Raw genomic sequence first — 54013 nt, 5'->3', positions numbered from 1 at the left:
AGCATCGGCCACGCCGGCAGGATCTGCGGGAGGAGGAGCGTCTCTTCGAGGAGAACGGGTCGATTTACGTCACCCGAACCCGCACGCTCCGTGAGGCAGGCAACAGGCTCGGCGGCCATATCGTCCTGTTCCCCATGGATCGCTCGGAGAGCGTGGACATCGACACGCCAGACGACATTCGCTTAGCTGAAAAATTGCTGCAGGACGTCATCGTACAGTGATTATTGATCGTAAATATCGAGAGCTCGTCATCAATGCGAGCGCGTCGATTATCGATGCGCTCGGCGCGATCACGAAAAATCGCCTGCAATTCGTCATATGCCTGACCGGGGACGGAAAGATCGACAGCGTTTTGACGGATGGCGACTTTCGGCGCTGGGTGGCCGATGGACACGGCATTGACCTGACACAATCCGTCGGAACGATCGCCAACAAGTCGTTCCTGACACGTCCGGTCGATACATCGCCCACAGTCTTGGCAGGCATGTTGAGCGAGCAGATCGCGTTCATTCCACTTGTCGATGATCAAGAGCGTTTGGTCGCGGTCGCCCGGCGCAGTCATCAAACCGGCTTCAGCATCGAAGACCGCCGCGTTGGCCCAGGCGAGCCGTGTTTCATCATTGCGGAGATCGGGATCAACCATAACGGCAACTTGGCTACGGCCAAGGACCTCATCGATGCGGCGGTCCGAGCGGGGGCGGATTGCGCCAAGTTCCAGATGCGGGACATGAGCTCGCTCTATCTGGACGGCGGTCAGGCGACGAACGTCAGTGCCGATCTGGGTGCCCAATATACGCTGGATATGCTGGCGCGCTCGCAACTCTCTCCGGCTGAAATGGAGGAGGCTTTCGACTATTGCCGGCAGCGCGGCATATTGCCGATGTGCACGCCCTGGGATTTGCCCAGCGCTGCCCGGCTCGTCGATTACGGCATCCCTGTACTCAAGATCGCCTCGGCCGATCTGACGAACCATGATCTCCTGCGCGCCGCAGCCCGGTCGGGCCGCCCAGTGATGCTATCGACCGGCATGTCGACGGAAGACGAGATCATCGAGAGTTGCGGCGTCCTGCGCGACGAGAGTGCAAACTTCGTCGTTCTGCACTGCAACTCGACCTATCCGGCACCGTTCAAGGACGTCAATCTGGCCTATCTGGAGCGCCTGCAGCGTGTCGCCGGGTGTCCGGTCGGATATTCCGGGCATGAGCGCGGTTTCGCGGTCGCGATCGCCGCGGTCGCACGGGGTGCGTCGGTCATCGAGAAGCACATCACCCTCGACCGTTCGATGCTCGGCAACGACCACAAGGTCAGCCTGGAGCCGGACGAATTCACCGCCATGGTGCAGGCGATCCGCGATGTCGAGGAGGCCCTGGGCCGCGCCGATGCCCGCCGGATCTCGCCGGGCGAGCGCATGAACCGGGAAACCCTCGCGAAGAGTCTTGTCGCTGCGAAGCTCATTCGGCCCGGCACGGTCATCAGCGAGAGCATGATCGCCGTGATGAGTCCGGGAACCGGATTGCAGCCGAACCGGCGCAAGGACCTCGTCGGCCAGACCGCGAAGCGGCTGTTCAAGCCCGGTGAGTGCTTCTTCCCGAGCGATCTTCAGACACCGCTGCCCGTGGCACGCGCGTTCAATTTTAGACGGCCCTGGGGCATCCCGGTGCGTTATCACGACTGGCGCGTCCTCCAGCGCGGCCTGCCGATCGATTTTCTCGAATTCCATTTCTCGTACAGGGACCTCGAGGTCGACATTCCGTCATTCCTCGATGCGCCGCTGCCCATGCGGCTCGTGACGCATAGCCCGGACCTGTTCCCGGACGATCACATCCTGAACCTCGCCTCCGACGACGCACGCCACCGCGAGGTTTCGATCCGCCATCTCCAACGGGTCATCGATGTGACTCGGCAGCTGGCTGTCTGGTTTCCGCAGACCGAGCGCGTTCCGATCATCGCCAGTCTGGGCGGCATGTCCCGGGACGCGGCTCTGCCCGTCGAGATGCGAGAGACCCTATACGATCGGGTCGCCGAGAGCCTGAAGCAACTCGACACGGCAGGCGTCGAGATCCTCCCACAGACGTTGCCGCCATTCCCGTGGTATCTGGGCGGCCAATTGCATTGCAACCTATTCGTCGACCCCGAGGACACGGTCGCATTCTGTCGCTCGACGGGGATGCGGCTGTGTTTCGACACGTCACACTCGAAGCTCGCCGCCAACACCCGGAAGCGCGACTTTCAACAGTTCGTCGACCTTCTGGCGCCGCTGGCCGGGCACCTGCACATCGTCGATGCCGCCGGCGTCGACGGCGAGGGTGTGCAGATCGATGAGGGCGAAATCGATTTCGCCACCCTGTGCCGCGATCTCGACCGCCTGTCTCCCGGGATTCCGTTCATCCCGGAGATTTGGCAGGGGCATAAAAATGGCGGCGAGGGCTTCTGGATCGCGCTGGATCGCTTGGAAGGCCGTCTCTAGTCGACGCCCGGCGCGGCACCGTTCTGCGACGCGTCGTCGATGGTCGGCGGGTCGCGAAAGATAGCCTCCGCGAGTTGGATCGACGTGGCGGGGCGGCGGGGATTCGTGCGCCTGAGGCAGTCATACGTTCGTCGCCTCCCACCGGCGCGCGATAACGGTTGAGTGCCGAACGCCATTATAATCTCTCCCTGTGGTCGACCTGTTTGAGAGGCAAACCCTGCGGGATCCGAGGGGATCTGCTTGGGGGAGCGTGCGACCGGGCTCGACGGATTCCTTGTGTGGCCGCCGGCCACAGCGTAGGCGGCGTGTCGCGTCCCGACGCTCGGGTCGGGCCGCGTGTTGGGTCTGGGGATGATAGACGATGCGAGACAGATCGTGACGCGGGAACAGGATGACCATCCGGTCGGCCCGTTGATCGATCCCGACGCCAGTCGTTTCATGGATGAACTCACCAGGGCCATCGCGGCCTGCACGGGCGACCGAACGCGCACGAACACCGCCGCCCTGACCTACCGCGGCATCGATCTCACGCCGCTCATCGAGCGCCACCTGTACTTCTCGACCGTCAACGACGAGGCGCTCTATCAAGCGTTCAAGACGGGCGAAACGAACGCCCAACTCCCCGCCACCTCGGAGGTGATCCGGCCCTATCTCCTCGACAAGCGAACGAGCGCGCCCCCGGGCCTGAGCGCGACGGTGCGCGGGATCGCGGCGCGGCTGCGAGACCGCTCGGAAGCCCCTCACAATGCCGCTGAGGTCACGTTCTGGAACGGGGCCGAGGGGCGCGATATCCTCTTCCACGTCGGGGCGGAAAAGTTTCTCCGCTACCTCAAGCCGGTGGCGGACCGCTTCGAGGGTCGCGCGGCCTTCCTGATCTACGACGCGCCGGCGCTGCTGCCGTTTCTCACGGCGGCCGGTGTGCCAGTGGTCAGCATCACACCCCTGCCCGGGCGGCGGCCGGCCGGACGGGTGACACCGGAACTCGACCCCTGGTCGGCCTATTGCTGCGATCATGACGCCCTGCGCGCCGGGCTGCGATCCGCGGGCTGCTCACGCGTGATCGTGGCCGAAGGAAATAGCCCGCCGAATGTTCTCATTGCCGGTGCGGCCCGGGCGCTCGGCATCCGCTCGGTCTGCATCCAGCAAGGTTGGTCGCCCTTCATTCACCCCGGTTTCTGCAACTTGCACTTCGACGTGATGTGCATGTGGGGTGGCCTGTTCGCCGACCTCTTGCAGCCGCACAACCCGAAGCAACGCTTCCGCATCACCGGGCATCATCTCCTGCAGATCGCGGACGATCCGTCTGTGATGGCACGCAGGGCCGTCGGTTTCTTCCTCCAGAAGAATTCGCGTCTCATCACGCCGGGAGGCTGGGCGGCCATGCTCGATCTCGTCGCCTGGACCGCCGACAGCTTCCCCGATCACGTCGTTCTCGTCCGGGAGCATCCGGGAGCCCCGTTGACGCCCGACGAGATTGCAATCTTCGCCGGTCGCCCGAACATCGAATTGGTCCCGGCGACGGTCGCGCCCCTTGCCGACGTGCTCGTCCGCTGCAAGGTCGCGGTATCGATTTTCTCGACGACGCTGATTGAGGCGGTTGGGGCGGGGGCCGTGCCGCTGATCATCAATCTGACCGGAAGTGCGCGCTTCTCCCCGGACCTGGACGCCGCCGGGGCCGGCATTGAGGTGAAGGACATGGCAGCGGCCAGGGCTGCCCTGTCCGACACCCTCCGCGGCGAGCCTCGCCAGATGAGGGCGGCCATGCGGGGTTTGCGCCGACGCCTCTTCGCAGCAACGGGCATCGAGGCCCTGCGTCGCATCGAGACCGCCATCGAGCCGCCAGGCGGCCTGCCCGGTATAGCCATGGCCGTGACGGATCGGTTAAGGAGCCTCGTCCGGGCCGCGCCGCTGCCGCGCGTCGGACGTCTGCCGCGCGCGAACGAGAGGGCTGAGGCTGAATGACCGGCGTGCATCTCAGCACCGGGTACCGCGAAAGCATCATCCCCGTCCCGGTGGCCTGGCTCGGGACATTGCGGCGTCGGTCGTGGCCAACCATCGCAGCGGACCCGGCGCCGCCCCCGGTCGCGCGCGCGAGCGACGCTCCGCGTCCCGCCGGCCGTCTTCGATCCGCGTTCGCCACGATCCGCGCCTGGTTGCGGCCCGGTAAAGGTTCGTGATGTCCGTCCTGAAGGCGAGTTGGTCGGCCTTCGATCGCGAGATCGCCGACATCTACCTCAACGGCTACGGGCATCCCTCGCTGCAAAGCAAGACGCTGATGCGGCAGCTTTTGGCGGAGATGTTCGGCGCGCGCCCGTTCGTTCTCTCCGATTTTGGCTGCGGCAACGGACATCTCGGCCCCTACTTCCGATCGGAAGGTCTCAACTGCCGGTATATCGGTTATGACTTCTCCACCGTCCTGCTGGAGGCGGGGCGCGCGCATGCCGGCACCGACGCCGCGATCAGCTTCGTCGAAGCCGACATCCAGGACCCCGGCCTGCAGGGAGAGGGTTGCGACGTCGTACTGTTCTCGCACGTCATCGAGATGCTTCAATCGCCTCAAAAGGCCCTGTTGGCGGCACGCAACCTCTCTGATCTGGTGATGATCCGGTTCTTCGAGCCGCCCTGGCATGCGCACGACATGACCGAGTTGAGAATGATGGATGTGGGGACAGGCTCCGCACCGGTTCCCTACCTCAGGCGCTCGATGTCTCGCCGGGCCTATGAGGGCCTTCTCGCCGAGGTCGGATGCCTGCGGCTCGACGTCCATCAGGTCGATGTCGACAAGGACGAAGTCCACCTCCTGCACTTTTCCTGAGCGGACTCGCTTCCGATGGCCTGCCTCCTCAAAGCGCCCCGCGGCTCGGCAAAGGGCTGCATCACGTTCACGACGCCCGAGCGGGACACCCTCATCTTCCAGGATGCCGGCCTGCGCGAACGCGTCGAGCAACTCAAGGCGCGTTATTTCGTCGGCCTGCATCACAATTGGCACGACGACAACTTCCACTATGATCCGCTGTTCGATTTCAGCATGGCCGGCGAGGATGACCTTCGCGAGCGCGATGGGGTGGCATTCTCGCGCGTCGGCATCGACGCCTGCAACTTCTCTCCCCCCGCATTCGACCGCGCCGCGCGCAAGCGTCCGTTCTGGGACGTGCTGAACATATGCCGTGCGGTCAACTTCAAGGGCATTCCGGACTTCTTCCGCGCCGTCCGCAACCTCTATGATCGCGGGATTGTCGTGCGTGTGCTGTTTCTCTGCGCCTTCGAGCCCCCGGGCGAGATGGAAGAGACCGGCAATCTACGACAATTCTTCGAGGGTATGTTCACACGGCCGGAGCGGCAGAACTTCACCTTCATGACGATGGACTGGGATTATCCCTTCCCGCTCGATCTGGAGACGCTGGCTCATTTCTACGCCTCGAGCAAAATCTTCGTACACGCGGCGCCGATCGAGCGACGCTGCCGAACAGCGGCCTATGCATGGGCATCCGGCATGCCGGTCGTCTGCCGCGAAAACGTTGCGAGCATCCTGCCCAAACATCTGCGCAGGCTGCCTTTCCAGGCATCGTTCGAGACAGCCGATGAGATGGCCAACGCGATGGTGACGGCGCTCGTTCGCAACGACCCGGACGCTGCGGACTGGCACCGCGTCTCGTCCGAGTTCAACGCCGCAGCCTCGGCATCCCGTCTGGATGATTTCATTCATCGACAGGCGGCCTCACGGGGCGCAGCGGCCTCCGACGCGGCGCTGAATCCGAGCGGCCTCGACATTCGCCTCGGCCGCCACCACAGGCTGGCGACGGGAGGCAACCGGATCGAGCAGGATTTGAACACCCTGTGCGCCTGGGCGATGTCGGCGTCCGATGACGCCATCGCCGATATCGCCGGGGCTGCGGATCCCGAGGTCGCCCTCGCTGAGATGTCGATTTGACCGACCCGGGCGCCGCGTCACCGCGGGTGGCGCTGGGTGCGGGCCGCCGGGCAGGGCCGTTTTCCGTCCCGATATGCCATGGTCGAGAGCATCGTCCCGACAGGCGGCCGCCGGCGTCCTGAAAAGACGCTGTGAGTCAAAAGATTGGTGTACCGTCCCGGTTCTGGTTTCCGGGACGGTGCGCTAGAGCGAGACGGCACAGTCTGTCGGACGTCTGGAGCGGCCTATCGACCTGATCGGGTGGCGGCCGGGTCCCGGCCCGGGCAGCAGCAGTAGGATACGGATCCAGGCCATGAATGTCGCTCATACCGCTGCGTTTCGGCAACTGGTCGCATCTCAGCCGCTCTGCTTCGTTGATGCCGGAGCGCGTGGAACGCTCGAAGGCCCCTGGGCCCACGTCCCGGCCGACCTCCTCATTGTCCTCGCCTTCGAGCCGGACGAGCAGGCAATCGTCGAGTGGGAAACGGCCAATCCGCATTGGTACTTGGAACGCTGTGCGCTGTGGTCCGAGACAGGGACCGTCCAGATTCATATCGGCGAGATCGAGAGTACATCGAGCACGTGGCCGCCGAATTTCGCCTACCTTGAGCGATTCTGCTCCAAACACGCGACACCCAGGCGCACGACTCGGACCGTCGAGGTCGCAGCGCGGACCTTGGATGCAGTCACGCGCAAGCGCGGGCTCAACCCCGACTTCGTGAAGATCGACACCCAGGGTGCCGAGTACGAGATCCTGAAAGGGAGCAGCCAGGTCCTGTCCGACAGCGCCTTCGCGGTTCTCATCGAGACCTGGACGCAGCAAATCCATGCCGGCCAAGGAACGACGGCCGAGGTGATGCTCCTCATGCAGGGCAAGGGCTTCTCCCTGTTTGATGTTCAGGTGGCGGCCGCCTGGCAGCGTCGAAATTTCGAGACCCAGCCACTGAATTCCAAGCCTCAAGTCGTCGGTCTCGATTTGCTATACTTCCGCGACCCCATCGAGATCGCCGACAGATTAGAAGATCCAGCCTATGCGGCCAAATGTGCGGCCATTGCCGAGATTTACGGGCATTTCAACCTGGCCCTGGAGATCTATGATCTCGCGCTCTCGCGGGCGAAACACGGCATCGAGCATCTCAGGGCGCTAAGAATTCGGACCTGTGAGACGTTCGAGGCGGGAAAGTCGATCGATTTCGAAACGGCGAAGTTGCATTACTAAAAGCTGTATCAGTTCGGCTCGCGGGGATGCTTGGGTGTCATCAGAATGCCCATTTTCAGAGCCAGTGGCGTGCGTGGAACGGGGATTGCTTATGCTCAACGTCAAAGGTGCACTTGAAACGCGGCGCCACTGGAAGGCAATCCAGTCGCAGCAGATCGGCAACGCGCAGGCGATGGATCGCGCCGCCCGGCTGGCCGAGATGACGCGTATCCGCTCCGATGCGGGCAAGCTGCTCGCGGCAATCGATCGAACCGGCTTCGCAGTGGTGCCGAACTACTGGAGCGCCGAGGAGTGCGCCCGGGGCCGCGCCGAACTCGACCGCCTGATTGCGGACCACCCGGAGGCGGTGCGCCGGTTCTCGGGGGACGCCGACAAGCGCATGTTCGGCGTCGAGGCCGTAAGCGAAGAACTCGCCCGCTTCCACGACGATCCGTTCCTGATCGGTATGGGCGAGGCGCATGGAGGCCTCGAACTCTATGCGTTCGCGACGCTCGGCGCTCGCATCGACGCCACGGATGCGAATAACGGCTCGGGCGATGGCTGGCACCGGGACGGCTTCGGCTTCCAGTTCAAGTCGATCCTTTATCTGTCCGACACGACAGAGGATAATGGGCCGTTCGAGTACCTGCCCGGTAGCCATTCCCGCTGGCGCGCCACGATGGACACGGCGCTCGGCGACCTGCCCGCCGCCCCGAACAGCCGGATGTCACCCGAGGAGGTCGAACGTCTGGTGCGGCGGACCTTCGCGGCGCGCCGGCGCTTCGTGGCGCCCCAGGGCACCCTCATCCTCGCCAACACAGCGGGTATTCATCGCGGCGCGCCGTTGCGGGCCGGCACCCGCTACGCACTGACCAACTACTTCTACCACCCCTATCAGGTCTGCGAGCCGATCTTGGAGAAATTCAGCCCGATGATGCCGGGGGCCCGGGCGCAGGTCGAGGCTTGGCTGGCCGAACGGAACATGCGTGCTGGCCACGCCTAGGGCATCAGCCCGAAAGGTGGCCGCCGGCTTTCGGCAACAAGACGATGCGGAACCGAGGACCTACGGCATCGCGCCGGGTCCGGTTTTCGGGACGATGCTGTCGAGCGCGCGTCGCCGGAGTGGATATCGGTTCGGCGTAAGAGCGCGTTGAATCCAGGTGGAGCACGGCGGCGTGGCTGTGATCGCCCTGGGCCTCTCTGGGCGCGGGCGCGAACGTGAAGCCGCCGCGCTCTGACTGATGGATGATGCATTGACGACCGTCGCCGACCTGGGCCGCCATCTGGCCGCCATCGAGGACTTCATTGGCGCGGAGGCCGCGCGTTCCGCGGCCAGCGTTGCGGGGCGGACATCCCAATTCTGGAGCGATCTCTTCCAGAGCCGACCGAACTTCCCCGACCTGTGCGCGTTCCTGGGCTTCCGCCGCGATGGTTTCGGCTACGGCATGGCGGACGAACGTCAGGGCAGCCTCGATCACGAGAGGCAGCATCACGCCCGGAACGCCGAGATTTTTCGCTGGTCGGTCGAGCCGGAGCAGATTGCCACCGTCGATGAGCCGGCGCTGGGCGCGCCTTACGTCTTTGAGGCACACAACGTGTGCCGCAGTGCCGCATTCTGGGTGAACGCCGCAACCGCCCAACGCGTCAGCCATTTCGTTGCGGCCCATGGGCCGCGGAAACGGCGTCTGCGGGTGCTGGAGATCGGCGCGGGCTGGGGTGCGGCAGCCTATCAGCTCCACCATCTCCTGCCGATCGAGAACTATACGATCGTCGACCTTCCTGAGAATCTTCTGCTGTCGATGACCTATCTCGGCGCCACCCTGGCACGGGAACCGTTCCTGATCGGATGCGAGGGGGGGCGCATCGACGACCTGCCCGGCCGGACGCTGGCGGGATTGCTGCCCGGGGCTCTACCGCGCCTTGGCATGCGCTACGACCTGATCCTGAACTCGTTCAGCCTGCAGGAGATGGATCGGGACACCGTCGAGGCGTACCTGTCCTGGATCGAGGAGGCACTGTCCGACGATGGGCTGTTCGTCTCATTCAACGCGCACGGGAAGGCGGGCATTCGCCGCCCGTCCGAATATCGATACGAGCGCTTCCATCTCCACCATCTCGGCATGTTCCGGCGCTTTCCGTCGGGCTTCGAGAACACGATCCCCTCAGAAGTCGTCGTCTCGCGGCGGCGCGGTCCCCCATGCGATGCACAGGCGATCGAGACTCTGTGCCTCCTCCATCAATTCGGGCTCGACCAAGATCTCACAGATTTCACACGGGCGACGGTCGATCAGACGCTGACCTCTGAACAGCGGGCGATCCTGGCGGCGCTGCACGGGTTCTTCTCACCCGATCCGGCGCTGCGGCAGGCAGCCCTCGACCAGCCATGCTTGGCCGCCGTGCCTGGCATCGCGGCCTATCTCGACGGTCAACATCGGATGGTCCAGGGTGATGCGGAGACGGCGCGGATGCGAACCGCTCAAAGTTTGGAGTTCGGGCTCGATGGTTTCGCCGCAATCCGCGCGGCGGTCACGCTGGCGGTCCTGTCCGGTCAGCGCCAAGTCGCGGGCCGCCCCGATCTCATCGATGCGATGGCCGCTTATCCGGATGTCGCGCGAATGCTCGATCTGGGCAGCCTTGATTCACTTGTCCGCCGCTTCCACACCATCATGACATTCTGAGGTCCCTGCTGACGGGTCAGAAAATCGGGAGACCGTCAAACACGAACCCGATGGAAAGTGCCCTGATCGCGAGCGGTTCGCCTAAGCGTGCGTGACCGAACCGTCTGCACCGGTTGCGTGTGATGAGGCTCACAGCCCGGGGGAGGAGGCCTCGTGGAAGCCGGCGCGCCGCTCGCAGCGGGCTGGCCTTATAGGCTGAGTCGGTCCGTATAGCTTGTCCGGACGATGTCGCGGCCGCCCCCGCCGACGGCTCCGTCAGGACGGGATGGCATCGAGGGCCGCCGCCATCATCACGCGGTCGTGCCGATTGGTCCCGGCCCCGGCGGTTCCTCGCAAACGGGTGGAGCGCGGCGCCGTGTCGGTGCTTCGCTCGTGACGTCTCACGCCGAACCGGCATCCCCCGCGTGGGGCGACGCGTCAGCGCGGGACGAAGATCCCCGGAATGATCCGCCCGGACTGGCCGAACAGCGCCTCCGCACGGGTGCAGCTGCCCGGTACGTCCCTCTGGTACGCGACGAGATAGCTCCGCGCCTGCAGCATCAGGGCACCGCGGTCGAGCTCAGCCGGATCGACACCCATCGCCCGGATCGCCCCCTTGAAGCGCTCGCCGTCCGTGCGAAGCGTGTCGCAGGAGACGTTCACGAAGCCGGCAAGACCCGCCAGCTTGGCCGCGCTCAGCGTCTGCGGCGGCAGCGCGGCCGGCTCCTCGGCCCGCAGGATCGATCCGGTCATGGACAGGGCGATGGTCACGACGACGAGACCGAGAGACCGCATCACGCTCTTCTCCATTCGAAACACCCCGCCCTCATCATTCGCACTGGTTTTCCGCGGGAGCACCACGCCGGGCCGAAGGGCGCCGGATCGCGCCCGGCGGCTACTCCTCGTCCGAAGACGCCGAGCTTGCAGCACGCCGCAGGTGCGGACCCTATTGCTCAAGGTCAATTCCCGGGTGTTCCCGATGGCGGACAAAGACCTCATCGCCTTGCCCATGCGGTTCGTAACATCGGTCTTGTCGGACATCGGGGCTCTCGGCCGGAGCGCGGCGCGATCGTCCATCTTCCGTCGGGCCGAAGCAGGACCCGATGACAGGACACACTAAGATCATAAGAAGACCGCAACGCGCATCATCGAACTCCCATTTCTGCAGGGGAAATACTTAGCCGGACGGTAGTTGTCCAGTCCGTATCGACTTGCGCCAAATGGAATGCTGGGTGTCAAACCGAGCACTGGGCGGCGATCGACGCGATCGCGGCCGAGATCGGGGGCTCGGGCGGGCCGCTCCGGAACGGGAGCCGGCAGCGCGAGGAAGGGACAGCGATCCGCGGGGCGATCCTTGACGCGCCGGGCGTGCGGCGCCAATCGGCCTGACAGTGCCCGGCCGCCGGCGAAGCCCGGCGCGGGACCGTCCCGATCCACGGACGGAGCATCGGAGAGCTTCCATGACCCCACCGCTGTACAATCCCGCCTGCGGAGGCCTTCCGGCGCAGACGAGCCTGATGACCGGGCGGGCGGTGTTCACGGAGGCCTACGCGGTGATCCCCAGGGGCGTGATGAGCGACATCGTCACGAGCTTCCTGCCCGGCTGGGAGGGAACCCGTGCCTGGATCCTGGCACGCCCCCTGTCGGGATTCTCCGAGACCTTCGCCCAGTACCTGATGGAGGTCGCCCCCGGCGGCGGCAGCGCGGCGCCCGAGCCCGACGGTCAAGCCGAGGGCGTGCTGTTCGTGGTCGCGGGCCATCCGAACCTGGAGCTCCACGGCCATGCCCACGCCCTGCGCCCCGGAAGCTTCGCCTACCTGCCGCCGGGCGCGCCCTGGCGCCTGCGCAACGGCGACGCCGAGCCGGCGCGGTTCCACTGGATCCGCAAGCGTTACGAGCCCGCGCCGGGCCTCGACGTGCCGGAGGCCTTCGTCACGCACGAGGCCGAGGTCGCGCCGGTCGGCATGGTCGGCACCGACGGTGCCTGGGCCACGACCCGCTTCGTCGCCCCCGACGATCTGCGCCACGACATGCACGTCACCATCGTCACCCTGCAGCCCGGCGGGACGATCCCGTTCGAGGAGACGCACGTGATGGAGCACGGCCTATTCGTGCTGGAAGGGAAGGCCGCCTACCGGCTCAACCGCGACTGGGTCGAGGTCGAGGCGGGCGACTTCATGTGGTTGCGCGCCTTCTGCCCACAGGCCTGCTACGCGGGCGGTCCGGGCCGGTTCCGCTACCTCCTGTACAAGGACGTCAACCGGCATCCGGCCCTCGCGCCGCGCGGGCTCGCCCGATGAGTGCGCCGGCGACGCCCCCCGCGGCCCGATCGGTCCTCGCCCGGCCTCTCACGGCGGAAGCCTTCGCGCCGTTCGGCACGGTGATCGACGGGGCGGGTGCCGCACCGCGCCCGATGAACGCCGGGCTGGCCCGCCGCTTCCACGATCTGGCGGAGGTCGAGGTGGTGGGCGAGGGGGCGCGCACGGTGATCGGCCTGGTGGAGGCGGAGCCCTACGCGCTGCCCCTGCGCCTGAGCCTAGTCGAGCGCCATCCGCTCGGCGCGCAGGCCTTTGTCCCGCTGAGCGCCGCGCCGTTCCTGGTCGTGGTCTGCCCGGACGAGGGCGGAAGACCCGGTCCGCCGCAGGCCTTCGTCACCACCCGGCCGCACCAGGGCATCTGCTACGCGCGGGGCACGTGGCACGGCGTGCTGACGCCGTTCGGGGCGCCGCAGGATTTCGTGGTCATCGACCGCGGCGGCCCGGGCGGAAACCTCGAAGAATACGTGTTCACAGACCCCTGGACGGTCCATCTCCGGGAGTAGGCTCCGGACGCGGGTGCCGGGCCCCGGGGAGACCCGGCTACAGATCGACGGTCTCGGGCTGCCGCTCGGTCAGGGTGAAGACGACTTCACCGGTCCGCTCGCAGGTTACGCTCACGGAGGTTACGCCGCTCAGTGCCTGCTGGTGCGGAAGCTGTGCTCTGGCGTGGGCGATGGCGGCCTCCAGATCGCAGGGCCAGAGCTTCGTCGCGCTGATCCGCTTTCCTTTTCGAAACGTGATCTTGTAGGCCATGACTCCCTCCATTTCGGGTCATGATACACCCGCCGCCGGGAGGGAGCCGTCCCCGTGGGGCATGCCAACGATGCGCGGCGAGCGGGGAGGGGGCCGGACGACGGCACTGCGCCGTTCCTCACCTGTGGGTGCGCGCCGGCAGCCGCCGGGTGTCCGGCCATCGAACCGTTTTCGTGTCGCGGACAGGATGCCCGCGACACGGTCGGGACGCCGCCGGCATCACCGCGTCGGCGCGGCGGCGGCTACGATCCGCGGAGCCGCCGGGGAGGCCGGGACGAGGCGCGGCGTCGTGGCGAGTTCGGATGCCGGACGCACGGTGGCGATGGCCCGGGCCTGCTCGCGGTAGAGCGGCGGCGTCAGGGTGACGGTGTCGTCCGCCAGCGCGGCACCGGTCATCGGGATGGCGGCGAGGGCGGCCAGAATGAAGGTACGAACAGTCATGATACGCGATCCTCTCGATGTCCGGGCTCGGGCCCGGCTTCGAGGAGATATCTACGTTGCAGAGCAACATGATCCAAACAGATTGGATCGATAGCCGATATTGATGACATCGCTTTTGGCTGCGGCCACGCCCTCGGCTTACCGGTCAGCGGCCGAGGTCCACCGGGATGCTGAGATGGGCCATTCCGGAACCACTTAGCAACCCGGCGGGCGGCGCTGTCAGCAGGCCGACGGCCTGAACGGCGCGGAGCGCCCGCCGATCGAGCGCCGGCGAGCCCGAGCTGCGCTCGATCTCGGCCTGCTGCACCGCACCATCTGCCGCGATCTCCATATGGACCACCACGGTGCCGGCCCTCCGGCCGGGACCCGTCCGGCGCTCGGCGCGGTCCGCGGCGTCGATCCGCGTGACCAGATCGGAGAGCCAACTGCGCGCCGCCGGCCCCGGCATCTCCCGGGCCTGGGCGGCCCAGGGCCCCAGGAGCAGGCCGAGAACCGTGATCCGGTGGACGAGCACTTGCAACGGCATGCGGGAACGGGGGCTGCGTGAGGGTCGAGGGATCCTACGCGCCCGGGACGACCCCTGCGACACCGAATGATCGCGCTCAGGACAGGATTGCGGGCATCCCGCCCGCGAGACCTGGCGGCGGCGGCATCCACGTGCCGATCCGGCACCGCAAGTCGGCGATGGCCGGAGGATGCCCGGGAGGATGGGAACCTGTGCGGCGATCGTACCGCCGTCGGACGCGTGCAGACGCATGACGGCCGATCACCGGCGGGGGACAGGACCGGCGGTTCGGCCATCAGCGCGCGATCCCGAACCCATGTCTGCAACATAGATCAGCCAAGACCGAGATCTTCGAATTGATCGATGACACCCTGGCTGATAGCCTCGACAAATCTGCGCGTCGGTCGGACGGTTTCGATACGCATGTTCGGATCGAAGATCTGTCCCACACCCCGGCGCATCTTCCGGCCAGGACGGAAGATCATCGCGGCGGCGGGCCGAGAAGCGCGACCGTGCCGCCCTGATCGCACGCTGAACCCGGGACCACGCGCATGTCACGATTGTCGGACCTCGAAGACGACCCGGCATTCCAGGAAGCCGTTCGCGCGGTGCGCGGCGCAGCCAGCACGTTGAGCGGGCGGGCCGTGACGGCGGACGAGGCGCGCTTCCTGGTCGGCATCGCGCTGACGACCTTCGCCCATGCCGGCGGCCTGAGCGAGCCGAGCCGCAGCCGGCTGGCCCGGTTCTCGGAGACGATCGGGCCGGATGCGGTGGTCGAGACGCTGACGAAACACTGAGGCCGGCGGCCGGCGCGCTCTGCGGCCCGAGGGCGATCACAGCAATCCGGTCCTCCGGGCGAGCATCACCCCGAGGGCGAGGCAGGCGGCCACACTGACGATCAGCATGGCGACGTTCGTCCAGAACCGGACCGGCCGGCTCGATCCGTCGATCCCGCTGGCGCGCAGACGCACCCAGGGCACGTAGAGGTAGAGCGCGATCAGCGTCAGGATCAGGAATGCCAAGGTCGGCAGCCGGCCGCTCACGAGGGCGGCGCCGGCCAGGAGGGCCCACCCGAGAACGAGGCTCACCATCGTGAACAGGGCTGTCGAATTCACGTCCGCACGGTCCCTTCAGCGGATGATCGCGGCGCGGTGCTGGGGCGCCGTCACGGACCCCGTCCATTGCCCCGCCCGAACACGGAATCGGCGCCGGGCCGGCGCGCGGGTCTCGTATTTCCTGTGGCCGCACAGGCACTTGGATGCAACGGTACGCGCTAGTGTGGGAGCGTTCGGCACGCGCGTCAACCCGGCGCGGCGGCCGATTCGGGCGCCGTTGCGGATCGCCGCAGCCCTCATCGCGACCGCCGATCCCGGGAGGCCCGGACATGCTGGGCGCGCGGTCGCGGCACGATATAACCGGGTCTTCGAGGCCGTTCCGAGCGCCGCGGCGCAGGCGTCGGGCGATCGGAACGCAGGACAGGGACAGTCGTGACACGGAGATCGCCGCACGCATCGCTCGTCGCAGCCGCAGTTGCAGCGCTGGTCCTGTCCACGGCGGGGCAGGCCGGCTGGCAGGGGCCGGAGGCGCAGGCCCTGTTCGTCAACGAGGCCAACCCGAGCGGGTACAACTACGCCCCGAGCGTCATCACCGAAGGCGGGACGACCGACATCTGGTGGTGCGGACAGGGCAAGACCGACGTCATCTTCCATCGCGCCTACAGCGCGCAGGCCGGGTTCTCCCCGGCGCAGGTCGTCTTTCAGCCCACGCCCGGGTCCTGGAACCGCCAGTATGTCTGCGATCCGAGCGTGATCAAGGGCACGTTCCGCAATCCCGTCGACGGGCGGTCCTACGCGTACGCCATGTACTACTCGGGATCGGACAATTTGCCGGGCCACAACAACCAGACGGGCCTGGCCTTCTCCAACGACAAGGTGACCTGGGTCGATTACCCCACGCCGGTCATCGCCCCGATCAACCCGGCGGTCGCGCAGGGGAATTACGGCACCGGGCAACCGGCCACGATCAACATCGACGGCCGCTCAAGCCTGTACGTGTTCACCACCGATCTGACCGGCCCGCAGGGGGTGCCGGGGTTCGGCGATCTCTACGTGCGCCATACGGCAGACGGGGTGCATTTCGACCCGCCGGTGCGGGTGCCCAACGGCACGACCGACGGCGCGACCATCAACCCGAATTCGGATTTCGCCTACGACCCGTCCTCGGGCGACGTCTACGTGATCACGGGCCTGCCGGGGCGCGACTGCCAGCGGGTCGCCTGCAAGGATCCGGCGCGCAACCCGGATCGCGAGACCTTCCAGATGGGTCTCTACAGGATGCCGATAAAAGCCCTGATGGGCGGCAGCCCGGCGAAATGGAGCCCGGTCGGCTACCTGAACGCGGATGTGACGGGCTTCTATCTCAATCACAGCCCGGGCTTCCAGCGCGACGCCTTCGGCAACATCGGCCCGTTCCTGCCGAACATCACCGTCTACTTCTCGGGGGGCGACCCCTATCCGGGCACCTGGCGGATCGCCGCGGCGACCGAGACCCGGGCCTCCGACCGTGCCCCCCTGAAGCGGGCGCTCGGACCGGGCGGCCACTGGGTCACGACGGGCTACATCGCTCCGGATTACCGGATCGAGCACGCGCTTGGTGCGCTGTTCCTCCTCCCGAGACCGGGCACCGCCATGCTGATGAGCTGCATGGCCGGCGCGGATCATTTCCTCAGTCGCGATGCGCGCTGCGAGGGCCGGACCCCGCTGGGACAGACCGGCTACCTCTACGACGCGCCTCGGCCGGGCAGCCATCCGATCTTCCGCTGCCTGGCCGGCGGCCGGGATCACTTCGTGTCGACCGACGCGCGGTGCGAGGGTCAGGCGACCGAGGGCCTGCTCGGCTACGCCCTCGACTGAGATCCGGGGACCGCATCCGGGCCTGGCGCGGCCTCGGTGCGGCGTTGCGCCCGGGAACACGGCGGGGCGCGTCGCCTTTCCTGATCCTGCGGTCGGCTGCGGCCGGACCCCCGTCCAGGAGACGCCTCGGATGCTGAATTTCTCGCGGGGCTCGGCGGCCCTCGTCGCGCTGCTCGTCGCTGGGCCGGCCTTCGCGCAGGGCAAGCCCCTCCCGCCTCCGGCAAACGACGCGATGCCGCCGGTGGAGCTGACCATCAGCATGAAGGACGGGAAGCCGGTCTGCGACCCGGCCGAACTGCAGCTGCCGGCGGATACGAACATCGCGCTTCACGTGGTGAGCAGTGCCGACGCGCCGGTGACGCTCACCGCGCCCGGTCAGTTCGAGAACGGCCTGGTCCTGCACGCGGACGGCGATCTGGTCCACGTGGCGAGCGAGAAGGGCTACACCGTCAAGCAGAACGGCCAAGGCACGCTGCGTCTGCGGACGATGAAGGCGGGTCAGGAAGAATATGCCTGCACCAGCACGCGGAATGCCGACGCCCCATTCAAGGGCAAACTGATCCTGATCCCGGCCGCCAATTGAGGACGGGCCCCGCTGGCGGACAGGGGCCGATGATCGATCTGGGAGCTTCGGTGCAGGCATGAGCGACGGCGCATCGGGGCAGACGCTCCAGGTCTTCTACGACGGCGATTGCCCGCTCTGCCGCGCAGAGATCGACCATTATCGCGGGTGCGCGGGCGCGGATGGGCTGGCCTTCGTCGATGTCGGCCGGACCGTGGCCGCGCCGACGCTCGGACCGGATCTCGATCGCGATACGGCCCTGCGGCGCTTCCACGTGCGCACCGCGGATGGGGGGCTGGTCTCCGGCGCGGAGGCGTTCGCCCGCCTCTGGACGACCCTGCCGGGCTGGCGCTGGCTCGGCCGGCTGCTCGACCGGCGCGTCTTCGGCCGCCGACCCGCGCTGATGATCGCCGAGATGGCCTACCGCCTCTTCCTGCCCCTGCGACCGCGCCTGGCGCGGCTGATCGGGCGGCGGTTCTGACGGGCGGCGGCGGGTGGCGCGCTGCGTCCATTATGTCGGCTTCCGCGACGACCGCTATTGGAACGCCTTCCGGATCTTCGGGGGACCGCGGGTCATCCATCGCCGGTGGGATTTCTACGCCACCCGCGACGTCGGCCCCGACGACATCGTGGTCTTCGCCGAGGGTGACGACACGCAGCCCATCGCCGCGCGAAACGCCACCGACCTCGACGAGCGCTGGCTCGTACGCGCCGTCCCGGGGACCGGAACCGAGACGCTGGGCTGAGCCCCCCTTCGGATCGTCCCCGCAAGGAGAGGCCGGGCCATCCCTTCGCACCGCGCTGCAGGGGCTGCACGGCGCAGCGGATTTCAGGCTCGGAGAGCGAAGACGCCTCGAAACCGGAGCCCGGTGCCGTGTCCCGTCGCGGCGGGCGCATCCCCGGCCGCGGAGCCGGTCCCGTCCCCGGCCGGGCGCCGCCACGGGGCTTGGCTGTTGACGACACGCGCATGCGGCTCGCCACGGTTCTGGTTTAGCTCTACAAGTCGTTTCAGTGGTTACGCCATTCGATCCTCTTTCGGGACGATTTAATGGCTTGTTAACCAGCGTTGGTGCTGTTTGGCTCGATCGAATGGAGCCTGTGCCGTGATCTCAACAAGTCTCCTCGTCGTGATCAGTGCCGCGCTGAGCGCAGCCGCAGCGGGCGCCGTCCGCGATCCGAACGCGCGCAGCCGATAACGCCCTCTGGTCGGCGGGTCCGTGATCCGTCGGCCACGCGCGGTCTCGCGTCTGTCGGGTCGGGGACGGTCCTCGAACGGACCCTTCGGCGTGACGGCCCGCGACCTCTGATCCGTCGACCGCCGCCGAGAACCCTTCGGTCCGCGGCCTCCGTCAAACAGGCGATGCGGTCCAGCGCCCGGCGGGGTAATTCGGCACTTCCCAAACCCCAATGGCGCACTCAAGCCCGTCCGGTCCGCCGGAACGGGCTTTTTTCATGCGGCGGCCCCGCAGGGAGCGGGGTCTTTGCAAGGTGCTCTGAACTGGCGCATCCTTGCGATCGCGGATGAAAACTATTCGCTTCGAAAGAACAAGACCACGATCGGGAGGACGCGCCGATGCTGTCGAGACGAGGCTTCGTGAATTGTGCGCTCTGCGCGGTGGCGACCGGCTTCGCGGCCGTCGCCGTCGAGTCGCAGGCACAGTCGGTGGGACAGACCTCCGGCGTCACGCGCAAGATCCTCAGCACCGAGGAGCTCCCGGACGGACGCTACGTCGTCGTCCAGGTCGCCGCCGAGATCGCGCCGGGGGCGACGGTCGCCCGCCACACGCATCCGGGCATCGAATCCTCGGTGATCCTGGAAGGGGAGGCGGAACTGCTCGTCGACGGCCAGCCGAACCGCACCTTGCGGGCCGGGGACAGCTTCCAGATCCCGGCCGTCGCCCCGCACAGCCTGCGCAACGGGTCGGGGGCCACACGGGTGGCTGGGACCTACACGGTGGAGAAGGGCAAGCCCCTCGCCTCGCCAGCCTGAGCCGTTTTGGCGGACGTCCCAAGCGGCTTCGCATCGACGCCCGAGCCCGGACGCGTTCCCCCGTGCAGCGAGTGACCGGGCCCGTTCAGTTGCCGGGGCCGAAGCTCGGCCTCTGCGGCGGGAGCGGGGGACGCGCGATGGGGGACCGAGGCGGGACCGGTCCGGGATCGCCCGTGGCCGGCCCCTCGGGTCCGGGCCTCGCGGCGGCGGACAGCGTCGGGGCCGGCGGCGGGGGCTTGCCGGAGACCTGCTGCGGGATTCCGGCGCCGCCGGGCGCGGGCAGCGTGCATTGCTCGCCGCAATTGCTGACCACCGCCGGGTAGGCCTTGCCGGCGATCGTCGCGGAGACGATGCAGCGTGCCGGATGGTAGACCAGCTCGTACTGGAACTTGCCGCCGTCGTCCGACTCGGTGCGGAACTGGCCATCCAGAACCACGGGCATGTGCGGCTGATCGGTGGTGCCGACCACGTAGAGCCGGCCCGTGGCGATCGCCGCGATCGTGATGTCGGAGGCCGCCCGCGCCGCTCCGCAGCTGAGCAGGGCCGCCGCACCTGCCGCGGCGGCGATCGAGATCAAATGAGCCAACCGGCCTCCCTCCTGACGGACGCGCTCAACCCGGAGGCGCCGCCGACATGCCGCCTGCGAATGGCGGACGGCGTCGATGCACCGGCCCGGACCGGCACCGGCGCGGGCCACGATGCCGCCTGCCTCGCCCACCGCAACGAAGAACCGGCCGGCTTTGCTCCATCGCGGCGCGACCGTTCCGGCCGGCGCATGGCGCTCCCACGTCGCAGGGGTCGGCCGTGACGGTGAGGCCGCCACGCAGGGAGCCCCACCGCGGCCGGGCGTGATCGTGGGCCGCCCCCCCTCCACGGATGGTCACGACCGCTTCAAGGCGCTCAGAGACCGTGTCAGATGCACGACGACATCGTCCCCCTTCGGCCCCGGAAGCGCCTCGGCCGATGGCGCCTCAGCAGCCTGCAAGCGCTGGGCGACCTCCATCACGACGTGCTCGACGGATGGTGGCCATGGCACCTCATTGTCCAGAAGCATGCGAGCCGCGCGGACGAGCATGCGGAACTGCTCGGGCGGGATCGACGTCCCGGCCGCGTGCTGGTCGAGGATGCGATCGGCGATCGCGGCCGCCAGCCCGGCGACTTCAGCCATCTTGTCTGGCTTATCGCCGGACTCTGTCATGCGCCTCAGCCCTTCGCCTTGGGTGCCCGGTGCGGATCGAGCCCCGCTCCGGAGCCGCCGATGCCTCGGCGCCATCCCGGACCGGTGCGCGCCGGGGGCGGCCGTCTCTGCCCGGTGGCCGATCGGACCCGAGCCTGTCCCAGGGCCATCCGTCCTGGCAAGTGACCACGCCGATTGGTTATTACGGGGCGAGCCCTCCGCATATTGTTCCGTTAGCAATAAGAACAGGCCGCGCGGAAGAGTTCAAGCGTCCGGCCGGCGCCCCGCCCGCTCCCCCCTCATCGCGGCTGGGGCGTGGCCGCGATGCCCGCCCGCCCCTCAGACAGAGGAGGGGGGAGATGCGTGCGGGGCGGGCGTGGCGTTCGGGATGGGTGCCCGACACCTGCCGGAAGCCGGGACGATGCACCTACCGCCGCCCAGCGGCCCGGGGATCGCATGCGCCGATGGTGTGAGACGCGGGCCTGCGCAAACAGGCGCTCGTGGCGGGGGCGGATGCGTCCGTATCCTGGCCATCCCACCCCATCCTCCGCCACCGGCCGGCGTCGCTCGGGGGCCGCAGGTTTTGCCGGCGCTGCCCTCCGGATCCCGAGGCGACCGCCGCCAGCCCCTGCTTACCGGGACGATCGGCCACCAGACGACGAAGCCGCGTGTTCCTGCGCGCCAGATCCGTCATCCTCCCGGCCTGATCGCCGCATTCCTCGGCGCCAGCGGTCGGAGCTGTGCTCGAAGACATCCGCCTCCGTGCAGGCGACGGCGATGCTCTTGCCATGCGCAGTCCGTATCTCGATCCGGTGCGGCATCCGCACAGCCCGCGTCGCGCTCGGGCTCCGTCAGCGCTGTATCCCAGCTTTTCCCGTCCAAGCCGATCTCGCAATCAGCCCGGCCCGAATCCAGCCGCTCAGATGGCAGACCTTTGTATACCCAATACATCGTCTTTATAATCATAGATTTTATAATCTTGCTTGATCAGCATATGTTTTGCCTCTGCGGCATCGTCCGTCGATAAATGTTTTTTCTCGTACAAAACACCTGTCGGTAAGAAGGTCGAAAAATCCATCGTTTTTAAGACAGCAAGATCGGCCCCTTCGGTGTCAACATGAAGGAAGTCAATTTTATCCACCTTATGCTCGACTAAAATTTCGTTCAACGTTGAACATCTCACCTGATCTTCGATGATATACGGCTCAAGCTTCCCATCCAGATGGTTAACGATATGATTCCTGTCGAAGGACCCCAGCTGGTTCCACCATTCAGGGAGATTGGGTATCTCTTTTTTGGCATCGCTGGAAACGTAATAAAATTTTCTACTCGGGCCATCCGAAACCGCTCTATTGCAAAATATGAATCTGCCCTCATTGCCGTAATTCGATTTTAATTGCTCGAAAGAATACTTGACTGGCTCAATGAATATACCCGTATACTTTGGGTTGTATCTGGCTAATTTATTAAGTGGATCCCCATGCAAGCCATCGTTTGAACCAACCTGCACAAAGAAAACCTTCTCTTTCTTCGAGAAAATCCCCTCGATCCGTCGTGTGATGAAGGGCTTGTCGTTTTGCACCGTATGCAATAATCGCAATAACCCAGGTGTTTTCTTCAAAATATTTTTTGCCAGAGTTTTCATCACCGGCTCCTAATAATTGAAAGGCCAAAGCGTGACCGTAGCGTATTCGTGGCGCTGTATAGGTCAAGGCCGTTTCTAGGTCGATTGTCGAAGGGGGAACCCTTTTGAATCAGCCCGGCGCCTGCGTAAATCCTTCGTGGGCACGGTGGCCGACCGTTAGAAAAGCGGTGGTTCGATAGTCTGCCCGCAACGGCGTTCGAACCGGCACGGCCCGCTCAACGACGTCGTTATGAAATCCTGCGCCGTCTCCGGAAGAAGGCATCTTTTTGCCGATCGCATCATAGATTATCAATTTTGAATCCGATTTTTAGACCCATCGTTCGGCTCTATCATGCAGATGAATATCAATTCGACCTAATTTGAGAAAATATTAAGTCAAGTAAGTACTTTTTTGTCACAAATTATTTCTTCAAGATAAAAGAAGATTTTATAAGTGTTCTGAGCGAAGTTTTTATTGGAAACAACTGTGGCTGGCTCCGCGGCTCGTGATACAGGTTCAGGGACAATTCACGCTGCTCTCAGGTCGTCCGAAAATAAACCGCCGAGTTCGGGGCGGTGGCCCATCCTCGGCATCGGGCGGGGAACGGACGTCGCGCACCGGCGCACGATCGACAGGTGGTTCGGGTAAGTAGAACACCGCAGGTGGGACACGACGCTCGTCTGCAATGGGCGAAGCTGGCCAGTCAGCCCGTCGTCGCTGTTGCCGTGCTCCCAGGCGTCTGAATCTGACTCGCAGCGGCTTCACCGATCGTGTTCGGTGCCCGCGTGTCCGTCCAGTTTGAGGCTCGACGTTCGAACAGATCCCCCACGGTCGGAGCGGGGGCGGTGATCGTGGGCGGCAAGGGAACGTCGATGGGAGCGGGTTCAGGTTCAGTCATGGAGATGGCGACCACCCCCACTCTCATCCGTGTGGTGGATGGGTCACGCCCGCCATCAGCGTTCCAGATTCGTTTCAGGACACCATCCGCGCGGCATGTCTGACCCGTGCTCCCCGTGGCTCCTAAGTCCTCAACGATGCTTGGACGAGGGGATGAGCGACGGTTCGCCCCTTCGACCGTTCAACAGGGTCGATCGGGGTGCGTTGACGTCGGTTCTGGACCCCTGGCTTCGGGTCCTCCGATGGTACGGCAATACGAAGCGACAACCTGTGAGACCGCCCTGTAAGAGCACGGTCATCGCCGGCTGGTCGCTTAAACCCAACCTATGGAAATCGTTGGAAGATTACTGGTGCTGCGAGACAGGATTGAACTGTCGACCTCTTCATTACCAAACACCTGCCGGGGCCAAACAGCCCCTAACAGATCAGGTGATTGAGGCCGGGAAAAACCGCAATCAGCACTGGCACTTGGCGACATTGTGAGCCATTGTTAATATCATTGGGTAACAGGCCATAACGAGCCGATCGCGTTACCCAGTTGATACCCAGGGCTCACGACAGATGACCGCGAAGGTGCTGACCGTGCAAGCCGTTGAACGCCTGAAACCGGACCCACTTGTTCGCCGCGAGATCCCCGATGCGGGGATGCCTTCGCTCTACCTGATAGTGCATCCGACCGGCCGGAAGGGCTGGTGCGTGCGCTACCGCTTCGGCGGCCGTCCGCGGAAGATGATGCTTGGCCCGTACCCAGCCCTCGACCTGCCGGCTGCACGCGACCGAGCCCGGGAGGCAGTGCGCACCCTGTCCCTAGGACGGGACCCCGGTGCCGAGAAGATCGAGACGGCTAGGATCAACCGGGCTCGGCCGGTGGATCATGACCTCGTCTCCAGCGTGGTCGAGGATTTCCTCGAGCGGCACGTCCGCAAGCACAACAAGCCGAGCACCGCGGAGACGGCCGCGCAGATCTTGCACAAAGATGTCGTGCCGGTCTGGGGTCGCCGAAAAGTGGAGAGCATCAGCCGACGGGACGTGCTGGACCTGCTCGACGGCATCGTGAATCGTGGCGCGCCTGTAATGGCGAACCGGGCGCTGGCGACCGTCCGGAAGTTCTTCAACTGGTGTGTCGAGCGCTCGATTATCACAGCCTCGCCCTGCACGGGCGTGAAGGCGCCGTCTCAGGAGACGACGCGCGACCGCGTGCTGACCGACGCCGAGCTGCGCGCGGTATGGCTGGGTGCCGATAGGGTAGGGTGGCCGTTCGGGCCCTTCGTGAAGCTGCTGATCCTCACGGCGCAGCGGCGCGACGAGGTGGCCGGCATCACAAAGGGCGAGCTGCACGAGCGGGGCACTGAATGGCATCTGCCGGCCGCACGATCCAAGAACGGGTCATCGAGCATCGTTCCGCTTAGTGAGCCGGCTAAGGCGATCCTGAAGGCCCTACCCAAAATCCAGGGGGACTTCCTCCTGACCACGACGGGGGAGGGGCCTATTCGCGGCTTCTCGCGCGCCAAGACGCGCTTGGATGCCGAGATCAAGGCTGCCAACGGTGGCAAGAGCCTGGAGGGCTGGACCTTCCACGATTTGCGTCGAACCGGATCCTCCGGCATGGCCCGACTCAAAACCGACCCGCACGTCATCGAAGCGGTGCTGAATCACCGATCCGGCGTCATCAAAGGCGTGGCTGCGGTCTACAACCGGTACCAGTACCTCGACGAGAAGCGGGCCGCGCTGGAAGCCTGGGCGGCGCATGTTGAATCGATCACTGCCGAAGGCGACCGGCATGGATGAGGCCTGGAGGAAAGCGCGCCGCGACGAACTCTGGGACACCTACGTGCTGAAGGTGCCGGGTTTTACGTGGCCGGACGAAATTCAGGACCGGGCGTACCAGGCGGTCGAGATGCTGCGGTTGCTGCATCTCGCCTATAACCAAGCCATATCTGAAGGTGAAACGGACAACGCGATGCTTACAGCGTCCCGGGCCCGGGTCGTTTGGCAGCTGCTGACCCTTGAGTTTGGTGATTGGCTTCTCGACATCTCAGGACTGAATCGTCGCCTCACCGTGCCAGCGGATTGGGAGGACTGCGAGCGCGCAGCGCTAAAGGCTGTTCTCACCATCCATGAGCGCTCGGGGCCGCATCCACACCGCCCAGCCGTCGATCCCATGCCGGTGCTGTTGCCGAGATGGATGGTGCATCGCCTCGCGGCTGGCCTTGATGCGCTCGACAATGGTGAGGTGCAGGACCTCTTACGACCGCAAACAATGGGCCGACACGACGACGCTTGGTCGTGGGATCAGATGCGAGCGTGCGCCCTCGAGCATGTCGCCAACCTTCGAGGCCAGGGCCTGCAGGCGCAGGTTGCCCAACGCCGTGTCGCCGTCGCGATGGAGGTTTCGGCCGAGACGCTGCGATCTTGGGATAGGGTACCTAATTTGCGGCGGGGCTGTGCCGTAGCGCTACAGGCAGGGCGGCTTAAGTCCGTGTTCGACGACGACCCAGATTATGCCAAGCGTGATGGCAACTCGGTCGACAGCGAAGTGCTTGCCCGCTTCAACGCCTTCCGAGCTGAACCGTTGTTTGTCTTCGGCCGGCGCTACTGCGATCGCTTTGGGTATCGACATAACCAAAGCCCGGCGGGTGGCGATTGACGTCGATCGCCACCCAAAAAGTGGTGGCGATTAGACCTGATTGACCCCCGAGCTTAGGGGTCAATTGCGGCCAATCACCAACGTATATTTCAGCCCTCGTTCAAAGCACATTGCTTTGGAGCGCGAGAGTTCTTGCGCGTTTGGAGGTGTGAAGATGAGCGATCGACAGAAGCTCTACTGCACCGCGACCCAGGTTCGCCGCCGTTATGGCGGGATCTCAGAAATGGGTCTGTGGCGGTGGATCCACGACGGGAAGGTCGACTTTCCGAAGCCCGATCTGATCGTGAACGGCCGGCGGCTTTGGAGCGAGGAATCCCTTGATCGCTTCGATGCACGCCTCTCGGTGAAGGAGGCCGCCTGAGCCATGAAACAGAAAACCCGCGCACAGCGCGGGCTGCGGCGGGTCTCCGAGAATGTCTACTGCCAGGTGGACGCTCAGAGAGATACGCCAGCCCAGGCGCTTCGACAAGACTATCTCGCCACCCGCTTCGGTCTGCCCCCTGCCACCGCGGCAGTGTTGGCCGAGTTGGCGTTTCCCGCGGTGGACAGCTGGCGGGGTGCGCGATGATGGATCTTCGCTCCGCGGCACGCATGCTCGGGGGCGAGGTCTCAGGCCGGGGTATTCTCTGCCCCGGTCCGGGCCACAGCTCGCGCGACCGTAGCCTCTCCGTCCTGTTCGATACCTCGGCGCCGAACGGCTTCACGCTTCACAGCCATTCCGGCGACGACTTCGGTACCTGCCGGGACTACGTGCGGGATCGGCTCGGCATTTCTGGACAACTTGTCCAGAAACCAGCGCACGTTGCGCCAGTTTCGGGGCGTGAGATTTCGGCCCAACTTGGGCCGAAACTACCCACGGCCAATCCTAGCCGCACAGCCGGTGCTCTGACTCTATGGGACGAAGGCCAGCCGCCGACGGGAACGCCAGTCGAGCGCTATCTCAACCGCCGCAGGCTCGGAGTGCCAGCCGCGCGCCAGGACGTTCTGCGATACCATCCAAACTGCCCCTTCGCGGGCTCCCGGATCCCGGCCATGGTCGCCCTGGTCCGGAACGTCGTCACCAATGCCCCGCAGGCGATCCACCGCACCGCGCTCAGCTTCGACGGTCGGAAGATCGAGGTGAACGGCAAGGACAGGCTCGCCCTCGGCAGCATCCGCGACGGGGCGGTGAAACTGACGGCCGATGAGGACGTCACCACCTGCCTGGGCATCGGCGAGGGCATCGAGACGACGCTCTCACTGCAGGGTCTCCCCGAATTCGGGGACACCCCCGTGTGGTCGGTCCTGAACGCGGGCGGGATCACCAGCTTCCCGGTGCTGCCCGGGATCGAATGCCTCTGGATTGCGGTCGATGACGATCCGGCAGGCCGCGGTGCGTCCGAGCTTTGTGCCGATCGCTGGCGGCGTGCTGGCCGCGAGGTGCTCCTCGTCAAGGCGACCGCCGAGGGTGACGACATCAACGATGCGCTCAAGGTGGTGGCCCATGGCTGATGCCGCCTACACTATCGAGCGGCTCGCACCGCTGCCGGTGAAGCTCCCGCCACGCCGCTTCGGATCCGCCACCGCGGCCGAGCTGATGGACGAGATCCTGCCCCCCATTCGCTACATCGTCCCGGGGATCTTCGCCGAAGGGCTCACCCTGTTCGGCGGCAAGCCCAAGCTGGGGAAGTCCTGGCTCCTGCTCGGCACCGCCATCGCCGTGGCCATGGGCGGCTATGCGCTCGGCACCATCGAGGTCGAGCAGGGCGATGTCCTGTACCTCGCACTGGAGGACAACAAGCGTCGCCTGCAGAAGCGGCTCGGTCAGCTGCTGCCGACGACCGCCTGTAAGATCCCTGTAAGATTCCCGGAAAGATTGCACTACGATCTGAACTGCCGGCGGCTCGACGACGGCGGCCTCGACGATATCCGCGCCTGGATCGAGAGCCGGCCCGATCCGCGGCTCGTCATCGTGGACGTGCTCAACAAGGTCCGCCCTGCGATGAAGGGCAACGAGGGCATCTACGACTACGACGTGCGCTCCCTGGAAGGCCTGCAGGGGCTGGCGGCCGAGTTCGGTATTGCCATCGTCGTGATCCACCACACCCGCAAGGCTGAAGCTGAGGATCCGTTCGACTGCCTCTCAGGGTCGACGGGGCTCACGGGCACCGCCGACACGACGCTGGTGCTGGCCCGGGATAGCCAAGGCACCACGCTCTACGGGCGTGGCCGCGACATCGAGGAGATCGAGAGCGCTCTCTCCTTCGACCGTTCAAACGGCGCTTGGACCATGCTGGGCGCGGCGGCCGACGTCCGACGCAGCGATGAGCGCAACCTTATCCTGGATGCGCTGCGCCAGTCGCCGGAGCCGATGTCGCCGAAGGACATCATGCTCAGCGCCGGCATCGAGAACCGCAACGCCCTCGACGTAATGCTCTTTCGGATGGCGAGCGCCGGCGAGATCGAGAAGGTGGGACGTGGCCTCTACGGTCTCTCAGGGGTCCATAACCCCTGTAAGAACGGTAAGATTGTAAGATCGCGAGACCGGTACGGTGAGGGAGATGCCGAATGAGCAGCCCTCACCAATCTTACAATCTTACTCATCTTACACCCCCCGTGGTGCGGGCACGTACCAGGCAAGCCTGCGGTCGCTCCTTAGATCCCAACGCTCGCCGCGCCGGCTTCAGCTGCCTGCTTGGCCGTCGCACCTTTGCGAAGGGCCGCAGCTATCGCAGCCGACGCCGTGTCGATTGCCTCGGCGCGCTCGTCACTGAAGTCGCGCGTGCTGTTCACGTTGGATCCGACCCGCGCATGGAAGTTGTGCGGGAATCGCTTGCTGAGGCGCTCTTTCAGCATCTCGCTGGCGCTGCGGTAGTCGCCATTGAAGTCGCTCGGCTTGCCGCCGTCACTGGTGCCATACTCTCCAGGATTTCTCGATGTCATCAATTGACGATTTTCATCCGACGCCGGCCTTGCCGTCATGAATTGGGCAAACGAAGAAAGCAATCTTTTGATGCTATTCATGGGCCGATCTCGGTAATACTTGAGAAAACACTGCTTCGTGACTTACGTAGCACGCATGGGCAGCCTCAAAGTTCCGGGGTGCTGCCATGACGCCCGCCGAGTGGACCGCCGTCCTCGACGCGTTGGCGAAGGCCGAGGCCGTCGAGGCGCATCAGGCCGGACGCGTCAACCGTGACCCTGATGGTCTGAGGTTGGCCCGGGATGCGGTCCAGGCACTCAGGAGCACGGTGGCGGCTGCCGCGCCGCTCACGACCGTCTTGAGCCAGCCTGAGCCTCTCGAGTGGGTTCCGGTCCCGCTCGCATGCCGCATGCTGCGGATCTCCTACGACGCGGCCCGCCGACGTGCTGAGCGTGGGCTCGACAACGGCACCGCCAGGCGGGTCGGGAAGCACCTCGAACTGCATCTCCCGTCGCAGCGCGAGGCGGCTCATGGGTAGGCCCCAGGCTCCCCCTCCATCTGAGTTGTACATATCCAAGAAATGCAACCTGAGGTACTTCCATGGTACCGGAGGGTCGGAGGTAACGCGCGACTCCGACACTTCTCCAGCGATCAACTCCCGTAGGTTCCACCACATCGCAGAGCGGAAACCTGTGCAATGGCAATGACCAAGCGGCTTTGGTCGCTGAGCGCGCTGGCTGTCGAACTGGACAGTGATCGGCGGACCGTCGCGAACGCTCTCAAGCGTGTTCCCGCTGACGGGGAGCTGTCGGGCAATCCAGCCTGGTTCATCGTGACGGCGATCCGCGCGATGTGGCCGGCGCCGGACGCGAACGGCGAAATCCTGGATCCGGCCCAGGAGCGGGCCCGCAAGGACCGGGCACTCGCTATTCAAACTGAGATGAAGAACGCCCTCAGCCAAGGTGAGATGGTTCTGATTGACGACGTGATAGATCACGTAACGAGAGACATAATCGTCGTCAGATCACACTTCTTGAATCTGCCATCTAAAGTTCGTATGCGCTTTAACCCGCAGAAGCCTGAAGATCTAGTTTCGATCATAGAGGCTGAAGTCTATCAAATACTTACTGAGTTGTCAGATCCGGAAAATATGGAGGTTGTACGTGATGCTAGGGGAAAACAAGATGCCGCTAACGGGCGAGCTGCTCAAGTTGCGGATCGAGGCAGAGCTGGACAACGCGTTGGGCGACATGGGCCCGGTGAGCCGAGCACTCCGCGGCGAGCCCGTAAACTTCGGCAACCCGCAGGTGAATGAGGTGATGGCCCGGACAGCCCGGCGCATCGCCGCTATCCCAGAAGCGATCGTGCCTCGAATGCAGGAGGTGCGCAGCCGGGAAGGGTTCGAGGCGATCTTGCGCGAGATGATCCTCGACGCACTCGGCGAGATAGACGTGCTGTTTTGCTTTCGCACGGCCGATGAGACTACTCCTGGAAGCGGCGCATAACTCCCAGCTGTTCGGTTTTGTTCGGTTCTCAAGCGCGCTGAACCCGGCACACTACCCCCGCTGCTCCCAGAGCTTTCGGCTGGTGACGCGGTAGGAGCGGCGTCGGTGTCATCGCTGGCGTCGCTCCCCAGATCTGAGGAGCGGGCATGCTGGGTCGACGGGACGTCCTGAAGCGCATCGAGGCCGAGGTTCAAGACCTCGAAACCCGGCATGCGGGCGTGGTGCGCCGGCTGGAGTCCGCATCGACCGAGGCCGAGCAGGCGATCACCGCGCAGCGCCTGCTGCTCGTTGCCGAGCATGTCGATGCTGCCGCCGCCCGGAAGGCGGCCGATGCCTGCCGTGCTGCAATCGATCGCCGGGCCGGCCTTGAAGACGCGGTGCGAACCCTGGCCTCCGAACTCAACGATGCCCGGCAGCGGCGCGACGCCGAGCGCGACAGCCGGGCACGGGAATCCGTAGCCAGCGAGATCGAGGCGCGCGCTGAGCGTATCCAGGCCGCGGCTGCCCGCCTGGATGATGCCGCGGAAGCCTTCGATGAGGCCAGGCAATCGCTGGTCGACACCTGCCGGCAGGACGCTCAGCGCGACCTTCTCGGCGGCGGTCCCGAATACGCCCTGGTAGCCGCCGCGGCGCGCCGGGCCGGCGTCCTGCCGCGTGATCCGCTGAACGGCAAGTCGGTGGCCGGTGAGATCGGTCCCGACGCCTGCACCGTCGCCGCCCGGGTGGCCGGCGAGATGCGAGCGAAGGCGATGGCGGTCCGCCAGGGCTCTGGACCGGCACCCGTCACCAAACCCGCAGAAACGATCCCGACGGCGTTCGTGTGGCCCGAGGTGCAAGTCGTGCTGTCCCGCCCCGCCCGCTACCGCCGCGCGAACGGCCACCAGGTCGGCGTGCTGAAGGGCGGCGCCACCCTGCCGGAGCCGATCGCAGCCAAGGCGATCGAGATGGGTGTCGGCTTCTCGCCCTCATCCGTCCAGGGCCAGCAGATCACTGCCATCCTGGCGGTGAACCCGAACGCCGGCCTGCGCCCCGATGGCATCGGCGGGTTCCGAGCCGACAACGCCACCGCGATCATCGGCGCCAAGATGACGAAGGCCGAGCCGGTCGTGCAGGCCGACCTCGGCGAGCTGCCGGATGGCGACGGCGTGTTCGCGGAGGCGGCCCAGTGATCCCCGAACCGACGAACCTCGATGAGGCCGTGATGCAGGCGCGGCAAGCCATCGCCGAGATCCGTCTACGGAAGCGCGACACGGTCCGCCAACTGGAGCGCGTTCACCATTGGCGCATGGGCCTTGGCGCATCGATCCGCAGCCACGGCGAGACGCCGCTGAAGCGCGAGCGCCTGGAGCATGCCGCGGTCTTCGTGAGCGACCTACAGATCGAGGTCGAGGAGCTGACCCGCCGGGAGACGATCATCCTCAGCGCCCTGCGCGAGGCGTGCGTCTCGACCGACCTGTGAGCGGCCTGACCATGACCCGTGTCGCTGAAATTGTTGAGTGTTGCGCCGGTCAACCAGGCGACGCCGCACGTGTGAAGCTTACCGCCCAGTCGCTCACCGATCGGTCGCGCCGGATCCATCGCGCACCAGATCGCCTTAAGGCAGTAGTCTGCACTGTTAACGCAACGTCAAAACAGAATTGTCGTCTTGAACCCGCCCAGCGACGATCACCCTCAGCGCCATACGTTAGGCCCGCGCCTTTGTGGCCTCTGGGGCATCCGGAAATGATCGACGCCTATACTGATCTTGCTACTCTGGCCGCGAACGACGCCCGGCACGGCCGCCTGTGGCATTGCATCGAAGGGGACTGCTGGTCCTATATGACCTGCCCGACCGCTAGCGGAAATCGCCTCGTTCCAGCGGAGAGCGTCAAGAACGATCGCGTTCGAGCCGCGCTCGCCGACGGCTCGTGGACCGCATCGGTGATCGACACATCCGTCAGCCCGCCCCGCATCCTGGCGGTGCAGCAGACGCCGGCCTCTGAGGTCCCCGTGAAGACACATCAGGCCACGCAGCTCGCCTCTACGGAGGCGGTCTGACCATGGCCCGCGTCGCCGAGATCGCCCGGATTGCAGGAGCCTGACCGATGCCGAACCCGAACGAACTCGCCTACATCCTGGTCAACGGGAAGCGCTACCTCAACTGGAAGTCCATCTCGGTCAATCGGACGTTCGGCGAGGTCGTGAGCATGGCGACCTTCTCCGCGGCGTCGCCGAGCGAGGCGGGCGTTCCGACCTGGGATGCGCTGAAGCTGCGCGTGTCAGATCGTGCGGTCATCAACCTCGCGGGCCACAAGGTGATCGATGGCGTCATCTCGGCGCGGCAGCCGGCCTACAACGACAAGGAGCACGGGCTTCAGATCACGGTCACGTCGAAGATGGCCGACATCGTCAACTCGACGGTCAACCACGAGAAAGGCGAGTTCAAAGGTTACTCGCTGAGCCAGATCGCGGGCGCGGTTTTGCAGCCCTACGGGATCAAATTTCAGCTCCAGGGTAGTACTGACGGGGCGGACAAGGTCTTCCCAAAGGTGAACGTCCAGATGGGCGAGACGGTGTTCGTCTTCCTCGAGCGTCTGTGTCGCTTTCGGAACGTGTTCCTGCGCGACGATGCCGACGGAAATCTGGTCGCATACCGCGGCGACGGCCGTCCGGGCGCCGGCGCCGAACTCGAACTGGGCCGCAACATCAAGGCAGGCTCGCTGCTGATGTGCGATCAGAACGCCTACGACAAAATCGACGCGGTTGGTCAGCGACCGGGCAACGACCAGACCTTCGGGGATGATGCCCGAGATGTGAAGGCCACGGCCATCAATCCGGCCGTGACCCGGAATCGGCCCTTCAGCTTCGCCGCCGAGATGCCCGGTGATAAGCAGGATATGCAGATGCGCGCCAACCACGAGTTGGCGGAGAACTACGTGACCATGCTGTCAGGCAGCTACACCGTGCAGGGCTGGTTCAAGGACAGCAGCACCCTGTGGCTGGAGATGATCGGCAAGACGATCACGGTCTACGACCCCTTCATGTTCCCGGATAACCGCATGCAGCTCGCCATCCAGGGCGTCACCAGCACGCAAGGCCCCGAGGGCACGCTGTCCGTCCTGGACATGTGCTTGCCGGGGCGCCTCGGCGGCGGGAACAGGATCGAGGCCAGCGGCGCAGGCGGCGCGCCGGGCCTGTACGGTTCGGGCAGCGGACAGGCCGCCTGACCGCCGGCGCGGAGTTCCCAGAGCCCTTCAACGGCATGGGGCAGATCCAGGGCGGCGGCGTGCCGGATGGGGTGTACGGCAAGGGGGCGTGAGAGCTGGCGTTTCCCCAAGCGTGAGCTAGGTCGAGCAGGGCCGACGCTTGAGCGCCGTCACTCCTTCGGAGTCTTGGCCGGATCGTCACCGCTGGGCTGATCGGTGCCCTGGCCCGGCCGCTCCGTCTTCTCGCTGTCGCCCATCGTCTTCCGGGCATCCTCGATCAGGTCTTCGGCTACGTCGCGATCGCGCTCACGGTCCATCGGTGCGTCTCCCTGTTTTGGCCAATGACATGGCGCGCCGAGGTCGAGCGGGAAGAGCCGGGACATGAGACGAACGTCCGCACCTCGACCGCTGGCAACCTGTCCCAGGATGCTGTGCAGCGCAGCCGTGCGCAGATGCGGCGGGCGGATTGAGGCTCTACCACTGGTTGCCGCAGCGATGCGGTAGTTGTGTGACTGAAAGCAAACGGCGTGCGAAGGCACACGCCGGTATTTTACAGCCGTCAGAATTTCGGATCTCTATGGGGCCAGCGGAGTTGTGCCGGCGCATCAGGAGTTTCCTGCCGCACCAATCCCGACAGGAGATCGACATGACCAAGATTGCCCTCGTTGCCGCGCTCGTCACGGCTCTGGCGACCCCTGCTTTTGCCCAGGTGATCGAGACCCCGACCAGCACCACCGTCATCGTCCCGCCCGGCGCGCCCGGTGTCGTCACGCGCCAGCCTGGCTCGACCGGTGATTCACCGGCTGCGACCTACTCCCCGACCGGTCGCGCCGCTGATGGCGTCGCCACCGACTCCGCAGCCGCTGGTAACGAAGGCCAGCCCTCGCGTCTCGGCTCGACCGGCAGCGGCGGTGGGAAGTGATCTTATAGCCACAGCTTCGGAACAGGCTCTGCTTCGACGCAAGCCAGTTCGTTCCTGAGACCACGGACCTACTCAGCCCGCCCGGTTCGCCGGCGCGGGTTTTTTCATGCTCGAAGGTTCTGCAGCTTTTCGGAGCGCGCGTGGGCAGCCTCATTGCCAATCGCGCAGGATCTGCGACCCTGTGGGACCGTGCTGGGCGAATCGTCCGGTTCACGAAACGGCTCGATACCGTAGAGGGCGACAACGCGATGGACACGCGTCACCCCACCATCTTTGAGGCGATCGCCGAGGGAGCGCACGCGCGAGCGGTCGGCCTGCCGAAGGATAGCTGCCCCTATCATGCAGATATGCCGGAGCGCCGGGCGTGGATGGACGGTTATGACGGCACACCCAGGGAAGATGGGCCCGACGTACCCATCACTGACGCCTGAGCCTTGCCTGCCGCCGGCAATCTCTTTCAAGACGTCGTGTAACGGAGCGGCGCCCAGATGCAGAAAGCGGATTGAGGCTCTACCGGCGCCGCCCCTTTTCAAGGACGTGGTCCTGCGGCGGGGGCGGCCGATGGCGTCTGCCGACGGGGGTTAGGGCTGCTTGGGCTTCTCGGTGGCCTCGTCAGCAGCCGCTCGGTTGGCAGAATGATCTTGATACTGGTCCGTCTGCACGCCTTTGCTGTCGAGGCCGCGCTCGTCATCGTGCTGAGCCTTGTCGCGGTTGCTCAACACCTCGTTCTCACCGAGCACACCTTCTGGCAGTTCGGTCATCGCGCCAGAGCCAGAACCCTTACCCTGAGCACCGGGGTGCATACCGTGTTTGCCGGCGTTCGCCATCGTAGCGCTCCCGTAACGGAGGGCCTAGCTGAGGCTGACCCTGTTTCTGAACGGGGCCAACCTGTCGCCGTAGAGTCCGTTCCTGCGTCACGCCAACGCGCGGACGCCAGAACCACGACCTCGACCGTGGGCAACCTCCTCAACGACAGCGAGCATGACCACGGGCGGCAGATGGCGAAGGCGAAGTTGCTTCAGCTTCGGCCGGGTTTTGGCGAAGCTGGCCCATAACGCTCTTCCAGCTCGGCCCGACCCGCATCGGTGATCTGGTACTCGGCGCTGTCCTTCTCGGGATCCGCCCGCCCGGTGGCTGCTACGAGGCCGAGCACCTCCAAGCGACGCATGTAGGCGGTCACCGGATAGAAGCGTGCGCCAGTCTCAGAAAGCAGGCGGAGGCGGTACAGGCTGGCAGGCGGGAGCTTGTGCATCGCCAGGCAGTGTACCAATCGACGGCTGCGAGGTCAGGCCCCGCTCAGAGCCTGCACCCGCCCGGCAGCGACGACGAGAGCGAGGGCGGCGAGGGCTGTGCGCATCCCGGCAGGATAGCTGGAGCCAAGACGGTGTCGAGAGCATCAACCTCGACGGTACGATCGAGGCGGATCTAGCACGCCTTACGCTGCCTGCCGAAGGCTTGCCTCGCCGTATGGGACTCAATAGATTCATGGTTCGTTCGCGCGACCTGCACCCATGAGAAACTCGATCAAAGCGGCACTATTCGTGACCGCATTCTCCCCGGCTCTCATCAGCCTCGGCGTCGCACGCATGCTGCCGCCGGGGAATGTATGGGATGGCGCCTACTACATGATTGCTGGTATTATCGGCTGCCTATTTGTGATCTATATCATCGCCACCTTAAGATATTATGGGGAAGAATATAATTTCGAAGCGAAGAAGGTAGAGTCTTATGACTCGCTTATGTTGGGACTTGTCGTGACATATATCTTGCCATTTTTCATCAAAGCTGGCGATATTTCGGTATGGACACTAGGGTCTCTTGTTGTTTTTGCCAGCATTTTTGCATGGTTTACTGACGCGACCGTTCCAAGCCCTGTAATGCGGTTGCTTAGCTATCGATTTTACAAAATCGAATCTGGTAATGGCATGGTCTTCACCTTAATTACAAACAAAGAAATATTAAAACCGCAAGATGTCAAAACGGTAAAGAAGATATCCGGGTCTATGCTTCTTGAGGTCGGGCGATGAATCTATTTGCTTTATCTAAAAATAGCGCTCGAAGGGTAACAAAATTCGAGCTGGCCGGCGATGTCCAAAAAGAACTTCAGAAAATATTCGGCCAACAGGAAGCTGACTTCAGAAGGGCCGCCGCCGAGTCGATTGCTTTCGACGGCAAATATAAGCCAGACGATGGAGAAGTGCTATTTATTGATGATTTCGAAGACCTCGATGAAATGCACGCGGCGATTGCCAGTCCTTTGTCAGTTTTACCTATAAGGCCCGACAGCGCCGATTTTGAGGACATCAAGGCAATTTTCACAGGACGGGTCGAAGGAGCGAATAAGATTATTTTATTTCAAAGCTTTGACAAGCGAAGAGTTCTTTCGAACCGTGGATTTTCATTTTTCCATTCAGCCGACGTGTACAAGAAAGTCGAAGGTATTGGGTTGACCTTGGACGATAAACTATGTGCAATACTTACGAACAAAAAATTGGAATTCTTTAACTTTGCGGTGATCCGTAGAATATTCGATTTGAGCAGATACTATAAGGACGCAACGGATGAAGACCTCAAAAATTTTGCTTCGATTGGCAATGTTAAAGTTGATGACATGCAGGCTCTGATCGAAGCGTCCGATACAGTGATCAGGCGGAAGGTTTCTTTCATCATGCAGAGTGGCATACTTGAAGACGTCCCTCTTGACGAAATAAAACAACATGCAAAGTTTGTTGGAATTGATGTAGTTACAATAGACGTAAATGGAACAACTTCAATCGTTCTGCCGACTGAAAGAGCAAAACTGAAAGCTCTGCTGCGGTTCTTAGACGAGGATTATTTTAAATCATTACTGCGCGGGGAGTACTATTTATCAAATTCAAAACGTTCGTTGAAAAAATAGAACAGACTTGCCGATCGTTGGCCTGATGGTGCGAGCACCCGAGTAATCGGCTGGCCGCTGCAGAGGCTCGGAATGCCACGCCTCTTCCGCTCACCCGCCGGCCTTCCTCAGCCGCACCCCGGGCCCCTCGCCGTTCTCCTCGATGGAGATGACACCCGCGGCTTCGAGGGCGCCCTCAGCCTTCCGGCGATGGCTCGGCACCGGCCGCGCCTGGTTCGGGGGCGGGGCCGGTATCGAGCGTGCCGCTGCTGACCAACGCGTTGGCCCAGGCGCTCGCGATAAGGCGGACTTGCTCGATAGCCTCGGCACGCGTGAACGGTTCATCGCCAGCGTCGGCACCACCATCCGACCAGGCGACGAACCCGGTACGTCGGCCGTTGGCGTCCTCGACGCAGGCGGCGTCGTCAAGGATGCAGATGCGGAGCGGGAGTGTGAGGCCGAGCGTGGGCATGTGAACCATGTAGAGTGCTTGGAGCCGGCTTCGACCGTCCGCCTTCAGCATCTTGCCTACAAGGCGCAGGATGCGGTCAGGTCTCGTCCCCGGTGATGTCATCCTTGAAGCCGTCGAGGCCCTTCAGTGGCACTCCGGTCCTAAACCGGTCGTACTTCCGGCCGATGCGATCAAGGAACGAACCATACGCCATTCTCACGAGATGCCGCTCGTGATCAGCAACGACTCGCAGGAGACGGGCGCGGAACAACTCATCGGGCTCAGGGCAGCTCATGCCCGGTTCAGTAGCGCAACAAGGCCGCTCGCGATAAGCCCGGCGCCCAGCACCTTCAGGGGAGCGTGCTCGACGCCCTCGTTTGTAAGCACATGCGTACCTGCCGCTGCCACGACCGCTACACTCACGATGGTCGCGATCCGGCTCATCCCTCAAGATCCTCGGATGCTGCACGTAGCCCTGGCCGGTAAATCAGTCCGTCACAAGCCGTCCCAGAGCCAAGCCGCTCCGATCATAGCTAAACCGCCGCACAGCAGCGCAACCACGATATAGCGGTGTAGGCGGTCGTAGAGAGGCATCGGCATGGGCGTATGCTCGTAGAAGCGAGCCCAGTGATGCACTTAGCCTACCGCCGGCTGCCAGCGCAAAATTTGAACGTTTGGCCAATTCAGAATTTGCGTGGTCGACAGGCCACAGCGAATCAGGTTCGCCCTAGCCGTGCGTCACGACTTGACTGAGAACCACGACTGCGACAACCGCGATCGCGACTACCGCGGCAATGAGGATTGCACGCATCTGATCGCTCCGCGATCGCCAACGGTAATGATCTTCACTTCAGGTAGCCCTTCGCCTTCAGGTGCTCGGTAAGGAGCTTCTCGACCAGGGAGGTGAGCGAGCGCTGATCTTCTTTGGCGGCGGACTCAGCCGCTTCCTTCAAGGCCGGGTCGATGCGCAGATTGACCTGCGCCGTCTTTTTTCGCTGCTGCATGTGTAGACAGTGTCTTGACGCCGGCCGTGTATAGACACTATACAGACAGCGGCTTGCAGCAGCAAGCGGCCCGCCGAGGTGTTGGAGCACCGCGACGAGCCTGACCATCAACGCACTGGAGCTACGTCAATGGCTACCCACGCCCATAGCACACGCACGCCCTTATTACCTCTGTCCCGCAGTGCCCCGCCCTTATTAGGCCAGGGGCTCGGTAGGCAGCCGGGCCCCGTCACCCAGGCCATCCGCGCCATGCGGGCGGCCGAGCCGCTGCCGCACGCCGATGCCGCGATCGAGGCCATCCGTGAGGGCCTGATCCGCTACTTCGTCGAGGAGGATGGTGTCGACCGCCACCGCGTCCGCGATCTGCGCCGCCGGATCGCCGACCGGATCGAGGCCGACCTCGCTTTATTAGATGTGCTGGACGGTGATTCCGACGCGGAACCCAGCCTCGGCGCGCCGGAGCCGATCACCACCGGCGGCTGGGGGTATGAAGATCGCTGCCGTCATAGCGATCAAGACCATTGGGCCGGCGGCAACTCGGACGATCAGGAGCACGATGCTGGCTCCGATCGCGAGGAGGAGAACGAGCACGGCGGCGACATCCAGGACGAGCCGCACGATGCGCAGCCGGACGACGTGGTGCCTCGGATGCACGGGTATGACCCGCGGGTCGCCGATGGGGCTCGCAAGGCTCGCCGCGAAGCCGAGGCGATGCGCGCTCGCAAGGATCGGGAGGCGCGCGCATGAGCCAGAACCCTGCTTATCGTCCCATGTCCGCGATGGAGGACGACATCCTGGCGGTCGAGCGCTGGGCCGGCGTGCTCAATCACATGGGCACCGGAACGTGCATGATTGACCCGGGTGAAGTCTGGGTCATCAGCAACGTCCGGGCCGAGGTCGGCAAGCGCCTCGATGCCCGATGGAACGAGGCGTTCGACGCTGCAGCGGGGAGGGCACGATGAGCGCTTCCACCCGCCGCGCCGCGCTCGGCGCTATCCTCGCGGCCCCGCTGGCATCCGTGCCGGCGGTCGCCACCCCGACCGTCTCGCCGGGCCTCACTCAGCTGATAGAGGAGCACGACGCTCAACGCGCCGTGATGGACGACCGCCCGGATGATGAATGGCCCACGAAGGACAACAGCTGCCAGAGCGGACGTCTGCGTGCGCTCGTAGCCGGTTTTCCCTCGTCGAGCTGGGCCGACAGTATGGCTAAGGCCGCTTGCCTCGCGCGCATCTGGCCGATCGAGGAGGCCGAAGCGGAGGTACGGTCTCACGCCGATACCGGTTTCGCCTACCTCGAGTGCATCGCGCTCGCCATCGCATGCGAGGTTAATGCGGCACGGGGAGGGCATGCCATGCGCATGATATACGCCTTCCTCGCCCTGGCTCAGATCCGCCTCGCCTTCGCGGAGCACGCTCGCGCCGAAATGCTCGGGCGTCACGCCGATGAGGCGCTTGTCCGGGCCCGTGCCCGCAGGACGAACGCGGCGGCTCTGGCTTGCCGTGCTGGCCAGCCGGATCAGCTGAACCTTTACTGATACCCCGGCTCGGCCGCGGGCGGCCTTTTGCATCAACCTGACGTAAAATCCTCAACTCGGCCGGGCTGATCACGGCGAACGTCGTTTTCGTGGAAATCATCCATGAGAGACTCGCCCCTAAGCCCAATCAATTCAATGGCTTAGGCGCCAAATTGTGGTCTGAGGGAATCACCCCCTCCGAGGCAACCACGCCCGCCCGTCTGCATCGGGGGCGATGCTCAGGGCGAGCGTGGAGGTCGAGAGGAGACCCGACAGGACAGCGTAGCAAAAACTGTGCGTCCACGCCCGCCCGCTGCTTCCGAGAAAGTTGCCGCGGGACGGGCGTGGAGGTCGGCAAGGCGCCCAACGCCGCCGACGCGGCGTCGAAAGCAAAGAGCGTGCGACACTCGGGGTATGCCGGCTATGGATCCGATCAGACAGGAAGGGCTAGTGGCTCGGTGCAATCCAGCTCAGAACCGTCGCGCAGCGCTCGGCCTGAGCCCGCGTCAGGCCGGACGCGACGGCCGCCCCGTTCCGATAGACGCCGAACGAACCGTCACCCGCCACGCGGATCTTAATCGAGGCCATCGTTACGCACTCCACACCCGCCTAGGCGGCGCCGGAGGGTAGCGAATAGGGGACCTCGAAATTGCTGGCTTCCGAGGTTGTCGACAGGTGAATCTGTCGGACACCGCAGCCTAGGAACGCAGCTCGTGCGGACAAAAGGACGCGAAATCGTGTGCATCGGCTGTTACCCGATGCGTTACCCAGAGGCTTTATGGAGAGCCCGAAATCCGAGCTAAGTGTATGGTGCTGCGAGACAGGATTGAACTGTCGACCTCTTCATTACCAATGAAGTGCTCTACCACTGAGCTACCGCAGCAGGTGACCGGAGCGCCCCGCGGGGGGCGTGTCCGTCCGGCCGAATGGGGCCATAACGGATCGCCGCCGCGTTGGCAACGCCGCACGTTCCATCCGGACGTTTTACGTGCGGCAGGCGGCGCGAATGAGGGCGGCGAGACCCGGCTCGGACACCGCCTCGGCCGCGTCCCTGGGCGAGAACCAGCGCAACTCGCGCTGGTTCTCCTCGGGGAAGTGCTTGAGCTGCTTGCGCACCTCCAGCGGAAAGACCTTCACCTGACACAGGACGGGTTCGAGGTTCTTCAGGCGCTTCTGGTAGAGATAATGGCCGATCGGCCGCTTGCCGACCGCCCCGCGCAGCCCGGCCTCCTCGTAGGCCTCCCGGGCCGCGGCCTCGAACGGTTTACGGCCCTTCATCGGCCAGCCCTTGGGGATCACCCAGCGCCGGCTTTCCCGGGACGTCACCAGCAGGATCTTGGGCTTGCCGTCCCGCCCCTGCCGGAACGGCAGGGCGCCGACCTGCCGCCGCGGCTCGCCGTCATCGTCGAGGACCGTCACGGCCGCACCGCGCGACACGAAACGACTCGGGGATCCGGCCGGGCCGGCGGCGTGTCCGAAGCGGGCGGGGGGAGGCGGATGATCGGGTCCTCGAGTCGGCGGCGGCGCGGTGCACAGCCGGGATCACAGTCTCGCGACGGACAGCGCTAGAGGGATGTCTACGGCCCTTATACAACACCTGTACCACCGGCCGTATCCCGGAGCGCCCGCGCAACCGCGACGAAGCCAGTTATCCGGTCCGGAGCACCGCGCGATCGGCGGAGCCGGAGGCCGGCAATGCGACCGCTGCCATCCCGGCCGAGACCGGATCCGTCCCGGCGGTCCTCGGCGCGCCCGTCGTCGGCGCAGCGACGGCGGGGTTCGGTCCCGGCGCGCTCTTTTCGATCGGGACCGGACCGGGTCCGCTCGGTCCGGCCGGGACCAGGACGGGCGCGGCCGGTTCCGATTCCGGCTCGACCGCAGCCGGGGCGGCCAGCGTGTTCGGCGGTTCCCGCCACGCGAAGGCGTCGAGCCGGCCGCTGACCGGCGATACCGGAGCCCAGGTCTCGGAGGCGATCCCGTCGGCGATCCAGACGCGGTCGCGGGGGGCCCGAGCGGCCCGGGCGAGCCACTCGCGGGCCTGGCCCGAGGCGGCGCCGTGCTCGGCCTCCTCGATCGCCGCCATCATCAGGCAGGCGCGGACGGTCGGGCGCTCGGCGAGCAAGGGCTTCACGGCCTCCCGGGCGCGCTTGTAGTCCCGCGCGTCGAGGGCGGCCTGACCCAGGGCGAGACGGGCCTCCGGATCCCAGACGGACAGCTTCGCCAGGACCTCGGCGCGGGCGAGGCGGTCCCGGACGGAGTCGCCCGGGCGCAGGCCGAGATAAACCTTGGCCAGATCGGGATGGGGGTTGGCCTTCCAGGCCGCCTCGACGATGCGCGCGGCCTTCCGGAGGTCGCCGCGACGGGCCAGCAGCCGCCCGGCGATGCAGGCCGCCGGAACCAGATCGGGCGCCAGCTTGATGGCGTGCAGGGCGCGCTCGGCGGCGAGTTCGGGCTCGCCGGCCTCGCGCTCGCCCGCGATCGCCGTCAGGAGGACGGCCCGCTGGCGCCGGGCGCCGGCCTTGTCGATCAGCCCGAGCGAGGAGCGCCGCTCGATGGTCTCCAGGGCGGAGACCCAGTCCCCGTCGGCGCTCTGCGCCTCGAGCAGGGCCTCGTTGGCCCAGGTGACGCTCGGGGCGAGGCGGGCGGCCTCCGCCGCGTAGGCGCGGGCGGCGGTCTCGTCCTCCCGGCGGCGGGCCTCCACGAACAGGCCGCGCAGGCCCAGCACCCGGGTCTCCGGATCGTCGACCATGCGCTGGAAGGCACTCTCGGCGGCATCCCGATCGCCGGAGATCTGCGCCGCCTGCGCCTTGAGCAGGAGGGTCAGCGGCTCGGTGCCGAGGAGCCGCTCGGCATCGCCCGCGAACCGGCGGGCCGCCAGGGGGTCGCCCGAGCCCACCGCCACCATGCCCCGGGACAGGGCCGAGAGGCCCTTGGCCCGGCGCCGCTCGGCGGAGCCGCGGACCAGGTATTCGGGCAGGCCGATGACGCCGCGCACGATCGCCCAGAGCAGCCCCAGGACGACGGCCGCGACGATCACGCCGACGAGGGCGAGCGCGAGGCTGGTGCCGATCTGGTACCCGTCCCACACGATGGTGACGGTGCCAGGCCTGTCGGCGATCCAGACCGCCCCGAAGGCGGCGAGTGCGAGCAGGGCCAGGAAGGCGAGGGCGCGCCACATGGGATCAGTGTCTCCTGTCGACGGCCGCGCGGCGACGGTCGCTGTGTGCGGGAGGGGCGGAGCGCCTGCACGCCCGCCCGGAAAGGTTGCGGCCGCGCAGGGCGCGGATCGCGGCGATCACCGTCCTAGCGGCCGGGGGACGCGGCGGGGGCGGATTCGGGGGCGGACGCGGTGCCGGTCGGGAGGGCCTTGAAGGCAGTTCCGAGCAGCGTCCGCGCGGCCTCCTCGGCCTCGGCCCGCGCCTTGAGCTTGGCGCCGAAATCGCCGGCCTCGTCCCGCGCCTCGGGCGGGAGCGCCGCGAAGGCCGTGGCGGCGGCGGGCAGGTCGCCTTGATCCAAGGCCGCCTGGACCTTGCCCTCGGGCTGATCGGCGGCCTCCGGGGCCGGGGCATCGGCCTTGCGCACCTGCACGAGGCCGTCGGCCATGCTCAGGAGCTTGGCGCGGAAGTCGCCTGTCCCGGCGGCGGTCTTGACCCGCTGCGCCCGCCGCTTCGCGGCGATCCGCTCGGCGATGGGCCGGAACGCGTCGGCGAGTTGAGCCGCCGTGGGGGCGCCCGCCTCCGCGAAGGGCGCCAGCGCCTTGGCCTGCGCCTCGGTGGCCGGATCGAGCTTGCGCAGGGTCGCGAGAGGCTCCGCATACGAAGACCCGGATTCCAGGGCCGCGGCCACGCGGTCGGCGACGACCACCCGCAGGGCCGCCTGGACGGTGGCCGCCTCCGCGCGCTGCGCCACGCTCTTGTCCAGGGCAGCGATCTTGTCGGCCTGCTCCTGAAGGCGCCGGTCGACCGCCTTCGTGGCCTCCGCGGCCTGGGTCTGCCCCGCCTCGGCGGCGGTGCGGCTCGCCTGGGTGGCCGCCTGGACCGCCTCCGTAGCGGCCTTCACCCGCGCGTCGAGCGCCTGCTGGAGCGTGTCGAGGCGCTGGCCGAGGGCCGCATCGGCATCGGCGTTCGCCTTGGTCCTCTGCTCCACCTCACCCTGAAGCGCGGCGATCTTTTTGGACGCCTCCTCGGCCGCGCCCGGCTTGGCGCCGTCCGCTTCCAGCGCCTTCAGCCGCGCATCGAGATCCGTGAACTGCTTTCCGTTGTCCTGGACCGCGTTGAGCTTGGACTCCGCCGGCTGGTCCCGACCGGGCTCCTCCTGGAGGGCGGCCACGCGCTGATCGAGGCTGTCGAGCCGCGCCGCCAGATCGGCGGGCACGGCCGGCGCCTGTGCGGCGACGGATCCGTTCGCCGCGGCCGCCGCCGGTGCGCTGGCGGCCTTGTCCAGGGCCTGCTTGGCGGACGATTCGGCGGTGGCGACCCGCTTGTCGAGGGCAGCCAGGGCGTCCCGGGGCGCGAGCCCGTCGAGGCGGGTGCCGAGGGCGGCGATCTGACCCGAGAGCTTCTGATCGAGGGCGTTCAGGCGCGGGTCCGGGCCGAGACCGGCCGTCTCGGCCGCGAACAACAGGCCGGCCCCGATCACGCCGCCGAGCAAACCCGCGGTGGCGAGGGAGCCGAAGCCGGCGCGCGACCGGGCAGCCGGCGCCGCGGCGGCGGACGCGGCGCCGCCGGGAGCCACCCCCGGGATCGGCCCCTTCGGCGGCTCCTTCGCGGACTCCCGTGACGGCTCCTTCGACGCCTCCTTGCCGGGGGGCGGCGGATCGGGGATGCGCTTGGCCTTCATGTCGATGATCGGCCCGGACGTCACCGCGCCGGCCGCGACCGTGCCCGCGGCACCCGAGGCGGATGCGCCCGGACGCGGGCCGGAACCCGGCTGCGGGCCCGCCCCCGGCTGGCCGGGCTTCGGCGGCTCGCTCCGCGCGGGATCGGGTCTACCGGGCTCGACGCGCCCGCCGGCCGTGGCCGTCGACGCCCCCGCCTTCGCGGCGTCCGGGCCCGACGCCGCGAAGGCCCCCGACTTCGGTGGCTCGGCCTTGTCGGTCTCGGGCTTCGATGACGTATCCCTGGAATCCGCGGCCTTGGCGGCCTCCGACGTCAAAACGTCGGGCTTGGCGGCGTTCGGCTGCGCGGCCGGGCCGACCGACGGCTTCGGGCCGTCCGCCGCGGAGCCGGTCTTGCCCGTTTCGGGCTTCGTGTCGATCGCGCCGGGCTTGGCGGCCACGACCGGCTCGGTCGCCGGCTTCGGCGGCACAACGGTTGTCTGCGGCGGCACAACGGCCGTCTGCGGCGGCTTGGCGGCCCCGGACGATCCCGGCAGGCCCGGCTTCGGGCCTCCGGTCACGCCGGCCGGCGCGGCGGACGCGCGGGTCTCCGCCCCGGACGGATTGGGCTGCCCGGGTCTGGCGGGCGCGGGATCGGGCCTGCGGCCACCGGATCCGGGCTTGTCGGCGTCGCTGGGTGGTGGCGTCACGGGCAAGTCCTCCAACTCTTCGGCGTCGCCGCGCCCCCCTAGCACCGCCACGGCCCCGGGCGCGAGGGCGAGATACGGCGGCCGGGCCTCCCTGTCACCGCACGCCTAGCCGGGCGCGGGCGTGAGAGCATCCAGCAGGTCCACGTCCCGCGGACGCACCGCGACGAAATGGACCGGAACACCTGCCGCTTCCAGGGGTGCGGCGACATCCGCCGACAGGCAGTAATGCCTCAACCGGCGGAAAGCTCCGCCCAGGCCCGCGCCTTCCGCCAGCGCGAGGGCGACCGCGGCGCTGCGCCGGGAATAATGGAGGGCGGCGTCGAGGGCGCCGCCGCCCAAGGCACTGCCGACGGAATCCGGCAGGCTGCGCAAAGCCTCCGCCGTATAGGCCACATAGGTCGCGACCCAGAAGCCCGCCGCCGCCAGCGTCGCCCCCGGCTCGGGCTTGCGCTCGGCCCCGGCCGCGTGGAGCAGGCGCGCCCCCGGCGCGAGCGTGCCGGCCACCAGGGCGGCGAGGCCGCCGGCATCCCCCGGGCCCTCCCGCACGGGGCCGAGGCCGGCGCGCTCCGCCAGCGCGGCCGTCCGGGGGCCCACCGCGAAGACCGGCAGGCCCCGCGGGACCGCGGCGTCCCGCAGGATCGGTACCGCGTTGGCGCTGGTCAGCAGCAGCGCGTCGAACGTCCCGTCCGGCGGTACCGCCCCGGTCGGCCGCACCACCAGGACCGGGGCCACCAGTGGAACGTGGCCCCGCGCCGTCAGCGCCGCGCCGGTCCGGGCCGCCCCGGGCTCGGGCCGCGCCACCCAGACGCGCATGCCCTAGCCTTCCAGGGTCAGTCGGACGCCGTGGCGTGCCGTGGCGCCCGGGGCGAGCAGGCGCTGCGAATCGCGCTCGGCGAGGGTGCCGGAAAAATCCGCCCAGTCGGCGTAGCCGGTCCAGCATTCGAGGGAGAGGAACGGCGCCGTGGGCTTGGTCCAGACGGCGAGATGGGGAAAATCCGCCATCTCCATGCGGATCGCCCGTCCGGGTCCGGCGAAGCGCATCCAGCGGCTCTTCGCATTCCGGAGCACGAAGGCCTCGGTGAAGAGCGCCGGATCGAGGGGCAGCGCCGCGCCCGCGAGGGGGATCGGCTGTTCGTCGCGCAGCAGCAGCCCGCCGGGACCGACCTGCGGGGCGAAGGGCCGCTCCGGGTGCTCGAACGCCACCGCGTAGCCGCCGTCCCGGGCCCGCTCGCCGCCCGCGAAGGGCCAGGGGAAGGCCGGATGGAAGCCCAGCGCGTAGGGCAGGGGGACATCGCCGGGATTGGTGACGGTCACGTCGAGATCGAGACCCGCCGGGCGCACCCGGGCGGCCACATCCAACCGGAAGGCGAAGGGGTAGTGCACCCGGGTCTCGGGTCCGTCGGTCAGGCGCAGGGTCACCGCCTCCGCGCTCCGGTCCAGCACCGTGAAGGGCAGGTCCCGGGCGAAGCCGTGCTGGCCCATCGGGTAGCTCTCGGACCCGACCGTCACCTGACCGCCGGCCGAGGCGCCGACTACCGGGAAGAGCCAGGGCGCGTGGCGGTTCCAGTGCGCCGGGTCGCCGCTCCAGAGATACTCGGTCCCGCCGACCCGCCAGGAGACGGGCTCGGCGCCGTGGGTGGCGAGCGCGGCGGTGGTGCCGTCCGCTGCGGTCAGCGCGATGCGCGTCGTCACGGTGGTCTCCCGGTCATCTGTCGCAGCAGGCGAGGTAACGGAAGCGGGCGGCCGCGCAAGGGGTGTCGACCGGGACGGTCCTCCTGTCGCGAACGGCTTCCGGCAGCGGACGGCTTTGCTAAGATCGCTCGTCTCGGCCGCACCGGTGCGTGAGTCACGCAGACCAGAGGGTATCGTGTTCCTGCGTCATGTCCCGGAACCACACGCGCCGGCGGGTCATCTGGAACAGGCGTGGCCATCCGGTCCCTTATGTCAGCGAGACGCTCGGGCTTCCGGAGGAGGATGTGAGCGCCGCGATTCATTCGATCAAGGCGGCGGCTCGGCTCAGGGGCGCAGATAACGTCATCATCTACGACAACGGAGACGTGACCGATTCACGCGGCGAGGATATCGGCAACATCTATGACGAAGACTGACCCGTCGTCCGCCCTGAAGGCCTTCGCGACCCTCCGATTCGAGGGCGACCGCCTCGACGCGTCCACCCTGTCCAGCCTCCTGCGCGTCACGCCGACGCTCGCCTACGGACAGGGCGAGACCTACAGGCTCGGCAAGCGCGGCTTGGAGAAGGTCGGAGGCACCGGGTACTGGCTGCTGAGCTCGAAGGATCACGTCGAGACGCCCAAGCTGGCCGATCATACCGCATTCATCGTGGATGTTCTGACCCACGACGCGTCCCGTGCAGATCAGGATCGGAGGTTCGATCGCCTGAAGCGTCTTGTCGATGCGGATGGCCTTTCGACTCTGGTCACGCTGTTCTGGTTCGGCGGAGCCGGCGCGCAGCCCCCTGCCGTGAACCCGCGACTGAAGAACCTGATCGGCCGGCTGCAGGGTACGATCGAGACCGATTTCGCCACCAAGGGGGGCGATCCGAAACGGATCGATGGTCAGGCGGCCTGAGCAGCTGGAGTCGCCTCACCGTCAGGCGATATCACCGGCGTGGACTGAGACCGATCCGCCTCCTCACGCCGCCGTGCCGAGCCCCGGCAGCACTGTCCCGGGCGCCCCGGAGGCCACGAGCCGCCCCGCCTCCAGCACGTGGACCGCGTCGGCGCCCTCGAGGGTCGAGAGGCGGTGGGCGATCAGGATCAGCGTCCGCCGCCCCGAGAGCGCCCGGAGCGCCCGCATCACCGCCCCTTGCGTCTCCTCATCGAGGGCGGAGGTCGCCTCGTCGAACACGATCACGTCGGGGTCGTGGTAGAGCGCCCGGGCGATGCCGATGCGCTGGCGCTGGCCGCCCGAGAGCCGGGCCCCGCGCTCGCCGACCCGCTCCCCGTAGCCGTGCGGCAGGGCCGAGACGAAGTCGTGGGCGCCCGCCAGCCGCGCCGCCCGCTCGACGGCGGCGGGATCCGGCGTGTCGAGGCCCAGCGCGATGTTCTCGGCGACCGTGCCGTCCACCAGGAACACGTCCTGCGGCACGTAGCCGATGCGGTTCTGCCACGCGGGCAGGGTGCCGGGATCGAGGGGGCGCCCGTCGATGGTGATCCGCCCGGCGCCCGGGCTCAGCACCCCGAGGAGCAGACCGGCCAGGGTCGACTTGCCCGAGCCGGTCCGCCCGGCGAGGCCGATCGTGGCGTTGACCGGGATCGTCAGGTCGATGCCGGCGAGCGCCGGCCGGCCGGTGCCGTAATCGAAGCCGATCCCTTCGAGCCGGATCTCCCGGGAGAACGGCAGCCGCTCCGCGGTGCGGGGCGGGGGCGCCCGCTCGTCGGCGAGTTCGTCGACGATCACCCGCACCGCCGGCAGGGTGAAGCGCAGCAGCGCCACCGAGGTGAAGATGTTCTGGAAGGCCGGCAGCATCCGGTAGCCCGCGAAGGCGAACAGGCCGAGCAGCGGCAGGATCCCGGCCACCTCCAGGCCCTGAGCCAGGGCGAACAGCACCACCACGATCACCCCGCCGAAGGCCAGCGCCTCGATGACGAAGCGCGGCATCTGGCCGGTGAGCAGGCTGGCCGCGGTGGCGAGGGCGTAGGCGCGGGCCGGGGCGTCGAACCGGGCCGCGAAGGCCTCTGCCCGGCCGTAGAGCTTGAGCTCCATGAGCGCCCCGAAGGTCTCCTGCACGATCCGGAAGCGCGCCTCGTTGTCGGCCACCGACCGGCTGCCCAGCCGGGCGAGCCGGGCGCGCATCACGAGATAGATCCCGACATAGAGCCCCCCGAAGCCGCCGCCGAGGATCAGCGCGAGCTGCGGCGCGTAGGCCAGCAGGAAGGCGATCACCGCGAGCGCAGAGCTCGCCCGGGAGGCCAGCACGGTGGCAGGCGTCAGGGCGCCGACCACCAGCCGGTCGGTCTCGGACAGCACGTTCTTGGCGAGTTCGGCGCTGTTGGCCTGCGCGAAGAAGAGCCGCTCCCGGTCGAGGTAGCGGAACAGCAGGCGCCGGCTGAAGCCGTAGCCCGCCAGATGCGTGAACCGGAGTTGCGCGTAGGTCAGCCCGGCATTGGCCAGCGCGGTCACCAGGATCGCCGCCAGCGCCGCGCCGCCAGTCACCAGCAGGAAGCCGCGCTCATCGGTCAGGCCGAGGATGGACCGGGCCTGGGCGAGGTAGGGGATGCGGGCCGCCGCCGCGGGGTCGCCGACCAGCGTCAGGAATGGGATCACCGAGGCGACGCCCACCACCTCCAGCAGGGCCGCCCCGGCGAGGCCGAGGGCGATCAGCGCGAGGCGCCGCCGGTCGGGCGCCCGCAGGGCGCGGACGAGGTCGATCAGCGCGCGCATGGCGTCGGCGGGGTCGGCGGGGCGTCTCGCATGGCCGGGCCGGGCTTAAGCGCGCCGCCCCGGCCTGTCCACGCCGGGCTCAGTCGAGCTTCTTCAGGGATCCGAGGTCGACGTCGCCGTTCTGGCTGGTGAAGGTCAGCGACTTCGTGGCCCCGTCGGCCTGGGCGACGCCGCCGATCCGATGGTCGCCGCTATCGTAGGTCGAGACCTGCCCGTCGCGCTCGATCACCAGGCGGTGCTTGTCCGGAAAGAAGGCGTATTTCATCCCGTTCTGGGAGCCGCTGGTCGACGGATCGCCGAGATCCTTGGGCCAGAACGGCTCCATGCCCTTCATCGGCTTCATGGGTTCCATGGGCTTCATCGGTTCCATCGGCTTCATCGGTTCCACGGAGCGCCTCCTGTCCGGGTGAGAGACAGGAGGACGCGGCAGGGGGAAAACGGTTGCATCGATCCCCTGCAACCGGCCCAGGGCTCAGGGCCGCGCGCCCGGGACCGGCCGCTCGCGGACCTGTCCGTCGAAGCCGACATGGAGCTGGTGCTCGCCCCCGTCCCGGTCCTTGGCGGCGACCTCCAGGTGGCGCGGGCCGCGGCCGGTGACGCGCACGTCGCTGTAGCCGGCCGCCTGCACCGTGGCCGTCAGGGCGGCGACATCGGGTTTCGGCCCGAGGCCGATCCGATCCTTGGCCCAGTCGAGGCTGCCCGTCGGCGGCCCGCCGGCCGGACCGAGCAGGACCTTGCGCCCGTCGCCGTGGGTGAGGACGCTGGCGTGCAGGAAGCCCTGCTCGAACCGGCCCTGGACGGTCACGGCCTCGCCCTTGGCGACGAGGCCGCCGCCCTCGCCGGCACGGCCGGTCTCGACCAGCGCCCGGCCGGTCCCGTCCTGGACCACGAACTTGTTGCCGAAGATCTCGGCGACTGCGCCCTTGACGGCAATGGCTCCGGAGGGGGCCAGCGCCTGGATCGCCACCGGTTCCACGGGTGTCGGCTGGAAGGTCGTCCCCTGCGCCAGGGACAGGCCCAGGGCGCCGAGCACCAGGGGCGCCGCGACGGCGCCCACCACCCAGGTCCGCCGGGGGATCGCGCTCCGGCCGCGGGGTTCGGTACCGGCGGCGGGCCCGCGGATCTCCCGGGCGGTGCCGTCGATGGTTGTCTCGTCGCTCATCTCTCGTCCTCTCGATGGGTCCGGATCCGTTCGATCCGTGGCCCCTTCGTAAGGGGGCGGCTCCAATCCGGTCTGAACCGGATGGTTCAGGTCCGGTTAAACCCGTCACCGTAGAGCGGCGTCGCGGGGAACCCGTGCGGTCTCAAGGGCTTGAGGACGCGGGCTGATGTCGGGCGATCGAACTGACACAGTCCATGAGGACCTCGCCCTAAATTCCCGTGGTCATTGGGTTTTGGGGCCGGGTGGATGAAAGGGATCGTGCGGCGTCCCGCTCAGTGCTTCGACGCCGCCGTCTGTGCGCGCGCACCGAAGCAATCCAGCAGCGCCGCGATGCCGGCCGTGGCGCTGCCCTGGGTCACGTCGCTGCGCGCGTGCTGACGGAGAGGCGATCTCAGGCGCGTATTTCACCGGGACGCCACACGGAATATCCGGTCCGGCACGGCCTGTCGGACCGGGCACGGCCCGATCTGCGGAGACCGGGGCCGGAGGAGGGAACGGGTGAAGATCCTGCTGGTGGAGGACGACGCGGCGCTCGCCGCCGAGGTGGCCAAGGTGCTGCGCGGGGAGAACTTCGTGCTCGACCACGCCGCCACCGGCGAGGACGCCCAGCATCTCGGCGAGACCGAGGGCTACGACGCGGTCGTGCTCGATCTCGGCCTGCCGAAGGGTGACGGCGTCTCGGTGCTGCGGGCCTGGCGGGCGGCCGGGCGGACCCTGCCGGTGCTGGTGCTCACCGCCCGGGACGGCTGGAGCGACAAGGTCGCGGCCTTCAAGGCCGGGGCGGACGATTACCTCGTCAAGCCGGTCCGGGTGGAGGAGCTGGTGATCCGCCTGCGCGCCCTGGTGCGCCGGTCGCAGGGCGGCGGCGCCAGCCGGATCGCCTGCGGGCCGCTGAGCTTCGATCCCGGCCTCGGCGCCTTCGAGCACGAGGGCCTGCCGCTCAAGCTCACCGGGCTGGAATGGCGGGTTTTGTCCTGCCTGATGCTCAACCGCGAGACGGTGGTGCCGCGCCCGCACCTGATCGAGCGGGTCTACGAGGGCGACGCGGACGTCGATTCGAACTCCGTGGAGGTGATCATCACCCGCCTGCGCCGGAAGATCGCCCCGGCGCGGATCGAGAGCGTGAGCGGCCACGGCTACCGCCTTCACGCGGATCCCGCCTGATGGGCGAGGGGACGCCGCGCCGCTCGCTCCGCGCCCGCCTGCTCGCCGCCGCCCTCATCCTGGTCCTGGCGGCCCTGGTGGTGGCGGGCCTCGCCATCGGGGTGATCCTGCACCGGTTCGTGCGCGGGCAGCTGGACGGGCGGCTCGACACGCAGATCGTCGCCCTCCGGGCCGGGCTCGAGGCCGGGATCCTGCCCCAGACCCTCGATGCGCCGCCCTACGACCGGCCGGGCCCCGGCTGGGCCTGGGAGGTGCACCGCGGACCCGAGACGATCCGCTCCGGCTCGCTGCGGGGCGGGGACATCCGGCTGTCCGATCCGGGGCCCGAGGACGATCCGGGCCGGCCGCACCCGGCCTCGGGCACGGGGCCGCAGGGCGAGCCGCTGGTCGCCCGGGTGCTCGCCCTGCCCGGGCCCCCGCCCGCGACGATCGTGGTGGCGGCCCCGGAGGGGGAGTTGCGCGGCCCGCTGCGCGAGGCGCTGACGAGCCTCGCCTTGGCGCTGGGGATCCTCGGCCTGTGCCTGCTCGCCGGCCTGGCCGTCCAGGTGCGCCTCGGCCTCGCGCCGCTGAGGCGGCTGCGCGCCGACCTCGCGGCGGTGCGGGCCGGCCGGCGCGAGCGGGTGCCGGCGGAGCAGCCCGCCGAGATCGCGCCGGTGGTGGCGGAACTCAACGCGCTCCTCGACCAGAACGCGCAGAACCTCGACCGCGCCCGGGGCCACGTCGCCAACCTTGCCCACGCCCTCAAGACGCCGCTCGCCACCCTGTCGATGGCGCTGGCCGACCCCGCCCGCGACCCGGACGGCGGCCTGCGCCGGCAGGTGGAGGATATGGACCGCCGGGTCCGCCATCACCTGCGCCGGGCCCGGGCGGCGGCGCTCGCCGGCTCGGCCCGGGGCCGCACGCCGCTGGCCCCGCGGCTCTCGGACCTGCGCGACGCCCTGGCGCGCCTCTACGCCGAGAAGGGCGTGGCCCTTGATCTCGCCGTACCGGACGACCTCTCGGTGGCCTGCGAGGGCCAGGACCTCGACGAGATGCTCGGCAACCTCGTGGACAATGCCTGCCGCTGGTGCCGGGGGCGGGTGCAGGTCTCCGCCTTGGCCCGGGACGGGGTGGTTCGCATCCGCGTCGAGGACGAGGCGGGGTCTCGACGGCGCGGCCGCCGAGGCCGTGATGGCGCGCGGCCGGCGCCTGGACGAGGGCGTGCCGGGCCACGGCTTCGGCCTGCCGATCACCCTGGAGCTCGCCGAACTCTACGGCGGCGGCCTGACTCTCGGGCACGGAGATCTCGGCGGCCTGCGGGCGGACCTCGTCCTGCCGGCCTGACCTCCCCGCCTC

The 54013-nt window shown here is 66.9% G+C and carries 62 protein-coding genes, 1 tRNA gene and 2 pseudogenes (3 of these 65 running past the window's edge); 39 read left to right on the top strand and 26 right to left on the bottom strand.

Features of this window, described 5'->3' with window-relative positions:
* The 8 genes from AC3IF3_RS28040 to AC3IF3_RS28005 form a co-directional block, all read left to right on the top strand.
* Positions 1-221: the 3' end of an acylneuraminate cytidylyltransferase family protein gene (locus AC3IF3_RS28040; protein WP_489231150.1), read on the top strand. The gene continues 466 nt to the left of window position 1, outside the view; only the last 221 of its 687 coding nucleotides appear in the window; its start codon lies beyond the left edge, outside the window; the stop codon is at positions 219-221.
* A complete protein-coding gene (locus AC3IF3_RS28035) occupies positions 218-2467 on the top strand; it encodes an N-acetylneuraminate synthase family protein (protein WP_489231148.1) in 2250 nt (749 codons plus the stop codon). Before AC3IF3_RS28040 ends, AC3IF3_RS28035 begins: the two co-directional genes overlap by 4 nt.
* Before the next feature lie 351 nt (positions 2468-2818).
* Positions 2819-4429, top strand: coding sequence for a hypothetical protein (locus tag AC3IF3_RS28030; protein WP_489231147.1), 1611 nt, complete (start codon positions 2819-2821; stop codon positions 4427-4429).
* Between the two features lie 214 nt (positions 4430-4643).
* On the top strand, positions 4644-5282 hold the full coding sequence (locus tag AC3IF3_RS28025) for a class I SAM-dependent methyltransferase (protein ID WP_489231145.1): 639 nt from the start codon (positions 4644-4646) through the stop codon (positions 5280-5282).
* A 15-nt stretch (positions 5283-5297) separates the two neighbouring features.
* A complete protein-coding gene (locus tag AC3IF3_RS28020) occupies positions 5298-6398 on the top strand; it encodes a glycosyltransferase (protein WP_489231144.1) in 1101 nt (366 codons plus the stop codon).
* A gap of 292 nt (positions 6399-6690) precedes the next feature.
* On the top strand, positions 6691-7596 hold the full coding sequence (locus AC3IF3_RS28015; protein ID WP_489231143.1) for an FkbM family methyltransferase: 906 nt from the start codon (positions 6691-6693) through the stop codon (positions 7594-7596).
* Positions 7597-7687: 91 nt separating this feature from the next.
* Entirely contained in the window at positions 7688-8578 is an 891-nt protein-coding gene (locus tag AC3IF3_RS28010; RefSeq protein ID WP_489231142.1) for a phytanoyl-CoA dioxygenase family protein, read from the top strand.
* Positions 8579-8828: 250 nt separating this feature from the next.
* A complete protein-coding gene (locus tag AC3IF3_RS28005) occupies positions 8829-10253 on the top strand; it encodes a putative sugar O-methyltransferase (protein ID WP_489231141.1) in 1425 nt (474 codons plus the stop codon).
* 417 nt (positions 10254-10670) lie between these two features.
* Here AC3IF3_RS28005 and AC3IF3_RS28000 read toward each other — a convergent pair whose 3' ends face one another.
* Positions 10671-11027, bottom strand: a complete 357-nt coding sequence (locus AC3IF3_RS28000) for a hypothetical protein (RefSeq protein WP_489231140.1) — start codon at positions 11025-11027, stop codon at positions 10671-10673.
* A 665-nt stretch (positions 11028-11692) separates the two neighbouring features.
* Here AC3IF3_RS28000 and AC3IF3_RS27995 point away from each other — a divergent pair.
* A complete protein-coding gene (locus AC3IF3_RS27995) occupies positions 11693-12532 on the top strand; it encodes a bifunctional allantoicase/(S)-ureidoglycine aminohydrolase (RefSeq protein WP_489231139.1) in 840 nt (279 codons plus the stop codon).
* Entirely contained in the window at positions 12529-13053 is a 525-nt protein-coding gene (locus AC3IF3_RS27990) for an ureidoglycolate lyase (protein WP_489231138.1), read from the top strand. Before AC3IF3_RS27995 ends, AC3IF3_RS27990 begins: the two co-directional genes overlap by 4 nt.
* Positions 13054-13090: 37 nt before the next feature.
* Here the strand turns inward: AC3IF3_RS27990 and AC3IF3_RS27985 are convergent, their stop codons facing one another.
* From AC3IF3_RS27985 to AC3IF3_RS27975, 3 genes are all read right to left on the bottom strand, one after another.
* Positions 13091-13303 carry a hypothetical protein gene (locus AC3IF3_RS27985; RefSeq protein WP_243970814.1) on the bottom strand — a complete coding sequence of 71 codons (213 nt, stop codon included), beginning with the start codon at positions 13301-13303 and terminating at the stop codon, positions 13091-13093.
* A 219-nt stretch (positions 13304-13522) separates the two neighbouring features.
* Complete coding sequence (locus tag AC3IF3_RS27980; protein ID WP_489219131.1) at positions 13523-13744, bottom strand: hypothetical protein; 222 nt, start codon at positions 13742-13744, stop codon at positions 13523-13525.
* Positions 13745-13889: 145 nt separating this feature from the next.
* Positions 13890-14270 (bottom strand): cell envelope integrity TolA family protein, encoded by a 381-nt coding sequence (locus AC3IF3_RS27975; protein ID WP_489231137.1) that lies wholly within the window; start codon positions 14268-14270, stop codon positions 13890-13892.
* Positions 14271-14800: 530 nt separating this feature from the next.
* On the opposite strand from AC3IF3_RS27975, the gene AC3IF3_RS27970 reads away from it, so the two are divergent.
* Positions 14801-15046: a hypothetical protein gene (locus AC3IF3_RS27970; protein WP_243970820.1), complete on the top strand. Its 246-nt coding sequence runs from the start codon at positions 14801-14803 to the stop codon at positions 15044-15046.
* 36 nt (positions 15047-15082) lie between these two features.
* On the opposite strand, the gene AC3IF3_RS27965 is transcribed toward AC3IF3_RS27970, so the two are convergent.
* Positions 15083-15364, bottom strand: coding sequence for a hypothetical protein (locus AC3IF3_RS27965; protein ID WP_243970821.1), 282 nt, complete (start codon positions 15362-15364; stop codon positions 15083-15085).
* A gap of 372 nt (positions 15365-15736) precedes the next feature.
* Here AC3IF3_RS27965 and AC3IF3_RS27960 point away from each other — a divergent pair, with 372 nt between their 5' ends.
* The 5 genes from AC3IF3_RS27960 to AC3IF3_RS27940 all read left to right on the top strand — a co-directional run bounded on the left by AC3IF3_RS27960 (position 15737) and on the right by AC3IF3_RS27940 (position 19713).
* Entirely contained in the window at positions 15737-17161 is a 1425-nt protein-coding gene (locus AC3IF3_RS27960; RefSeq protein WP_489231136.1) for a hypothetical protein, read from the top strand.
* Positions 17162-17291: 130 nt separating this feature from the next.
* Positions 17292-17744 carry a cupredoxin domain-containing protein gene (locus AC3IF3_RS27955; protein ID WP_489231135.1) on the top strand — a complete coding sequence of 151 codons (453 nt, stop codon included), beginning with the start codon at positions 17292-17294 and terminating at the stop codon, positions 17742-17744.
* Positions 17745-17802: 58 nt separating this feature from the next.
* Complete coding sequence (locus tag AC3IF3_RS27950) at positions 17803-18204, top strand: thiol-disulfide oxidoreductase DCC family protein (protein WP_489231134.1); 402 nt, start codon at positions 17803-17805, stop codon at positions 18202-18204.
* A gap of 13 nt (positions 18205-18217) precedes the next feature.
* Positions 18218-18469 (top strand): hypothetical protein, encoded by a 252-nt coding sequence (locus AC3IF3_RS27945; RefSeq protein ID WP_489231133.1) that lies wholly within the window; start codon positions 18218-18220, stop codon positions 18467-18469.
* 827 nt (positions 18470-19296) lie between these two features.
* The gene (locus AC3IF3_RS27940; RefSeq protein ID WP_489231132.1) at positions 19297-19713 is read left to right on the top strand and encodes a cupin domain-containing protein; all 417 of its coding nucleotides are present in this window, start codon (positions 19297-19299) and stop codon (positions 19711-19713) included.
* A gap of 85 nt (positions 19714-19798) precedes the next feature.
* Here the strand turns inward: AC3IF3_RS27940 and AC3IF3_RS27935 are convergent, their stop codons facing one another.
* From AC3IF3_RS27935 to AC3IF3_RS27925, 3 genes are all read right to left on the bottom strand, one after another.
* On the bottom strand, positions 19799-20299 hold the full coding sequence (locus tag AC3IF3_RS27935) for a hypothetical protein (RefSeq protein WP_489231131.1): 501 nt from the start codon (positions 20297-20299) through the stop codon (positions 19799-19801).
* Positions 20300-20593: 294 nt separating this feature from the next.
* A complete protein-coding gene (locus AC3IF3_RS27930) occupies positions 20594-20881 on the bottom strand; it encodes a hypothetical protein (protein WP_243970835.1) in 288 nt (95 codons plus the stop codon).
* Positions 20882-21809: 928 nt separating this feature from the next.
* Positions 21810-22535, bottom strand: coding sequence for an FkbM family methyltransferase (locus tag AC3IF3_RS27925; protein WP_489231130.1), 726 nt, complete (start codon positions 22533-22535; stop codon positions 21810-21812).
* Positions 22536-23973: 1438 nt separating this feature from the next.
* On the opposite strand from AC3IF3_RS27925, the gene AC3IF3_RS27920 reads away from it, so the two are divergent.
* The 5 genes from AC3IF3_RS27920 (at position 23974) to AC3IF3_RS27900 (ending at position 28610) form a co-directional block, all read left to right on the top strand.
* The gene (locus tag AC3IF3_RS27920) at positions 23974-25200 is read left to right on the top strand and encodes a tyrosine-type recombinase/integrase (RefSeq protein WP_489231129.1); all 1227 of its coding nucleotides are present in this window, start codon (positions 23974-23976) and stop codon (positions 25198-25200) included.
* A complete protein-coding gene (locus AC3IF3_RS27915) occupies positions 25193-26059 on the top strand; it encodes a hypothetical protein (protein WP_489231128.1) in 867 nt (288 codons plus the stop codon). Before AC3IF3_RS27920 ends, AC3IF3_RS27915 begins: the two co-directional genes overlap by 8 nt.
* A gap of 154 nt (positions 26060-26213) precedes the next feature.
* Positions 26214-26420 (top strand): helix-turn-helix transcriptional regulator, encoded by a 207-nt coding sequence (locus tag AC3IF3_RS27910; RefSeq protein ID WP_489231127.1) that lies wholly within the window; start codon positions 26214-26216, stop codon positions 26418-26420.
* Between the two features lie 203 nt (positions 26421-26623).
* Positions 26624-27550 (top strand): DUF7146 domain-containing protein, encoded by a 927-nt coding sequence (locus tag AC3IF3_RS27905; RefSeq protein WP_489231126.1) that lies wholly within the window; start codon positions 26624-26626, stop codon positions 27548-27550.
* On the top strand, positions 27543-28610 hold the full coding sequence (locus AC3IF3_RS27900) for an AAA family ATPase (RefSeq protein WP_489231125.1): 1068 nt from the start codon (positions 27543-27545) through the stop codon (positions 28608-28610). Before AC3IF3_RS27905 ends, AC3IF3_RS27900 begins: the two co-directional genes overlap by 8 nt.
* A gap of 83 nt (positions 28611-28693) precedes the next feature.
* Here AC3IF3_RS27900 and AC3IF3_RS27895 read toward each other — a convergent pair whose 3' ends face one another.
* Positions 28694-29062: a hypothetical protein gene (locus tag AC3IF3_RS27895; protein ID WP_489231124.1), complete on the bottom strand. Its 369-nt coding sequence runs from the start codon at positions 29060-29062 to the stop codon at positions 28694-28696.
* A gap of 86 nt (positions 29063-29148) precedes the next feature.
* On the opposite strand from AC3IF3_RS27895, the gene AC3IF3_RS27890 reads away from it, so the two are divergent.
* From AC3IF3_RS27890 to AC3IF3_RS27860, 7 genes and pseudogenes are all read left to right on the top strand, one after another.
* Positions 29149-29499, top strand: a complete 351-nt coding sequence (locus AC3IF3_RS27890) for a hypothetical protein (protein ID WP_489231123.1) — start codon at positions 29149-29151, stop codon at positions 29497-29499.
* A 159-nt stretch (positions 29500-29658) separates the two neighbouring features.
* Positions 29659-29994, top strand: a pseudogene (locus tag AC3IF3_RS27885) (DUF1441 family protein); the annotation flags it as partial.
* Between the two features lie 151 nt (positions 29995-30145).
* Positions 30146-30466: a hypothetical protein gene (locus AC3IF3_RS27880; protein WP_489231391.1), complete on the top strand. Its 321-nt coding sequence runs from the start codon at positions 30146-30148 to the stop codon at positions 30464-30466.
* A gap of 146 nt (positions 30467-30612) precedes the next feature.
* Positions 30613-31635 (top strand): hypothetical protein, encoded by a 1023-nt coding sequence (locus tag AC3IF3_RS27875; RefSeq protein WP_489231122.1) that lies wholly within the window; start codon positions 30613-30615, stop codon positions 31633-31635.
* Positions 31632-31925: a hypothetical protein gene (locus AC3IF3_RS27870; RefSeq protein ID WP_489231121.1), complete on the top strand. Its 294-nt coding sequence runs from the start codon at positions 31632-31634 to the stop codon at positions 31923-31925. The genes AC3IF3_RS27875 and AC3IF3_RS27870 overlap by 4 nt, the downstream gene beginning before the upstream one ends.
* A 263-nt stretch (positions 31926-32188) precedes the next feature.
* Complete coding sequence (locus tag AC3IF3_RS27865; RefSeq protein WP_489231120.1) at positions 32189-32503, top strand: hypothetical protein; 315 nt, start codon at positions 32189-32191, stop codon at positions 32501-32503.
* 47 nt (positions 32504-32550) lie between these two features.
* Positions 32551-33672, top strand: coding sequence for a hypothetical protein (locus AC3IF3_RS27860; RefSeq protein WP_489231119.1), 1122 nt, complete (start codon positions 32551-32553; stop codon positions 33670-33672).
* 149 nt (positions 33673-33821) lie between these two features.
* On the opposite strand, the gene AC3IF3_RS27855 is transcribed toward AC3IF3_RS27860, so the two are convergent.
* Entirely contained in the window at positions 33822-34034 is a 213-nt protein-coding gene (locus AC3IF3_RS27855; RefSeq protein WP_489231118.1) for a hypothetical protein, read from the bottom strand.
* Between the two features lie 263 nt (positions 34035-34297).
* Here AC3IF3_RS27855 and AC3IF3_RS27850 point away from each other — a divergent pair, with 263 nt between their 5' ends.
* Positions 34298-34573: a hypothetical protein gene (locus AC3IF3_RS27850; RefSeq protein ID WP_243973963.1), complete on the top strand. Its 276-nt coding sequence runs from the start codon at positions 34298-34300 to the stop codon at positions 34571-34573.
* Between the two features lie 140 nt (positions 34574-34713).
* Positions 34714-35004: a ribosome modulation factor gene (locus AC3IF3_RS27845; RefSeq protein WP_489231117.1), complete on the top strand. Its 291-nt coding sequence runs from the start codon at positions 34714-34716 to the stop codon at positions 35002-35004.
* Positions 35005-35154: 150 nt separating this feature from the next.
* On the opposite strand, the gene AC3IF3_RS27840 is transcribed toward AC3IF3_RS27845, so the two are convergent.
* Positions 35155-35400, bottom strand: coding sequence for a hypothetical protein (locus AC3IF3_RS27840; RefSeq protein WP_489231116.1), 246 nt, complete (start codon positions 35398-35400; stop codon positions 35155-35157).
* Between the two features lie 191 nt (positions 35401-35591).
* Positions 35592-35741 carry a hypothetical protein gene (locus AC3IF3_RS27835; RefSeq protein WP_489231115.1) on the bottom strand — a complete coding sequence of 50 codons (150 nt, stop codon included), beginning with the start codon at positions 35739-35741 and terminating at the stop codon, positions 35592-35594.
* A 343-nt stretch (positions 35742-36084) separates the two neighbouring features.
* Between AC3IF3_RS27835 and AC3IF3_RS27830 the strand changes: the two genes are divergently transcribed.
* Positions 36085-36600: a hypothetical protein gene (locus tag AC3IF3_RS27830; RefSeq protein WP_489231114.1), complete on the top strand. Its 516-nt coding sequence runs from the start codon at positions 36085-36087 to the stop codon at positions 36598-36600.
* On the top strand, positions 36597-37472 hold the full coding sequence (locus AC3IF3_RS27825; RefSeq protein ID WP_489231113.1) for a Kiwa anti-phage protein KwaB-like domain-containing protein: 876 nt from the start codon (positions 36597-36599) through the stop codon (positions 37470-37472). Before AC3IF3_RS27830 ends, AC3IF3_RS27825 begins: the two co-directional genes overlap by 4 nt.
* Before the next feature lie 90 nt (positions 37473-37562).
* Here the strand turns inward: AC3IF3_RS27825 and AC3IF3_RS27820 are convergent.
* The 3 genes and pseudogenes from AC3IF3_RS27820 to AC3IF3_RS27810 all read right to left on the bottom strand — a co-directional run.
* Positions 37563-37643, bottom strand: a pseudogene (locus AC3IF3_RS27820) (transcriptional regulator); the annotation flags it as partial.
* Between the two features lie 4 nt (positions 37644-37647).
* On the bottom strand, positions 37648-37974 hold the full coding sequence (locus AC3IF3_RS27815) for a hypothetical protein (RefSeq protein ID WP_489231112.1): 327 nt from the start codon (positions 37972-37974) through the stop codon (positions 37648-37650).
* 773 nt (positions 37975-38747) lie between these two features.
* Positions 38748-38906 carry a type II toxin-antitoxin system antitoxin gene (locus tag AC3IF3_RS27810; protein ID WP_243961740.1) on the bottom strand — a complete coding sequence of 53 codons (159 nt, stop codon included), beginning with the start codon at positions 38904-38906 and terminating at the stop codon, positions 38748-38750.
* A gap of 249 nt (positions 38907-39155) precedes the next feature.
* Between AC3IF3_RS27810 and AC3IF3_RS27805 the strand changes: the two genes are divergently transcribed.
* From AC3IF3_RS27805 to AC3IF3_RS27795, 3 genes are read left to right on the top strand one after another with little or no spacing between them, the layout of a single operon-like run.
* The gene (locus AC3IF3_RS27805) at positions 39156-39653 is read left to right on the top strand and encodes a hypothetical protein (RefSeq protein WP_489231111.1); all 498 of its coding nucleotides are present in this window, start codon (positions 39156-39158) and stop codon (positions 39651-39653) included.
* Positions 39650-39868, top strand: a complete 219-nt coding sequence (locus AC3IF3_RS27800; RefSeq protein WP_489231110.1) for a hypothetical protein — start codon at positions 39650-39652, stop codon at positions 39866-39868. The genes AC3IF3_RS27805 and AC3IF3_RS27800 overlap by 4 nt, the downstream gene beginning before the upstream one ends.
* Positions 39865-40443 (top strand): hypothetical protein, encoded by a 579-nt coding sequence (locus AC3IF3_RS27795; RefSeq protein ID WP_489231109.1) that lies wholly within the window; start codon positions 39865-39867, stop codon positions 40441-40443. The genes AC3IF3_RS27800 and AC3IF3_RS27795 overlap by 4 nt, the downstream gene beginning before the upstream one ends.
* A 426-nt stretch (positions 40444-40869) precedes the next feature.
* Here the strand turns inward: AC3IF3_RS27795 and AC3IF3_RS27790 are convergent, their stop codons facing one another.
* The 7 genes from AC3IF3_RS27790 to AC3IF3_RS27760 form a co-directional block, all read right to left on the bottom strand.
* The gene (locus AC3IF3_RS27790) at positions 40870-41010 is read right to left on the bottom strand and encodes a hypothetical protein (protein ID WP_243965126.1); all 141 of its coding nucleotides are present in this window, start codon (positions 41008-41010) and stop codon (positions 40870-40872) included.
* A gap of 220 nt (positions 41011-41230) precedes the next feature.
* A tRNA-Thr gene (locus AC3IF3_RS27785) sits at positions 41231-41305 on the bottom strand.
* A gap of 101 nt (positions 41306-41406) precedes the next feature.
* Positions 41407-41841, bottom strand: coding sequence for an NUDIX hydrolase (locus AC3IF3_RS27780; RefSeq protein WP_243965130.1), 435 nt, complete (start codon positions 41839-41841; stop codon positions 41407-41409).
* Between the two features lie 229 nt (positions 41842-42070).
* Positions 42071-43600, bottom strand: coding sequence for a heme biosynthesis protein HemY (locus AC3IF3_RS27775; RefSeq protein ID WP_243965124.1), 1530 nt, complete (start codon positions 43598-43600; stop codon positions 42071-42073).
* Between the two features lie 125 nt (positions 43601-43725).
* Positions 43726-45948 (bottom strand): translation initiation factor 2, encoded by a 2223-nt coding sequence (locus AC3IF3_RS27770; RefSeq protein ID WP_489231108.1) that lies wholly within the window; start codon positions 45946-45948, stop codon positions 43726-43728.
* Between the two features lie 105 nt (positions 45949-46053).
* A complete protein-coding gene (locus AC3IF3_RS27765) occupies positions 46054-46761 on the bottom strand; it encodes a uroporphyrinogen-III synthase (RefSeq protein ID WP_489231107.1) in 708 nt (235 codons plus the stop codon).
* A 3-nt stretch (positions 46762-46764) separates the two neighbouring features.
* Positions 46765-47640: an aldose 1-epimerase family protein gene (locus tag AC3IF3_RS27760; protein WP_489231106.1), complete on the bottom strand. Its 876-nt coding sequence runs from the start codon at positions 47638-47640 to the stop codon at positions 46765-46767.
* Between the two features lie 284 nt (positions 47641-47924).
* Between AC3IF3_RS27760 and AC3IF3_RS27755 the strand changes: the two genes are divergently transcribed.
* Together AC3IF3_RS27755 and AC3IF3_RS27750 are read left to right on the top strand one after the other, a co-directional pair.
* Positions 47925-48056, top strand: a complete 132-nt coding sequence (locus AC3IF3_RS27755; protein ID WP_489231105.1) for a hypothetical protein — start codon at positions 47925-47927, stop codon at positions 48054-48056.
* Positions 48043-48537, top strand: a complete 495-nt coding sequence (locus AC3IF3_RS27750) for a DUF4279 domain-containing protein (protein WP_489231104.1) — start codon at positions 48043-48045, stop codon at positions 48535-48537. The genes AC3IF3_RS27755 and AC3IF3_RS27750 overlap by 14 nt, the downstream gene beginning before the upstream one ends.
* A gap of 63 nt (positions 48538-48600) precedes the next feature.
* On the opposite strand, the gene AC3IF3_RS27745 is transcribed toward AC3IF3_RS27750, so the two are convergent.
* From AC3IF3_RS27745 to AC3IF3_RS27735, 3 genes are all read right to left on the bottom strand, one after another.
* Positions 48601-50352, bottom strand: a complete 1752-nt coding sequence (locus tag AC3IF3_RS27745; protein WP_489231103.1) for an ABC transporter ATP-binding protein — start codon at positions 50350-50352, stop codon at positions 48601-48603.
* A gap of 79 nt (positions 50353-50431) precedes the next feature.
* A complete protein-coding gene (locus AC3IF3_RS27740; protein WP_489231381.1) occupies positions 50432-50731 on the bottom strand; it encodes a hypothetical protein in 300 nt (99 codons plus the stop codon).
* A 93-nt stretch (positions 50732-50824) separates the two neighbouring features.
* Positions 50825-51514: a DNA-binding protein gene (locus AC3IF3_RS27735; RefSeq protein WP_489231102.1), complete on the bottom strand. Its 690-nt coding sequence runs from the start codon at positions 51512-51514 to the stop codon at positions 50825-50827.
* Positions 51515-52012: 498 nt separating this feature from the next.
* Here AC3IF3_RS27735 and AC3IF3_RS27730 point away from each other — a divergent pair, with 498 nt between their 5' ends.
* Together AC3IF3_RS27730 and AC3IF3_RS27725 are read left to right on the top strand one after the other, a co-directional pair.
* The gene (locus tag AC3IF3_RS27730) at positions 52013-52678 is read left to right on the top strand and encodes a response regulator transcription factor (RefSeq protein WP_489231101.1); all 666 of its coding nucleotides are present in this window, start codon (positions 52013-52015) and stop codon (positions 52676-52678) included.
* Positions 52678-54013: the 5' portion of a sensor histidine kinase gene (locus AC3IF3_RS27725; RefSeq protein WP_489231100.1), read on the top strand. The gene runs 71 nt beyond the window's last position; only the first 1336 of its 1407 coding nucleotides appear in the window; the start codon lies at positions 52678-52680; its stop codon lies beyond the right edge, outside the window. Before AC3IF3_RS27730 ends, AC3IF3_RS27725 begins: the two co-directional genes overlap by 1 nt.
* Positions 54012-54013: a 2-nt sliver of an aminotransferase-like domain-containing protein gene (locus AC3IF3_RS27720; protein WP_489231099.1), read on the bottom strand. It continues 1390 nt past the right edge of the window; only 2 of the gene's 1392 nt are visible here; its start codon lies off the right edge, out of view; its stop codon straddles the right edge of the window (only 2 of its three bases are visible, at positions 54012-54013). The genes AC3IF3_RS27725 and AC3IF3_RS27720 overlap by 73 nt on opposite strands.

It is taken from the genome of Methylobacterium sp. J-118 (assembly GCF_057836565.1).
The sequence above is the reverse complement of the archived record's forward strand: the minus strand, read 5'-3'. Positions and strand labels throughout refer to the sequence as shown.

Bases quoted from the DNA above. Each gene is read 5' to 3' on its own strand.
- AC3IF3_RS28030 (WP_489231147.1), top strand. From the start codon at position 2,819: ATGATAGACGATGCGAGACAGATCGTGACGCGGGAACAGGATGACCAT.
- AC3IF3_RS28025 (WP_489231145.1), top strand. From the start codon at position 4,644: ATGTCCGTCCTGAAGGCGAGTTGGTCGGCCTTCGATCGCGAGATCGCC.
- AC3IF3_RS28020 (WP_489231144.1), top strand. From the start codon at position 5,298: ATGGCCTGCCTCCTCAAAGCGCCCCGCGGCTCGGCAAAGGGCTGCATC.
- AC3IF3_RS28015 (WP_489231143.1), top strand. From the start codon at position 6,691: ATGAATGTCGCTCATACCGCTGCGTTTCGGCAACTGGTCGCATCTCAG.
- AC3IF3_RS28010 (WP_489231142.1), top strand. From the start codon at position 7,688: ATGCTCAACGTCAAAGGTGCACTTGAAACGCGGCGCCACTGGAAGGCA.
- AC3IF3_RS28000 (WP_489231140.1), bottom strand. From the start codon at position 11,027: ATGCGGTCTCTCGGTCTCGTCGTCGTGACCATCGCCCTGTCCATGACC.
- AC3IF3_RS27995 (WP_489231139.1), top strand. From the start codon at position 11,693: ATGACCCCACCGCTGTACAATCCCGCCTGCGGAGGCCTTCCGGCGCAG.
- AC3IF3_RS27990 (WP_489231138.1), top strand. From the start codon at position 12,529: ATGAGTGCGCCGGCGACGCCCCCCGCGGCCCGATCGGTCCTCGCCCGG.
- AC3IF3_RS27985 (WP_243970814.1), bottom strand. From the start codon at position 13,303: ATGGCCTACAAGATCACGTTTCGAAAAGGAAAGCGGATCAGCGCGACG.
- AC3IF3_RS27980 (WP_489219131.1), bottom strand. From the start codon at position 13,744: ATGACTGTTCGTACCTTCATTCTGGCCGCCCTCGCCGCCATCCCGATG.
- AC3IF3_RS27975 (WP_489231137.1), bottom strand. From the start codon at position 14,270: ATGCCGTTGCAAGTGCTCGTCCACCGGATCACGGTTCTCGGCCTGCTC.
- AC3IF3_RS27970 (WP_243970820.1), top strand. From the start codon at position 14,801: ATGTCACGATTGTCGGACCTCGAAGACGACCCGGCATTCCAGGAAGCC.
- AC3IF3_RS27955 (WP_489231135.1), top strand. From the start codon at position 17,292: ATGCTGAATTTCTCGCGGGGCTCGGCGGCCCTCGTCGCGCTGCTCGTC.
- AC3IF3_RS27950 (WP_489231134.1), top strand. From the start codon at position 17,803: ATGAGCGACGGCGCATCGGGGCAGACGCTCCAGGTCTTCTACGACGGC.
- AC3IF3_RS27940 (WP_489231132.1), top strand. From the start codon at position 19,297: ATGCTGTCGAGACGAGGCTTCGTGAATTGTGCGCTCTGCGCGGTGGCG.
- AC3IF3_RS27930 (WP_243970835.1), bottom strand. From the start codon at position 20,881: ATGGCTGAAGTCGCCGGGCTGGCGGCCGCGATCGCCGATCGCATCCTC.
- AC3IF3_RS27925 (WP_489231130.1), bottom strand. From the start codon at position 22,535: ATGAAAACTCTGGCAAAAAATATTTTGAAGAAAACACCTGGGTTATTG.
- AC3IF3_RS27920 (WP_489231129.1), top strand. From the start codon at position 23,974: ATGACCGCGAAGGTGCTGACCGTGCAAGCCGTTGAACGCCTGAAACCG.
- AC3IF3_RS27915 (WP_489231128.1), top strand. From the start codon at position 25,193: ATGGATGAGGCCTGGAGGAAAGCGCGCCGCGACGAACTCTGGGACACC.
- AC3IF3_RS27910 (WP_489231127.1), top strand. From the start codon at position 26,214: ATGAGCGATCGACAGAAGCTCTACTGCACCGCGACCCAGGTTCGCCGC.
- AC3IF3_RS27905 (WP_489231126.1), top strand. From the start codon at position 26,624: ATGATGGATCTTCGCTCCGCGGCACGCATGCTCGGGGGCGAGGTCTCA.
- AC3IF3_RS27900 (WP_489231125.1), top strand. From the start codon at position 27,543: ATGGCTGATGCCGCCTACACTATCGAGCGGCTCGCACCGCTGCCGGTG.
- AC3IF3_RS27895 (WP_489231124.1), bottom strand. From the start codon at position 29,062: ATGAATAGCATCAAAAGATTGCTTTCTTCGTTTGCCCAATTCATGACG.
- AC3IF3_RS27890 (WP_489231123.1), top strand. From the start codon at position 29,149: ATGACGCCCGCCGAGTGGACCGCCGTCCTCGACGCGTTGGCGAAGGCC.
- AC3IF3_RS27880 (WP_489231391.1), top strand. From the start codon at position 30,146: ATGCCGCTAACGGGCGAGCTGCTCAAGTTGCGGATCGAGGCAGAGCTG.
- AC3IF3_RS27875 (WP_489231122.1), top strand. From the start codon at position 30,613: ATGCTGGGTCGACGGGACGTCCTGAAGCGCATCGAGGCCGAGGTTCAA.
- AC3IF3_RS27865 (WP_489231120.1), top strand. From the start codon at position 32,189: ATGATCGACGCCTATACTGATCTTGCTACTCTGGCCGCGAACGACGCC.
- AC3IF3_RS27860 (WP_489231119.1), top strand. From the start codon at position 32,551: ATGCCGAACCCGAACGAACTCGCCTACATCCTGGTCAACGGGAAGCGC.
- AC3IF3_RS27855 (WP_489231118.1), bottom strand. From the start codon at position 34,034: ATGTCCCGGCTCTTCCCGCTCGACCTCGGCGCGCCATGTCATTGGCCA.
- AC3IF3_RS27850 (WP_243973963.1), top strand. From the start codon at position 34,298: ATGACCAAGATTGCCCTCGTTGCCGCGCTCGTCACGGCTCTGGCGACC.
- AC3IF3_RS27840 (WP_489231116.1), bottom strand. From the start codon at position 35,400: ATGGCGAACGCCGGCAAACACGGTATGCACCCCGGTGCTCAGGGTAAG.
- AC3IF3_RS27835 (WP_489231115.1), bottom strand. From the start codon at position 35,741: ATGCGTCGCTTGGAGGTGCTCGGCCTCGTAGCAGCCACCGGGCGGGCG.
- AC3IF3_RS27830 (WP_489231114.1), top strand. From the start codon at position 36,085: ATGAGAAACTCGATCAAAGCGGCACTATTCGTGACCGCATTCTCCCCG.
- AC3IF3_RS27825 (WP_489231113.1), top strand. From the start codon at position 36,597: ATGAATCTATTTGCTTTATCTAAAAATAGCGCTCGAAGGGTAACAAAA.
- AC3IF3_RS27815 (WP_489231112.1), bottom strand. From the start codon at position 37,974: ATGCTGAAGGCGGACGGTCGAAGCCGGCTCCAAGCACTCTACATGGTT.
- AC3IF3_RS27810 (WP_243961740.1), bottom strand. From the start codon at position 38,906: ATGCAGCAGCGAAAAAAGACGGCGCAGGTCAATCTGCGCATCGACCCG.
- AC3IF3_RS27805 (WP_489231111.1), top strand. From the start codon at position 39,156: ATGCGGGCGGCCGAGCCGCTGCCGCACGCCGATGCCGCGATCGAGGCC.
- AC3IF3_RS27800 (WP_489231110.1), top strand. From the start codon at position 39,650: ATGAGCCAGAACCCTGCTTATCGTCCCATGTCCGCGATGGAGGACGAC.
- AC3IF3_RS27795 (WP_489231109.1), top strand. From the start codon at position 39,865: ATGAGCGCTTCCACCCGCCGCGCCGCGCTCGGCGCTATCCTCGCGGCC.
- AC3IF3_RS27790 (WP_243965126.1), bottom strand. From the start codon at position 41,010: ATGGCCTCGATTAAGATCCGCGTGGCGGGTGACGGTTCGTTCGGCGTC.
- AC3IF3_RS27775 (WP_243965124.1), bottom strand. From the start codon at position 43,600: ATGTGGCGCGCCCTCGCCTTCCTGGCCCTGCTCGCACTCGCCGCCTTC.
- AC3IF3_RS27765 (WP_489231107.1), bottom strand. From the start codon at position 46,761: ATGCGCGTCTGGGTGGCGCGGCCCGAGCCCGGGGCGGCCCGGACCGGC.
- AC3IF3_RS27750 (WP_489231104.1), top strand. From the start codon at position 48,043: ATGACGAAGACTGACCCGTCGTCCGCCCTGAAGGCCTTCGCGACCCTC.
- AC3IF3_RS27745 (WP_489231103.1), bottom strand. From the start codon at position 50,352: ATGCGCGCGCTGATCGACCTCGTCCGCGCCCTGCGGGCGCCCGACCGG.
- AC3IF3_RS27740 (WP_489231381.1), bottom strand. From the start codon at position 50,731: ATGAAGCCGATGGAACCGATGAAGCCCATGGAACCCATGAAGCCGATG.
- AC3IF3_RS27735 (WP_489231102.1), bottom strand. From the start codon at position 51,514: ATGAGCGACGAGACAACCATCGACGGCACCGCCCGGGAGATCCGCGGG.